Source organism: Sulfurimonas sp., assembly GCF_041583195.1.
Classification (GTDB): Bacteria; Campylobacterota; Campylobacteria; order Campylobacterales; family Sulfurimonadaceae; genus Sulfurimonas.
Genome location: NZ_JBFHGL010000008.1, coordinates 1 through 57,671, shown reverse-complemented (window position 1 = coordinate 57,671; position 57,671 = coordinate 1). Strand labels below are relative to the sequence as shown.

Annotated in this window: 54 protein-coding genes (1 of these 54 running past the window's edge); 32 read left to right on the top strand and 22 right to left on the bottom strand. The window is 32.7% G+C overall.

The annotated features are described in order from the left end of the window. Window positions 1-950, bottom strand: the 5' portion of a protein-coding gene (locus tag ABZA65_RS08465; protein ID WP_373072634.1) for a bifunctional 2-C-methyl-D-erythritol 4-phosphate cytidylyltransferase/2-C-methyl-D-erythritol 2,4-cyclodiphosphate synthase. Its footprint begins 175 nt before the window's first position; 950 of the gene's 1,125 nt are visible here — the first part of the coding sequence; the start codon lies at window positions 948-950; the stop codon falls past the left edge of the window. Window positions 951-1,102: 152 nt separating this feature from the next. Here ABZA65_RS08465 and ABZA65_RS08460 point away from each other — a divergent pair, with 152 nt between their 5' ends. The 4 genes from ABZA65_RS08460 to ABZA65_RS08445 all read left to right on the top strand — a co-directional run bounded on the left by ABZA65_RS08460 (window position 1,103) and on the right by ABZA65_RS08445 (window position 5,332). Then, entirely contained in the window at window positions 1,103-2,917 is a 1,815-nt protein-coding gene (locus tag ABZA65_RS08460; protein ID WP_373072632.1) for a menaquinone biosynthesis decarboxylase, read from the top strand. Window positions 2,918-3,022: 105 nt separating this feature from the next. Next, entirely contained in the window at window positions 3,023-3,376 is a 354-nt protein-coding gene (locus tag ABZA65_RS08455; protein ID WP_373072630.1) for a cytochrome C, read from the top strand. Window positions 3,377-3,485: 109 nt separating this feature from the next. Next, complete coding sequence (gene argH, locus ABZA65_RS08450; RefSeq protein ID WP_373072628.1) at window positions 3,486-4,865, top strand: argininosuccinate lyase; 1,380 nt, start codon at window positions 3,486-3,488, stop codon at window positions 4,863-4,865. A gap of 2 nt (window positions 4,866-4,867) precedes the next feature. Continuing rightward, entirely contained in the window at window positions 4,868-5,332 is a 465-nt protein-coding gene (locus tag ABZA65_RS08445; RefSeq protein ID WP_373072626.1) for an OsmC family protein, read from the top strand. 30 nt (window positions 5,333-5,362) lie between these two features. Here ABZA65_RS08445 and ABZA65_RS08440 read toward each other — a convergent pair whose 3' ends face one another. After that, window positions 5,363-6,526 carry a murein transglycosylase domain-containing protein gene (locus tag ABZA65_RS08440; protein WP_373072624.1) on the bottom strand — a complete coding sequence of 388 codons (1,164 nt, stop codon included), beginning with the start codon at window positions 6,524-6,526 and terminating at the stop codon, window positions 5,363-5,365. Next, complete coding sequence (locus tag ABZA65_RS08435) at window positions 6,526-6,882, bottom strand: histidine triad nucleotide-binding protein (protein WP_373072622.1); 357 nt, start codon at window positions 6,880-6,882, stop codon at window positions 6,526-6,528. Before ABZA65_RS08435 ends, ABZA65_RS08440 begins: the two co-directional genes overlap by 1 nt. 141 nt (window positions 6,883-7,023) lie before the next feature. On the opposite strand from ABZA65_RS08435, the gene pheS reads away from it, so the two are divergent. From pheS to serA, 7 genes are all read left to right on the top strand, one after another. Next, window positions 7,024-8,016 carry a phenylalanine--tRNA ligase subunit alpha gene (pheS, locus tag ABZA65_RS08430; protein ID WP_373072620.1) on the top strand — a complete coding sequence of 331 codons (993 nt, stop codon included), beginning with the start codon at window positions 7,024-7,026 and terminating at the stop codon, window positions 8,014-8,016. Beyond that, window positions 8,013-10,352, top strand: coding sequence for a phenylalanine--tRNA ligase subunit beta (gene pheT / locus ABZA65_RS08425; protein WP_373072618.1), 2,340 nt, complete (start codon window positions 8,013-8,015; stop codon window positions 10,350-10,352). Before pheS ends, pheT begins: the two co-directional genes overlap by 4 nt. Then, window positions 10,349-11,629, top strand: a complete 1,281-nt coding sequence (gene aroA, locus ABZA65_RS08420) for a 3-phosphoshikimate 1-carboxyvinyltransferase (RefSeq protein ID WP_373072616.1) — start codon at window positions 10,349-10,351, stop codon at window positions 11,627-11,629. Before pheT ends, aroA begins: the two co-directional genes overlap by 4 nt. A 2-nt stretch (window positions 11,630-11,631) precedes the next feature. Beyond that, complete coding sequence (locus tag ABZA65_RS08415; RefSeq protein ID WP_373072614.1) at window positions 11,632-12,462, top strand: 4-hydroxy-3-methylbut-2-enyl diphosphate reductase; 831 nt, start codon at window positions 11,632-11,634, stop codon at window positions 12,460-12,462. Window positions 12,463-12,538: 76 nt separating this feature from the next. Next, complete coding sequence (locus ABZA65_RS08410; RefSeq protein ID WP_373072613.1) at window positions 12,539-14,200, top strand: 30S ribosomal protein S1; 1,662 nt, start codon at window positions 12,539-12,541, stop codon at window positions 14,198-14,200. A 1-nt stretch (window position 14,201) separates the two neighbouring features. Continuing rightward, complete coding sequence (locus ABZA65_RS08405; protein WP_373072611.1) at window positions 14,202-14,681, top strand: hypothetical protein; 480 nt, start codon at window positions 14,202-14,204, stop codon at window positions 14,679-14,681. Then, window positions 14,682-16,271, top strand: a complete 1,590-nt coding sequence (gene serA / locus ABZA65_RS08400; RefSeq protein ID WP_373072609.1) for a phosphoglycerate dehydrogenase — start codon at window positions 14,682-14,684, stop codon at window positions 16,269-16,271. A gap of 70 nt (window positions 16,272-16,341) precedes the next feature. Here the strand turns inward: serA and ABZA65_RS08395 are convergent, their stop codons facing one another. The 4 genes from ABZA65_RS08395 to ABZA65_RS08380 are packed head-to-tail and all read right to left on the bottom strand — an operon-like array spanning window position 16,342 to window position 21,814. After that, window positions 16,342-18,054: an efflux RND transporter permease subunit gene (locus ABZA65_RS08395; RefSeq protein WP_373072608.1), complete on the bottom strand. Its 1,713-nt coding sequence runs from the start codon at window positions 18,052-18,054 to the stop codon at window positions 16,342-16,344. Continuing rightward, the gene (locus tag ABZA65_RS08390) at window positions 18,054-19,646 is read right to left on the bottom strand and encodes an efflux RND transporter permease subunit (RefSeq protein WP_373072606.1); all 1,593 of its coding nucleotides are present in this window, start codon (window positions 19,644-19,646) and stop codon (window positions 18,054-18,056) included. Before ABZA65_RS08390 ends, ABZA65_RS08395 begins: the two co-directional genes overlap by 1 nt. An 8-nt stretch (window positions 19,647-19,654) precedes the next feature. Beyond that, on the bottom strand, window positions 19,655-20,443 hold the full coding sequence (locus ABZA65_RS08385) for an efflux RND transporter periplasmic adaptor subunit (RefSeq protein ID WP_373072604.1): 789 nt from the start codon (window positions 20,441-20,443) through the stop codon (window positions 19,655-19,657). Then, the gene (locus ABZA65_RS08380; protein ID WP_373072602.1) at window positions 20,444-21,814 is read right to left on the bottom strand and encodes a TolC family protein; all 1,371 of its coding nucleotides are present in this window, start codon (window positions 21,812-21,814) and stop codon (window positions 20,444-20,446) included. Window positions 21,815-22,005: 191 nt separating this feature from the next. On the opposite strand from ABZA65_RS08380, the gene ABZA65_RS08375 reads away from it, so the two are divergent. The 5 genes from ABZA65_RS08375 to ABZA65_RS08355 are packed head-to-tail and all read left to right on the top strand — an operon-like array spanning window position 22,006 to window position 24,739. Next, on the top strand, window positions 22,006-22,452 hold the full coding sequence (locus ABZA65_RS08375) for a DUF4395 family protein (RefSeq protein WP_373072600.1): 447 nt from the start codon (window positions 22,006-22,008) through the stop codon (window positions 22,450-22,452). A 15-nt stretch (window positions 22,453-22,467) separates the two neighbouring features. Further along, entirely contained in the window at window positions 22,468-22,788 is a 321-nt protein-coding gene (locus ABZA65_RS08370; protein WP_373072598.1) for a hypothetical protein, read from the top strand. Then, window positions 22,788-23,399 (top strand): type III pantothenate kinase, encoded by a 612-nt coding sequence (locus ABZA65_RS08365; RefSeq protein ID WP_373072596.1) that lies wholly within the window; start codon window positions 22,788-22,790, stop codon window positions 23,397-23,399. Before ABZA65_RS08370 ends, ABZA65_RS08365 begins: the two co-directional genes overlap by 1 nt. Window positions 23,400-23,440: 41 nt before the next feature. Further along, the gene (gene hisG, locus ABZA65_RS08360; protein WP_373072594.1) at window positions 23,441-24,055 is read left to right on the top strand and encodes an ATP phosphoribosyltransferase; all 615 of its coding nucleotides are present in this window, start codon (window positions 23,441-23,443) and stop codon (window positions 24,053-24,055) included. Beyond that, window positions 24,056-24,739 carry a class I SAM-dependent methyltransferase gene (locus ABZA65_RS08355; RefSeq protein WP_373072592.1) on the top strand — a complete coding sequence of 228 codons (684 nt, stop codon included), beginning with the start codon at window positions 24,056-24,058 and terminating at the stop codon, window positions 24,737-24,739. Between the two features lie 6 nt (window positions 24,740-24,745). Here the strand turns inward: ABZA65_RS08355 and ABZA65_RS08350 are convergent, their stop codons facing one another. From ABZA65_RS08350 to ABZA65_RS08325, 6 genes are all read right to left on the bottom strand, one after another. Then, window positions 24,746-25,141: a Fur family transcriptional regulator gene (locus tag ABZA65_RS08350; protein WP_373072590.1), complete on the bottom strand. Its 396-nt coding sequence runs from the start codon at window positions 25,139-25,141 to the stop codon at window positions 24,746-24,748. A 71-nt stretch (window positions 25,142-25,212) separates the two neighbouring features. Beyond that, window positions 25,213-26,121 (bottom strand): 4-hydroxythreonine-4-phosphate dehydrogenase, encoded by a 909-nt coding sequence (pdxA, locus tag ABZA65_RS08345; RefSeq protein ID WP_373072588.1) that lies wholly within the window; start codon window positions 26,119-26,121, stop codon window positions 25,213-25,215. Further along, window positions 26,118-26,903: a pyridoxine 5'-phosphate synthase gene (locus ABZA65_RS08340; RefSeq protein ID WP_373072735.1), complete on the bottom strand. Its 786-nt coding sequence runs from the start codon at window positions 26,901-26,903 to the stop codon at window positions 26,118-26,120. The genes pdxA and ABZA65_RS08340 overlap by 4 nt, the downstream gene beginning before the upstream one ends. A 1-nt stretch (window position 26,904) precedes the next feature. Continuing rightward, complete coding sequence (locus ABZA65_RS08335; protein ID WP_373072586.1) at window positions 26,905-27,573, bottom strand: lysophospholipid acyltransferase family protein; 669 nt, start codon at window positions 27,571-27,573, stop codon at window positions 26,905-26,907. A 188-nt stretch (window positions 27,574-27,761) separates the two neighbouring features. Next, window positions 27,762-29,693 carry a thioredoxin domain-containing protein gene (locus ABZA65_RS08330; RefSeq protein ID WP_373072584.1) on the bottom strand — a complete coding sequence of 644 codons (1,932 nt, stop codon included), beginning with the start codon at window positions 29,691-29,693 and terminating at the stop codon, window positions 27,762-27,764. Window positions 29,694-29,772: 79 nt separating this feature from the next. Beyond that, window positions 29,773-30,879, bottom strand: coding sequence for a hypothetical protein (locus ABZA65_RS08325; protein ID WP_373072582.1), 1,107 nt, complete (start codon window positions 30,877-30,879; stop codon window positions 29,773-29,775). Between the two features lie 86 nt (window positions 30,880-30,965). Here ABZA65_RS08325 and ABZA65_RS08320 point away from each other — a divergent pair, with 86 nt between their 5' ends. From ABZA65_RS08320 to ABZA65_RS08300, 5 genes are read left to right on the top strand one after another with little or no spacing between them, the layout of a single operon-like run. Further along, window positions 30,966-31,424 (top strand): nucleoside deaminase, encoded by a 459-nt coding sequence (locus ABZA65_RS08320; protein WP_373072581.1) that lies wholly within the window; start codon window positions 30,966-30,968, stop codon window positions 31,422-31,424. Between the two features lie 29 nt (window positions 31,425-31,453). Beyond that, complete coding sequence (locus ABZA65_RS08315) at window positions 31,454-32,194, top strand: M15 family metallopeptidase (protein WP_373072579.1); 741 nt, start codon at window positions 31,454-31,456, stop codon at window positions 32,192-32,194. Next, complete coding sequence (locus ABZA65_RS08310) at window positions 32,178-33,470, top strand: M99 family carboxypeptidase catalytic domain-containing protein (RefSeq protein ID WP_373072577.1); 1,293 nt, start codon at window positions 32,178-32,180, stop codon at window positions 33,468-33,470. The genes ABZA65_RS08315 and ABZA65_RS08310 overlap by 17 nt, the downstream gene beginning before the upstream one ends. An 18-nt stretch (window positions 33,471-33,488) precedes the next feature. Beyond that, complete coding sequence (dsbD, locus tag ABZA65_RS08305) at window positions 33,489-35,267, top strand: protein-disulfide reductase DsbD (protein WP_373072575.1); 1,779 nt, start codon at window positions 33,489-33,491, stop codon at window positions 35,265-35,267. Between the two features lie 6 nt (window positions 35,268-35,273). Then, window positions 35,274-36,395 (top strand): metallophosphoesterase, encoded by a 1,122-nt coding sequence (locus tag ABZA65_RS08300; RefSeq protein WP_373072573.1) that lies wholly within the window; start codon window positions 35,274-35,276, stop codon window positions 36,393-36,395. On the opposite strand, the gene lpxB is transcribed toward ABZA65_RS08300, so the two are convergent. Next, window positions 36,385-37,428, bottom strand: coding sequence for a lipid-A-disaccharide synthase (gene lpxB / locus ABZA65_RS08295; RefSeq protein ID WP_373072571.1), 1,044 nt, complete (start codon window positions 37,426-37,428; stop codon window positions 36,385-36,387). The two genes, ABZA65_RS08300 and lpxB, sit on opposite strands and share 11 nt — an antisense overlap. After that, the gene (locus tag ABZA65_RS08290; RefSeq protein ID WP_373072569.1) at window positions 37,425-37,787 is read right to left on the bottom strand and encodes a cytochrome c; all 363 of its coding nucleotides are present in this window, start codon (window positions 37,785-37,787) and stop codon (window positions 37,425-37,427) included. The genes lpxB and ABZA65_RS08290 overlap by 4 nt, the downstream gene beginning before the upstream one ends. 63 nt (window positions 37,788-37,850) lie before the next feature. On the opposite strand from ABZA65_RS08290, the gene ABZA65_RS08285 reads away from it, so the two are divergent. The 9 genes from ABZA65_RS08285 (at window position 37,851) to ABZA65_RS08245 (ending at window position 48,845) form a co-directional block, all read left to right on the top strand. Further along, entirely contained in the window at window positions 37,851-38,984 is a 1,134-nt protein-coding gene (locus ABZA65_RS08285; protein WP_373072567.1) for a dihydroorotase, read from the top strand. Window positions 38,985-39,232: 248 nt separating this feature from the next. After that, a complete protein-coding gene (locus tag ABZA65_RS08280; RefSeq protein ID WP_373072565.1) occupies window positions 39,233-40,261 on the top strand; it encodes a glycoside hydrolase family 3 protein in 1,029 nt (342 codons plus the stop codon). Next, window positions 40,262-41,746: a sodium:solute symporter gene (locus ABZA65_RS08275; protein ID WP_373072563.1), complete on the top strand. Its 1,485-nt coding sequence runs from the start codon at window positions 40,262-40,264 to the stop codon at window positions 41,744-41,746. A gap of 5 nt (window positions 41,747-41,751) precedes the next feature. After that, a complete protein-coding gene (locus tag ABZA65_RS08270) occupies window positions 41,752-42,843 on the top strand; it encodes an anhydro-N-acetylmuramic acid kinase (protein ID WP_373072561.1) in 1,092 nt (363 codons plus the stop codon). Next, complete coding sequence (locus tag ABZA65_RS08265) at window positions 42,830-43,768, top strand: aminoglycoside phosphotransferase family protein (protein ID WP_373072559.1); 939 nt, start codon at window positions 42,830-42,832, stop codon at window positions 43,766-43,768. The genes ABZA65_RS08270 and ABZA65_RS08265 overlap by 14 nt, the downstream gene beginning before the upstream one ends. 5 nt (window positions 43,769-43,773) lie before the next feature. After that, window positions 43,774-44,403: an N-acetylmuramate alpha-1-phosphate uridylyltransferase MurU gene (murU, locus tag ABZA65_RS08260; protein WP_373072557.1), complete on the top strand. Its 630-nt coding sequence runs from the start codon at window positions 43,774-43,776 to the stop codon at window positions 44,401-44,403. Further along, complete coding sequence (locus ABZA65_RS08255) at window positions 44,393-45,364, top strand: lytic murein transglycosylase (RefSeq protein ID WP_373072555.1); 972 nt, start codon at window positions 44,393-44,395, stop codon at window positions 45,362-45,364. Before murU ends, ABZA65_RS08255 begins: the two co-directional genes overlap by 11 nt. Before the next feature lie 64 nt (window positions 45,365-45,428). Next, on the top strand, window positions 45,429-46,337 hold the full coding sequence (locus ABZA65_RS08250; RefSeq protein ID WP_373072553.1) for a cytochrome-c peroxidase: 909 nt from the start codon (window positions 45,429-45,431) through the stop codon (window positions 46,335-46,337). A gap of 3 nt (window positions 46,338-46,340) precedes the next feature. Beyond that, window positions 46,341-48,845, top strand: a complete 2,505-nt coding sequence (locus ABZA65_RS08245) for an EAL domain-containing protein (protein ID WP_373072551.1) — start codon at window positions 46,341-46,343, stop codon at window positions 48,843-48,845. Here ABZA65_RS08245 and ABZA65_RS08240 read toward each other — a convergent pair. Beyond that, window positions 48,825-49,649, bottom strand: a complete 825-nt coding sequence (locus tag ABZA65_RS08240; protein ID WP_373072549.1) for an HAD family hydrolase — start codon at window positions 49,647-49,649, stop codon at window positions 48,825-48,827. The genes ABZA65_RS08245 and ABZA65_RS08240 overlap by 21 nt on opposite strands. Continuing rightward, on the bottom strand, window positions 49,650-50,771 hold the full coding sequence (tgt, locus tag ABZA65_RS08235) for a tRNA guanosine(34) transglycosylase Tgt (RefSeq protein WP_373072547.1): 1,122 nt from the start codon (window positions 50,769-50,771) through the stop codon (window positions 49,650-49,652). Window positions 50,772-50,887: 116 nt separating this feature from the next. Between tgt and ABZA65_RS08230 the strand changes: the two genes are divergently transcribed. After that, a complete protein-coding gene (locus tag ABZA65_RS08230; protein ID WP_373072545.1) occupies window positions 50,888-53,317 on the top strand; it encodes an ABC transporter substrate-binding protein in 2,430 nt (809 codons plus the stop codon). 64 nt (window positions 53,318-53,381) lie between these two features. Next, on the top strand, window positions 53,382-53,948 hold the full coding sequence (efp, locus tag ABZA65_RS08225; RefSeq protein ID WP_373072543.1) for an elongation factor P: 567 nt from the start codon (window positions 53,382-53,384) through the stop codon (window positions 53,946-53,948). A 64-nt stretch (window positions 53,949-54,012) separates the two neighbouring features. Here the strand turns inward: efp and ABZA65_RS08220 are convergent, their stop codons facing one another. The 5 genes from ABZA65_RS08220 to ABZA65_RS08200 are packed head-to-tail and all read right to left on the bottom strand — an operon-like array spanning window position 54,013 to window position 57,553. Continuing rightward, a complete protein-coding gene (locus ABZA65_RS08220; RefSeq protein ID WP_373072541.1) occupies window positions 54,013-54,423 on the bottom strand; it encodes a hypothetical protein in 411 nt (136 codons plus the stop codon). A gap of 39 nt (window positions 54,424-54,462) precedes the next feature. After that, window positions 54,463-55,515 carry a hypothetical protein gene (locus tag ABZA65_RS08215; protein WP_373072539.1) on the bottom strand — a complete coding sequence of 351 codons (1,053 nt, stop codon included), beginning with the start codon at window positions 55,513-55,515 and terminating at the stop codon, window positions 54,463-54,465. A 2-nt stretch (window positions 55,516-55,517) separates the two neighbouring features. Further along, window positions 55,518-56,594: a chemotaxis response regulator protein-glutamate methylesterase gene (locus ABZA65_RS08210; RefSeq protein ID WP_373072537.1), complete on the bottom strand. Its 1,077-nt coding sequence runs from the start codon at window positions 56,592-56,594 to the stop codon at window positions 55,518-55,520. Further along, a complete protein-coding gene (locus ABZA65_RS08205) occupies window positions 56,595-57,389 on the bottom strand; it encodes a protein-glutamate O-methyltransferase CheR (protein ID WP_373072535.1) in 795 nt (264 codons plus the stop codon). Window positions 57,390-57,403: 14 nt separating this feature from the next. Next, window positions 57,404-57,553: a hypothetical protein gene (locus tag ABZA65_RS08200; RefSeq protein ID WP_373072533.1), complete on the bottom strand. Its 150-nt coding sequence runs from the start codon at window positions 57,551-57,553 to the stop codon at window positions 57,404-57,406. Between the last annotated feature and the right edge of the window lie 118 nt (window positions 57,554-57,671).

Below are 57,671 nucleotides of genomic sequence, written 5' to 3'. Positions count from 1 at the left end.
CCAATACGAGGCTTCTGTGCTGCAATAGTGATATCAACGTTTATAATAATATAACCGTAGTTATAGATCTTTTTTACTACATGTTTTAATAGCTCTTTTGAATCTATACCTTTATATGTATCATCGTTATCTGGAAACATCATCCCAATATCTCCCATACCGGCGGCACCTAAAATTGCATCGATAAGTGCATGAATAGCAACATCTCCGTCACTATGAGCTTTAAACCCATAATCTGAGTCAATTTTAACACCGCAAAGATACATATCACCCTTGTCGTCAAACGCATGGACATCAAACCCGTTACCACTTAAAATATCATTAGATGGGGAATCTATACAAGGTATCTTGTTTAGATCACTAATATGAGTTATCTTGTGAGCATTTTCATCACCATCTATAAACTCTCTATTCCCGCCACTTGCAACTATTGCTGAGCTTTCATCAGTATATTCTATATCTGTATCCAAAGCTTTTAAAAGTATCGCAGTTTTTGAGAGTTGCGGTGTTTGAACACGTTTTACCTTATCTCTGTCAATCGTTACACCGTCATATACGATAGTATCATTCAGAGGTAGAAAAGGTACAATACAATCTGCATCAGTTTTATGTGAGATTATTCTTTCTAAAAATGTAGCTTCGATACATGCACGAGCTATGTCACTAACTAGAACATAATCAGTATTAACATATTTTAGAGAGTTTTTCAGTGATTGTTGACGTGTATCTCCACCTTCAACATATGTAAATTGTCCATAACTTTTCATGTATTCTAAATCATCAGCTGAAGATGTAATAATTATTTTAGCAAAAACAGAAGTTTTTTCTAATTTTTTTGCTACAAAAAACCACAATGGGTCATGTTTAATTCTAAGCCATTGTTTTTTTACATCCATCTCAAAACGGCTAGAACTGCCAGCTGATAGCAAGATAAGTGTTAAGTCTCTCAATAGATAACCCCATCTGATTTTAGTGTTACCAAATTATACATTTAGAAAACTTTGGCTATCTTGAAAGTAGTCTGTAATTATAAGATTTTTTTTTATAACAAACAGACTTTTATGTAATAAAAGGAAAAATAAAATATGCTATAATCCCTCTTATGAAAAATACGATAAATTTACTAAAAAAACATGATGAATTAACAGTTATAGATACGCCACTTGATATCTATTTAGAAATACCACATTTAGCATATGCAGAAGTTAAAAAAGAGGGTGGGGGGAAAGCCCTTCTATTTACAAATGCAGTAGAAGAAAAAACGGGAAAAAAGTTTGAAGAACCTATTTTAATGAACGTATTTGGTTCATATAAAAGATGCGAATTACTTTTTGGTCGTACTATTGAATCAGTTGCTGATGAGATAAGTAAACTATTACATATGAAGCCGCCATCAGGTTTTAAAGAGAAATTTTCTATGGCGAGTGAGCTTTTTAGTTTAAAAAACATTTTTCCAAAACGTTTAAAAGGTAAAGGTGAATGTCAGGAAGTTATATATAAAGATGACAATATAGACCTTTCACGTATCCCTGTTTTAACAACTTGGGAACAAGATGGTGGTCCATTTATAACAATGGGACAGGTTTATACACAGAGCCTTGATGGAGAGATGGTAAATCTTGGTATGTATAGACTTCAAGTTTATGACAAAGACACGTTAGGAATGCACTGGCAGATCCATAAAGACTCTTCACACTTTTTTGATCAGTATCAAAAAGCAGGTAAAAAAATGCCTGTTTCAGTTGCAATAGGTGGAGATCCTTTATATACGTGGTGTGCAACGGCTCCACTACCGTATGGAGTAAATGAACTTTTAATGTACGGGCTTATCACTAAAAAACCGGCACAACTTGTAAAATCTCTTACAACGCCGTTGTATATACCTAAAGATGTAGACTATGTAATCGAGGGTTGGGTCGATACGGAACATTTAAAATTAGAAGGACCGTTTGGTGATCATACTGGTTACTATACTTTAGAAGAGATGTATCCATGTATGAAAGTTAGTGCTATAACAACTAAGAAAAAACCTACATATTTAGCTACTGTTGTAGGGAAACCGCCTTTGGAAGATAAGTATATGGGTTGGGCTACAGGAAAAATATTCTTTCCTCTTTTAAAAACAACTGCACCAGATCTGCTCGATTATCATATGCCAGAGAATGCAGGTTTTCATAATCTTATAATGGCAAAAATGCAACCGTTGTATAAAGGACATGCTAAACAGTTTATGCATGCTTTTTGGGGAGCAGGGCAGATGAGTTTTGTAAAACATGCAATATTCTTGGATGAAAAGGCCCCAAAGCTTGATAATTATGAAGCTCTCACTACATATATATTAAATCGTTTTACACCTAAGTCTCTTTTTATTACAGAGGGTATTTTAGACGCACTTGATCATTCATCACCCGAAGAGCTTGTAGGTGGTAAGTTAGGTATTGATGCAACGGCCGCTCATAAAGTAGAAGCCCCTAACTTATTAAGTGATGAAGAGTTGTTAAAGCAGGTAAAAGAGTTGATCCCAGACGCCGTTGAATTACATCAGTTTATGCGCAGAACTAAAAACCCAATAACTGTTATTAGTGTAAATAAATCTAAAAACGTAAAAGAGTATTTTGAAGCATTGGTACCTTTGAGTACAAATATACGTATAGTGGTATTTATAGATGAAAAAGCCAATGATGTATTTAATGCTTATATGACATTATGGCGTGTTACGAATAATATAGATGCACAGAGAGATATATTTATATCTGGTTTAATGGTAGGAATAGACGGTACAAATAAAAATAAGTTTGATGGTTTTACTAGAAGGTGGCCTGATGATGTTGATTGTACACCTAGTGTAATTGAATCTTTAAAACAAAAAGGCGTATGGGATTTTCCAGAAAAATTACAAGTTAAATATCAACTCTAGTATTATAAAAAAATATAATAAATAAAATGTGATAAAAACGTGATATTTAAGGTGAATATAATATTTTCTAATGTACCATAATCCTTATTAATCAGGGGTATATCTATGAAAAAAAGTATTGTAATGTTATCTTCAGCGCTTATATTAACAGCTGTTTCGGCTCAGGCAGCCCTTTATAAAGGACAGAAGGTATACTCAAAAGTTTGTATCAAATGTCATACAAGTGGGGTAGAGTTTGTTGGTGGAAAAACTCAGTTTGAATGGGAAAGTTATATGGATAACAAAGGTAAAAAACTGGTAGAAACGCATCTTGAGTCAGATAAGTTCAAAGAAGATGAAGACTATAAAAAGTACAAAAAGTACTTTGAAAGTAACAAGTTCAAAAAAAGAACAAAACACTTAAAAGAGTTTCTTATGGAATATGCTGAAGATAGCGGAAACGTAGCATCTTGTAGTTAAACTTAATCATAGTCTAATCTCATAGACTATGAAATCTCCTTTTTTTTAATTTTGTAATCTCTCTTTATTTAGCTAAAATACCAAACTTATTTTTTAACAGGATTTTAATATGGAAAAAATGTGGTCTGGTCGTTTTTCACAATCTGCATCATCATTACTAGATGAATTTAATGCCTCAATTATGTTTGACCGTGAGCTTTATATAGAAGATATTGAAGGTTCTATTGCTCATGCTACTATGCTTAATAAACAAGGTATTTTAACAGATAAAGAAGTAGAAGACATAAAAAACGGTTTAAATCAAGTTCGCTCAGAGATAGAGAGTGGTGAATTTAAATGGAATATTTCAGACGAAGATCTACATATGGGGATCGAAAAGCGTTTAACTGCTATTATTGGGGATGCAGGTAAAAAACTTCATACTGCAAGAAGTAGAAATGATCAAGTTGCTGTTGATTTTCGCCGTTGGACTCTAAAGAAAAACCTTTCAATCGTTGAAGCTATAAAAAAATTAATGCGTGAGATTTTAGTTGTAGCAGAGCAACATACAGAAACATTAATACCAGGTATGACACACCTTCAACATGCTCAACCTACAAACTTTGCATTTCATTTAGCTGCGTATCTTTCAATGTTTAAACGTGATATTGCAAGATTTGAAGATTCATACAAAAGAAACAATATTTCACCTCTTGGTTGTGCAGCACTAGCAGGAACACCGCACAATGTTGATCGTAAAATGACAGCTGAACTTTTAGGATTTGATAGTGTAAGTACAAACTGTTTAGACACGGTTAGTGATAGAGATTTTGCATTAGAGATTTTATTTAACATCTCAACTATGATGATGCATATATCTCGCTTGAGTGAAGAGTTGATTATGTGGAGTTCTTACGAGTTTGGATTTGTAGAACTTAGTGATGAATACTCTACTGGTAGTTCTATTATGCCACAAAAGAAAAATCCTGATGTACCAGAACTATTACGTGGAAAAACTGGACGTGTATACGGATCGTTAATGGGACTATTAACTGTTATGAAAGGTCTTCCTTTAGCATATAATAAAGATACGCAAGAAGATAAAGAGGGTGTATTTGATGCTGTTAAAACTGCTGAAATCTCTTTGGAAATTTTAAAAGAAGCTATAAAAACTATGGAAGTAAAACCTCATAATATGGAAAAAGCTTGTGCAATTGGACATCTAAGTGCTACAGATTTGGCAGACTACTTAGTTGAAAAATGCGATATACCTTTCCGTGAGGCTCACTTTATAACTGGTCGTGCAGTTGCAAAAGGTGAAGAATTAAATACTGATTTAAGTCAGATAGAATTCAAATATCTTAAAGAGATAGACTCTCGTATTGACGAAGATGTTATGGAGTATTTGGTACTTCGTAACTCTATGAATGCAAGAACTAGTGAGGGTGGTACTGCAACTGAGAGAACAAAAGAGCAGTTGTCATTTTTCAAAAGCTTTTTAGAGGAGTAACAATGAAAGTAACAGTTAGCCATAAAGAAGATATGAAGTTTGAAGCTAAAACTTCAAAAAGCAGTTTTGTAATCGATTGTCCAACAATATCACCCATTGAGTATTTTTTATCAGGTATTATCACTTGTAGTGCTACAGATATAATTTTAATTCCTAAAAACCAAGGAAAAACAGTAACAGACTTAGTAGTTGAGGGTGATGTAGTGCGTGCAGAGCCACATCCTGCAAAATTCAACAAACTGCACCTAACATACAGTTTTAATTCAGATGCAGATGATCTGACTGCTTCAAGATGGGTTATGGCATCACTAGAGACATACTGTTCAACTATAAATACCATACGTGATACTACAGAGATCTCTTATACTATTATTCACAACGGAAATACAATTAAAGAGAATGAAAAGATGATTTCAGGTGGTGGTTCAAATATAGATTTAGGTGAGATATCTGGTTGCCCGTCTTAAACTAAAAGGGTTATATTTACCCTTTTAATTTTAAATTCCATATACTTTTTTATATGCAGCCATACGTTTTGAAACTTTTTTCAGATAGTGTTTTGGCTCATCAAATCTTAAATCTTTTAACAGTCTTGCATAAACTTCTTCGGGTGTGAGTTTATTTATAATCGGTGCAGCATTATTCATATTGTATTTTTTTGTAAATGCATATGCTATATTACCTGCTCCTGTATTATATGCCGCAATTGTACAATAAAGTCTGCTATCAGGGTTCTTAATCTTTTTTAAGTATCTATAGTAAAGTATATGCAAGTATGCACTACCCATTTTAATATTGTTTTTTGAGTTATATAGATAACTTCCAGATACTAACTTGTCTTGTTTATATAAAAATTTATATGTATCACGACCTGCGGTATTTGGAACTATCTGCATTAAACCATAAGCAGGTATATGACTTCGTGCACGTGGATTAAAACTACTTTCAGAATGCATGATAGCAAATATAAGAGGTTTTGGAAGATCACGTTTAGCTGCGTGTTCCTCAACATCATTCAGATATAGTTTAGAACGTTTAAGCATAGTATCATCAGGTAATTGTACAGATACACTGTAGACTCTTGCATGTTGCACTTTATTTGATTCTTTTACTTTTATTTTTGAATCAGCAGTGTGCTTATTAACATATTTTTTTACTGCATTAAGAGTTGGTTTTTTATCAAATACAACTGTAGAAAGTATTGGTTTGCTGTCAACTTTAGAATGAATCATATCAGAAGGCAGTTTGATTTTTGCAAGTTTCTTTTCCAATGGATCAGTCTCTTGAAGTGTCTTTGTATCTATAGTTACAGCTTTTGCTAGAGCAGTCTGTAAGTTTCTTTTTGCTTCCTCTTCAGATGCAGCTACAGTTTCTACGACAATAGTGTTTTTTTCAAAGTCTACGTCTGAACGAGTTTTTTTATCTTCAGAATAAGAGAGCCAGCTTTTTTTTGTAGAAAGCTTTGGTTTCTCCCAAAAAACACCTATCTCTTTTTTATACTCTTCAAAAGCTTTCATTTGAGCTTTTTGGTAAGTATCAAACTGATCTTCTTGTGAGGCTTTATAGTTTTGAAAATCCCTCATTTGCTGCATGTAATCAGCATTAGCTGCACTAAAAAGTGATGATAAAACCGTTATGGTTAATATAGTTTTTTTGATCATTAGAAATTCTCCATAGGATGTGAATCGCTAAAGTGCTCCCATTTTAGTTTTGCACCGCCTAAAACATGGAAGTGTAAGTGTTTTACCTCTTGTCCTCCATTTTCCCCAATATTTGTTATCACTCTATAACCACTATTCTCCATAGCCATTTTTTCAGCTACTTCTTTTATGAATTCAGTCATACCACCCATAATGGTAGGATCAACTTCGTGAAAACTATCTACATGTTTTTTTGGAATTGCTAAAATATGTACCGGAGCTTTTGGATTAATGTCGTGAAAAGCTAAAAAATCGTCATTTTCAGCTACTATATTTGATGGAATTTCTTTATTTACAATTTTACAAAATAAACACATATATTTACCTTTTTTTTTAATGTTGTGAAATTGTATCATATATTTATTGATGGTATATTTATGGGCTAATTAGTTGTACAAGCTGTTTGTAAATAATTTTTAAGTATAATCCAATTTTAAATTCAATATAGGGTGAAACTATTGAAAAAATGGTATGACGAGATAAATAACGCCACAACAGTGGAGCGTATAGAAGAGATAAGAATCTCTATATTTGGTAAAAAAGGGATTTTAGCAGCAGAGTTTGCTAAAATGAAAGATGCACCAAATGAAGAAAAATCAAAGATAGCAAAAGAGTTAAATACTCATAAAAGTTCTTTGATGAACGAATTAACAAATAAAAAAATAGAGCTTCAAACAAAAGAATTAGAAGAAAATATGAAAGCTGAAGGCTTGGATGTATCTCTATTTAGTACAACAAGCCAAGCCGGTGCATTACACCCTGTAATGGAGACGATGGATAGAATCGTAGAGTATTTTGTAGCTCTAAACTTTGCTGTGAAAACAGGAAATATGGTAGAAGATGATTTTAATAATTTTGAGGCATTAAACCTGCCAAAATACCATCCTGCACGCGATATGCAAGATACATTTTATTTTAAAGACGAAATGCTGCTTCGTACACACACATCACCTGTACAAATTCGTACTATGATGAGCCATAAGCCACCAATAAGAATGATAGCACCTGGTGCTGTATTTAGACGTGATTATGACTTAACACACACTCCGATGTTTCATCAAATTGAGGGTCTGCTTGTTGATGACAAAGGGAAAGTTTCTTTTGCAAATTTAAAGTTTATTTTAGAAGACTTTTTAAAATATATGTTTGGTCAAGTGGATGTAAGATTTCGCCCGTCTTTTTTCCCATTCACTGAACCTTCAGCTGAAGTAGATATCTCTTGTGTGTTTTGTGGTGGTGATGGTTGTCGTGTATGTTCACACACAGGCTGGCTTGAAGTTTTAGGATGCGGTATTGTTGATCCAAACGTATTTGAGGCAGTTAAATATGAAGATGTTAGCGGTTATGCTTTTGGTCTAGGTGTAGAGCGTTTTGCAATGCTAATACATCAAATAGGTGATTTACGTTCACTTTTTGAAGGAGATATTAAGTTGTTGGAGCAGTTTCAATGATAGTTACAAAATCTTGGTTAAATGAATGGATTGATATCAGCGATGTTTCAACTGATGATTTATGTAAAACTTTTAATGCTATCGGTTTAGAAGTTGATAGAGTAGAGAGTTATAGCGTACCAAATAAAATTATATTCGGTAGAGTTTTAGAGTGTGAGAGACATCCTGATGCAGATAAACTTAGTGTTTGTAAAGTTGATATAGGTACAAGTATCCGTCAAATTGTATGTGGTGCAGCTAATGTAAGAGCAGGGATAGATGTAGTGGTTGCAACTGTTGGTTGTACTATGCCTGGAGGAATGGTTATAAAACCTGTAAAACTTCGTGGTGTTGAATCTGAAGGTATGATCTGTTCAGCTAGTGAGATAGGTTTACCAGAAGTAAATAAAGGTATTATGGAGATCGATGATAGTATCGGTGAATACAAACTTGGTCAAGAGGTAAATACACATCCTATATTTTCAGATGATCTTATAGAAATTGAACTTACTGCTAACCGCGGAGACTGTTTAAGTATACGTGGTGTGTCACGTGATCTAAGTGCAGCTTATGGAAGTCCTGTAAGAAAAATTGCTATAAAACAAAACGATGATAAACGCCTTGGTATCGGTCGTATACTTAGCTTATCTCATGAAAGTGATCATAATGTAAACCTAAGATATAAAGCTATAGACATTAAAGATTTAAAACTTCCATTTATTGTTAGTCTAAGACTTGCTCAAATTGAAGAAGATAGAGAATCGGATATTATGTCTTTAATGCTTTATGTTACTCATAGCAGTGGTGTAATACTCAGAGCATACGAGCACTCATACTTTAAAGAAAATGATGACAAGATGGCAAAAATTGAGCTCAAAAAAGATGAGAACGGTTTTGCATCAATTATGACTCATAACAATAAAAAAGCGTCTACTATAGGTATTATTCAAGAGGAAGAATCAAAAGTACACTGCAGTGAAGGTGTAGTACTTATCGAAGCTAGTTATATTCCACCTGATGTTATATCTAAACAAATGCTTGAAAATAAAGTTGAATCAGGACCTTTATACTACAGAACTTCACGTGGTAGTGAACCTGAGTTAAATAGAGGGTTAGATTATTGTCTTAGCTTGATTGAGACTAACTCTGACTCAACTATATATGGCGGGAATATTGAACTTTATGATAATTATGAAGAGGCTATTGTAAGCGTAACAAAATCTGAAATTGATGAAATAATCGGTGCAGAGATTGATAAAACGAGAATTACAAAGCTTCTTAAAAACCTAGGTTTCAATACGTCAAAATCTCAAGGCGATTCATATGTGATCTCAATACCTAGATATCGTCATGATATTACAAATAAACAAGATGTTGTTGAAGAGATTGTTCGTATGGTTGGTATTGACAATATTGAATCAAAACCTTTTGTTCTTACAGAAGATAATCGTTTAGAAGATGACTATTTCTGGTATAAAAAGAGAAAAGACTATAGACATAAAGCTGCATCTGAAGGTTTCTTTGAGTCTATTCATTTTGTTTTTGATGAGAAAAAAGTTTTAAACAATTACGGTTTTGAAACATTAGAAGAGAAAAAAGATCTGCTAAATCCAATAGCAAAAACTCTAGACACTTTAAGACCGACTCTATTAACTGGTTTACTAAAAGCTGCATCGTCTAATGCAAAAAACGGATATTCTTCAATTAAGCTGTTTGAAGTTGGTTCTGTTTTCTCAACTGCAAGAGAAGAGAGTGTTAAAATGGCTATATTATTTAGCGGTGATACAATTAAAGACTCTATTCAAAATGCAGGAAAACCTTCAAAAGTTGATTTTGGATTCTTTGTACAAAAAGTATCAAATATAATAGGTGCATTTGATTTAGAGGAGAATGAAACATCACACTCATTATCTCATAAGTATCAAAGTGCATCAATAATGCAAAATGGGCAAAAAATAGGTGAGCTGTTCCGTGTACATCCTAATGTTGAAAAAGATTACGATCTTGATGTAACATATATTTGTGAATTAGATTTCCAAATGCTTGATTACTCTTTAAAAACGGCTGTAAGTAAGTCAAAGTATCAGGCATCTCAAAAAGACTTGAGTTTAATAATGCCAAATACTATGAGTTATAAAACTGTAAAAGAGTCTATAGATGAGATAAAACCTGATGATATAGTTAAGTTCTATGCTGTTGATAAATATAGTGATGAAGAACTTGGTGAAAATGTTAGTTTAACTATCCGTTTTATTCTACAAAGAGATGATAGAACTTTAGAAGAAGAAGATATTACATCCGCTATGGATACGATATTAGACGGCTTAAATAAAAAACTTGGAATAGGTCTTAGATGAGCAAGGTTGTAGTTAGTCCTGTCGGTGGCTTTTCACTAAATATTTCAGATATAGCACCAGATAAATCTATATCACATAGAAGTGCAATGTTTAGTATGTTGGCACGTGGTGAGAGTAAAATTACAAATTTTTTACGTGCTGAAGATACTATGAACTCTTTAAAGATTGTAGAAAATCTAGGTGCTAGTGTAAAAGATGACGGAATAACTATTACAATTTCATCAGATGGTATAAAAGAGCCGTTTGAAATACTTGACTGCGGTAATTCAGGTACCGGTATGAGACTGTTTTGCGGACTATTAAGTTCAGCTGATGGGCATTTTGTACTAACGGGTGATAAATACCTTCGTTCACGCCCAATGAAGCGTGTAACTAAACCTTTAATGGAGATTGGTGCAAAGTTTGACGGACGTGATAACGCGAACTTAGCACCTTTGAGTGTTAGGGGAGCTAGTCTTAAAGCTTTTAATTATGATTCAAAAATTGCTTCTGCACAAGTTAAGTCTTGTATGATATTGGCAGCTTTAAGAGCAGATGGAGAGTGTACATATACTGAACCTGAGTTATCACGTGATCATACAGAACGTATGTTAAAAGGTATGGGTGCAGATTTAGTAGTTGATGGATTAAAAACTACTATAAATCCTATGAAAAATCTTTTAGAACCATTAACAATCCGCGTACCTGCTGATCCATCATCTGCATTTTTCTTTGCAGTTGCAGCTGCTATAACAGATGGAGCAGATGTGACTATAGAAGGTATTACTCTAAACCCTACACGTATTGAAGCTTACAAGGCATTAGAGCGTATGGGTGCTGATATTACTTATGAGCATACTGATAACAAATATGAACCTATAGGGAATATTAGAGTTAAAAATGCACCGCTTAAAGCCATAACAGTAGAAGATAATATCTCATGGCTTATAGATGAACTTCCTGCATTATCAATAGCATTTGCTTGTGCTGAAGGAAAAAGTGTTGTAAAAAATGCAGAAGAGCTTCGTGTAAAAGAGTCAGATAGAATATCAACTGTAGTAGAAGGTCTAAAAGCTTGTGGAGTCGAGGTTGATGAGTATGAAGATGGTTATACTGTGACAGGCGGTGAGCTAAAAAGTTCCGTAGTTGACAGTGACGGCGATCACCGTATAGCTATGAGTTTTATAATAGCTGGTCTTAAATGCGGTATGGAAGTGACTGACTTAGATTGTATAAACACATCTTTTCCAAACTTCTTTGATATACTACAAAGAATCACAAAAGTAGAGTTTGTTTAGATATGCAGATACAGCTTGCTGAAAACTACGGTTTTTGTTTTGGTGTTAAAAGAGCTATTAAGATAGCAGAAGAGAATAAAAACTCTTCTACATACGGACCGCTTATCCACAACTCAAAAGAGATAGCAAGACTTGAAGATGATTATCAGGTTGGATTGACTGATGATTATAAGTTTTTCAAAGCCGGAGATAAAGCGATCGTACGGACGCACGGTATCCAAAAGCAGGAACTTAAAGAGCTGCTTGAAATGGGTGTTGATGTTGTAGATGCTACATGCCCATACGTTACAAAACCTCAAGAGATAGCTCAGCAGATGAGCGAAGATGGATATAGTGTAGTTATTTTTGGAGACGAGGCTCACCCCGAGATTAAAGGTGTAAAATCGTATGCAACAAATGGTGCAATTGTCGTTATGAAACCAGAAGATCTTGAAGGAATGAAATTAAAAGAGAAAGTTGCACTTATAGCTCAAACAACAAGAAAAGTTGAAAACTATATGGAAGTAGCTAATTACCTGATTCCAAGATATAAAGAAGTTAGGGTATTTAATACTATTTGTAATGCGACTTTTGAAAATCAAGATGCTGTTAAAAGCCTTTCTAAAAAAGCAGATGTGATGCTTATTATAGGCGGTAAGAACTCATCAAATACAAAACAACTGTATGCTATATCAAAAGATAATTGTCCAGATTCATACCATATAGAAGATGAAAAAGATCTGGATTTTTCTTGGTTTGATGCTAAAAAACTGTGTGGAATCAGTGCAGGTGCATCTACACCAGATTGGATTATCCAAAACGTTATCGATGCAATAGAGAAAAAAATCAACTAAAATTTATAATTTTTATAAAAAACTAACCTTTTTTTGGATATAATCACGAAATTTTATATGTAACAGAGGATAGGTAATGGCGTTCGATAACGAATCATTTGAAGAAGAAGAGAGTTTTGCAGAACTTTTTGCTGCAAGCGAGAAAAAGCAAAGTGCAAGTAACCGTATTGTTGAGGGTGAAATTGTAGAGATCCAAGCTGATGACAATAGAGCATTAGTTGGTGTAGGTGACAAATCAGAAGGTGTTTTAAACCTTGATGAGATCAAAGATGAAAATGGTGAACTAAAATTTGGTTTAGGTGATAAAATCAAAGTAATGATCACTGGATACTACAATGAGCGTCCAAAAATCTCATACAAAAAAGTTTTAGAGCAAGAAAAAACTCTTAACTTTATTGAAGCACATAAAGATGATTTTGAAGATCTAATCATTGATGGTGTAATTACTAAGAAAAACCGTGGTGGTTATGTTGTAGAAGCTGATGCAGTTTCATTCTTTATGCCACGTTCTTTAGCAGCTTTCAAAGACAGCGAAGATGTAATCGGTCGTAAAATTAAAGCTCAAGTTATCAAAGTTGATGAAGATGAAAACTCAATTGTTGTTTCACGTCGTAAACTTTTCAATGAAGAGCGTAAAAAGAAAAAAGAGATCATTGACAAACTAATGCAAGATGATGTTGTAGTAGAGGGTGAGATCAAAAAAATCACTTCTTACGGTATGTTTGTTGATGTTGGTGGAGCTGATGGTCTTGTTCACTATAACGAGATCTCATATAAAGGTCCTGTAAACCCATCTAAACTATACAAGGAGGGTGATAAAGTTAATGTTAAAGCTATCGCTTACGATAAAGACAAACGTCACCTTTCACTTTCAATAAAAGCAGTTCAACCAGATCCTTGGGCAGAAGTTGAGTCTGAATTAGATGAAGGTGATACTATTACTGTAACTGTTTCAAATATTGAAGCATACGGTGTATTTGTAGATTTAGGGAACGATATTGAAGGTTTCTTACACATCTCTGAGATCTCTTGGGATAAAAACGTTAAAAACCCTAACGACTACCTAAAAGTAGGTCAAGAGATTGATGTTGAAGTAATTGAAATCAATCCTGATACTCACAAACTAAGAGTATCACTTAAAAAACTTCTTCCAAAACCTTTTGATGAGTTTGTTAAAAACCACAAAGAGGGTGATGTTGTTACTGGTACTGTTACATCTCTTACTGATTTTGGTGCGTTTGTACGTATTGATGGTGTTGAAGGTCTTTTACATAACCAAGATATCTCTTGGGATAAAGAGACAAAATGTAAAGATGTTTTAAAATCAGGTGACGAGGTTGAAGTTAAGATTGCTAAAATCAATGCTGATGACCAAAAAATCTCACTTAACCGTAAAACACTTTTAGAATCACCTATAGATACTTTTGCAAAAAGCCATAAAGTAAATACTGCTATCACTGGAACTATCCGTGATATCAAAGACTTCGGTGTATTCGTATCACTTGGTGACGGTGTTGATGCACTTATCCGTGATGAGGACTTAGCTCCACTAAACAAAGAGGAGTTAGAACCAGGTCAAGAGATCGAAGCTGCTATAGCTGTTATCGACACAAGACGTGACCGTATCCGTTTATCTGTTAAAAAATTAGACTATATTAAAAGCCAAGAGATCTTAGATGAGATTAATGATAACCAATCTCACTCTCTAGGTGATTTAATTAAAGATCAAATAAAGTAAGATGCATATATTTTTAAAATGGTTTACCCCTCTAATAGGAATAGGGGTAGCCATTTTTATTATAACTTTTTTAATAAATATCAACTCTTCTGAAAAGATAAAAGAGTTAGAACCACTTTCTCGAAAAAGTACCCCTGTAAAGCAAAAAGAAGATAAAGTTTGGTTAGAACACTTTTCTGATACTCAAAGATTAGGGTATTTTTATCCTGTTAATGAAGTATATATAAAAACTTCTTTAGATAAAAAAATACTCACTAAAACTGTATATAGATTATCTGCATCACTTATCGATCCGTATCAGTTGTTTTGTCTTAAAGAGGAGCTGAATCAACATAAGTTGAAGTATTATCTCAAGAGAGATAAAAACGGAGTATTATTAGATATTTACTCAAAAAACAAAGCTAAACTAAACTCTTTAGTTGAAGTTTTAAAAAATTACCAAATACAAGCGAAAGTATCGCTGTATAAAGAGGATAAATAAATGCAAAAACATACTATAGTTGTTTGTGACCACATTCATGAAGCTGGTCTTGAGATGTTACAAAATGATGAAAATGTTAACTATGTTTTCGCTGCAGATATGGATAAAAAAGAGTTAATTGAGACTGTTATTCCAACTGCAGACGTTGCAATTACTAGAAGTTCTACAGATGTAGATGAATTCTTTATCTCACACGCAAAAAATTTAAAAGCTGTTGTTCGTGCAGGTGTAGGTGTTGATAACGTTGACATTCCTGGATGTTCGAAAGAGGGTATCATTGTTATGAACGTACCTACTGCTAATACTATTGCTGCAGTTGAATTGACAATGGCACACATGCTATCTTGTATGAGAATGTTTCCATACTCTCATAACCACCTAAAACAAGATCGTATTTGGAAGCGTGAAAAATGGTACGGGTATGAGCTTAAAGGCAAAAAACTAGGTGTTATCGGTTTTGGTAATATCGGTAGCCGTGTTTCAAAACGTGCAAAAGCTTTTGAGATGGATATTGTTGCATATGATCCGTATATCCATCCATCTAAAGTAACTGACTTAGATATGACATATACTAAAAACTTTGATGATATTTTAGATTGTGACATCATTACTATCCATACTCCAAAAAATAAAGAGACTATAGATATCATTAACGAAGCTGAAATTGCTAAGATGAAAGACGGTGTAGTTTTAATAAACTGTGCTCGTGGTGGTCTTTACAATGAAGATGCTCTTTATAACAACCTAAAAAGCGGAAAAATTCGTTTTGCTGGTATTGATGTATTTATTAAGGAGCCTGCAACTGATCACCCATTGTTAGACCTAGATAATGTAACTGTATCACCACACCTTGGTGCAAACACTTACGAGTCTCAATATAACATTGGTACTCAGGCTGCTCAAAATGCTATTGAAGCTGCAAAAGGGATAGCTTATCCTCATGCTATGAATTTACCAATTGATGAGACAACTATACCTTCATTTGTAAAACCATTCTTAGAACTAGGTCAAAAAATCGGTTTCTTAGAATCTCAAATGAACAAAAGCCAGATTGTTAGCATAAAAGTTAGCGGATACGGCGAAATTGGTAAGTATGTAGATTCACTTTCAACTTTTGTTGCTGTTGGTGCAATGAGTGAAAACTCAAGTGATACTATCAACTATGTAAATGCTGACTTTATCGCAAAAGAGAAAGGCATAGAGATCTCTAGTGAAGACTGTGGAGATTCTAGTGTATATAAAAACCTTATCACTATCAAGTTAACTACTGCTGAGGGTACTACAACTATAAGCGGTACTATCTTTGATGATAACGTTCAACGTCTTGTTGCAATTGACGGTTTTGATATTGAAGTTGCACTTCGTGGCAATATGATCATGTTCAAAAACACAGATGTTCCTGGTGTAATTGGAAGTGTTGGAACAGTTTTAGCAAACAATAGTGTAAATATTGCAGATTTCTCACTTGCTAGAAATAAAGAAGGCAATGCTTTAGCTGTAATACTTGTTGATAATGCTGTAAATGAAGCTACTTTAAAAGAACTTGCAGACTTAGAAGCTTGTCTAAGTGTTAGTTACGCTTCTATATAATAAATAAAACCTCTGTTACTTTCTATCCTATATATTTATAGGATAGAACCTCTTTAAATCTTATCTTTCATTACGGTTCATATATATCAACCGCTTTTTTCATATTGAAACTAAATGCTTTTTCAAGATCTGTCATATATAAAAGTACAGGGACTACTAAAAGTGAAGCGATTACAGCTGCAACTGTTCCAAATATTAACGCTACTCCAAGCCCTCCAAATACCGCATCGTTTGCTAGAAGAAGCGAAGCAAGCATAATAGCTGCTGCAGTTAGAAAGATTGGTTTTGCACGAGTTGCCGAAGCATAAGCAATAGCTTCAGCTTTATGCATCCCTTTTTCATGCATAAGAGATTTAGTAAAGTCTATTAAAAGCAAAGAGTTACGTGAACTAATACCTATTAGCGCAATAAACCCTATTAAAGATGTAGCTGTAAGGAAAAATGTATCTGTTGTAAACAGATCCCAAATCCAATGACCGATTATAACTCCTATGATCGAAAGAAATGATCCAAGTAGAATAATACCGCTAAGAACATAGCTTTTGTAATAAACAACCATTAGTAAAAATATAAGTATAAGAGCAGCTATAAACGCACCGCCAAGATCAACAAATGTATCTAGCGTTACTTCCATTTCCCCATCCCATATAAGCTTATATATATCACCTGTATTCTTATCTTTTAACTCTAGGTTAAATAGACCTATTTTTTCAATCTCATATGTATCCGAAAAACTATCTAAAATTACATTTCTTGCATCCATCAGAGGGTATACTTGAGAGACCATATCTGTTTCAGCTATTACATTAGTCATCTTATGTAGATTTTTACTCATTATCATTGGATTGGATTTTTTTGGATTTATTTTAACAAGCTCTGTAATTGGTATCATCATTCCCATTTGATTTATAAGCTTCAGGGAAGATAGTTTAGCTTCAACAGCTTTTATATCTTTTTTAGTAAAACTTTTTGAGTCTTGAGAAAGAGACAGAAAAATAGGTATCTGATCATTATATATCTCAGAATTTTTCACGGCTATCTGCATACCTTCAAATGCCAGATATATAATCTCATTAAGTTGTTTTACACTAACACCTGATCGTGCTACTTTATCACTGTCAACTATAATCTCGTAAGTGTCATATATATCATCATTCATAATATCTACATCTACAAGGCCTTCTGTATTTTTAAATACATCAGCTACTTTATTCGCAAGTTTTCTTATGCCATCTGAGTCATCTCCATATATTTCTGCAACTACAGCGGCAAGTACAGGAGGTCCTGCCGGTGGTTCTACAAAAGAGATTGCAGTATTTGGATACAACTTCTCACAACTTGACTGAATACCAGGGCGCATACGTTGAACCATCATGTACGACGGCTCATCTCTGTCATGTTTTTTTGTAAGACTAATTACAATCTCTGCTAAATTTTCATTGTTTTTAAAACCACTGCCTTTAATAAGTCCGGCAAAATCCAAAGGAGCTCCCATTCCTAAAAATACCTCTAGATCAGTTACTTCTTTCTCTTTTTGTATATATGATACGACACAGTCTGTTACCTTTTTCGTTTGTCCAATACCACTTCCTTCTGAAAGAGTTACATATATATTAAACGTATCGTTATTCTTTCCAGGTAACATCTTTGCCATTACCATTTTTGTAGGAGCAATCATAAGTATAGATAAAATAAATGCAAAAAGTGTCCCTAAAAGGATTCTTTTTCTTTTATTTGAGTCTTGAATCCATCTATACACTAATTCTTCAAATTTTTTAAACATTAGTGCTCCTCCTTAGAGTGATGATCTGGTTTTTTTAACATTCTAAGAGCCAGATATGGTGTAAATATATATGCAACAAAAAGTGAAGCTATAAGAGCTATAGGTACGTTTGCAGGTATTGGTTTCATAAATTGACCCATCATCTGCCCTACAAAAGCCATAGGTATCATAGTTAAAATAATTGCAAGTGTCGCAATATTTGTAGGTGGCCCAATCTCATCAGTTGCCTTAATCATTAGATCGTCTATATTTTCATCATCACTCTCAATTGAATGGTAGTGTCTGTGAATATTCTCAATTACGATAATAGCTGCATCAACCAATAGACCAAGGGAAAGTAAAAAAGCAAATAGTGTAATGCGGTTTATTGTCTGTCCAGTCAAATATGCTATAAAAAGTGTGATTGCTAAAATCGCAGGGACAGTAAAAGTAACTATGAGTGATTCTCTCCAACCTAAAACAAAGATCAGTAAAACAGCAATAATTACAATAGATAAAACAAGGTGAAATACAAGTTCATTTACAGCTTCATTAGCACGTTCACCATCATTTCTAGTGATCACATAACTGATACCTTTGGTTGCTAAACACTCTTTATAATTTTCCAGCTCTTTTTTTACCGCATTTGCAATTACAACTGCATTTGTACCTTGTAGTTTAGATACAGTAAGTGTCACTTGATCTTGCAGGGAAGAAAAAGTATTATCTTCACCTTTAACACTAATAGATGCAGATTGAAAATTTTGAATATCATAAGACTTTGTTACGCGTGCAACTTGTTCAAGGTATATAGGTGAGCCCATATAGTTAGCAACAATTATATTTGCTATATCTTTTTCACTCTCAATGGCATTTTTAACTCCAACCATCACGATATCGTTTGAGTGTGTACGATTCTTAACAGCTGGAACTGAAACAGCAAGTGATTGCACGGCCTGTAGTATTTGCCCCATAGATAGATTATAGCCTGATAACTTATGCAAGTCTACTTCAATATTAAATTGAGTTTTATTCCCACCCTTAAGCTCCGTAACAGCTACATTTTCAAGACCGTTTATACGATGTTGAATCTTTTTTACACGATTGTAAAGCTCCGTCTTAGATAGCTGTTTTGTATGCGAATAAAAAGCAATCGATACAATAGGTATATCAACATCTATATCTAATGGTTTAATAATAGGATTCATAGCACCATGCGGAAAGATATCTGAGTTTTGCATGATTTTATCATATACTTTTAGATTAGAATCTTCTTTATTCTCACCTATAAAAAATGCTACATTTACAATACCCACATTATCCATAGACATTCCAGTTATATGCTCAACACCCTTTACTTCTTTTAGTTTACGCTCAAGAGGTTTTACTATAACTTGTTCAACTTCGGCTGCACTAGCACCTGGAAGTGCAACGATTACAGTAGAGCCGCTTACAACCATCTGAGGGTTTTCTTCACGAGGCATTATCTCTAAAGATAGATATCCTATAGCTAGAAGAAATATACCCAGTACAACAGTTAACGGATTTCTTAAAAAACCTTTTGCTAACTTACCGGCCCAGTCATTAGGCTTGTAAACGTTATTATGCGCCATTTTTTACCTTATTTTACTTCAACAGTAGCATACATCCCCGGATATACAGCTCTGTTTTTATTTTTGAAAGATACTTTTATCTTAAAAGTATGTGTCATAGGATTTGAATTAGGAATTATAGCTGTTACAGTACCAATTGTTTTAATCCCTTGTGAAGGTATCTGTACAACTACTTTTGTACCGTGTTTGACCCTATTTAAATTTCCTTCTGAGATCTCTGTAGCTATTTTTAGATCACTAAGATCTGAAAGTACGATCGCCGGCATTCCAGGCATTGCCATCTCACCGACTTTTATATTTTTTGCAACTACTACACCGTCATTTGGAGATTTAATATGTAAATATCTGTATTGATTTTCTACCTCTTTGAGTTGAGCTTCTGCTTGTTTAACCTGCTTTTTTGCGATAATAATCATGTCTCTTAAATTTTTTTCTGCAAGTTCAAGTGTTTCCACTTCATGTTTTGAAACCATGTCTTTTGCATATAAACGTTTATGACGATCTAAGTTTAGTTGGACATTTGTATATTGGTTTTGATACATTTGAAGTGAAAGTCTTGCTTGGCTTATTCCAAGCTTTACTTGAGTGATGGCAGAATCTATCTCTTTTGAGTCAATTTCATAAAGAAGCTGACCTTTTTTTACATATTCGCCTTCACTGACTTTTACACTGGTTACAAAACCCATAAAACGGCTTGTTATCATCTTTTGGTTGTCAGATATAACACTTCCTGATAGAGTTAATGTTTCAGCTACTAAAGTAGCCCCCAGTGCTAAAAGTAAAATCAGTTTTTTCATCTATTTATCTCCGTTTGCTAATTTTATAAGTGCAAAAATACGCTCATTTCTTTTATTTTGAGCTACTTGCAATTCTAATATCTTTTGTATTTGACTTGATTGCTTTATTATAACATCACTCATTGATGAAAGTTTTTCTTTATATCTTTCCTCATAGTTTTTATATATCTCATTAGCAAGTTTTAACTCTTTTTCTAAAAAAGCTATCTCTGCATCTTGCGTTTCTATTTCAGTTCTAAGTTTTGCAATCTTTAATTTTATACCGTGACGGGCAAGTTCAACTTGAGATTTTGTTTTTAACTTTTCTATTTTTGCCTCTTGTACTTTTGAATAGTCAACTCCACCGTTAAATATGTTCCAAGTAAGTCTTGCCCCCACTGTATATGCCTTATGTTCACTGGCATCTCCCATAAACTTATCATCAGCAGTTGAGATCTCTGCAAAAGCACCAACCATAGGGTAAAAGCTTGATTGTTCCACATCTACCATTGATTCTCTGATTTTTAATCCTGTAGCAGCTTTTTGTATGTCAAGATTGTTTTTTAATATCGTACTGTCATCTAAAGCAGGCATTTGTATATTTTGTTCAGGGACTACTATTGATTCGACTTTTTGATTAAGTAGGAAACCTAGAAAATGGTATAGCAGATCTTTATTGTAGTTCATTTGAGATATTAAACGTTCAACATCACCTTTTTTTGCTTGAATCTCTAAAAGATCTGTTTTTTTAGCATAACCAACATCTATCATATTTACAATCATATTTTCGAGTTTGTTTATATTGTTAAGTACTACTTGAAGATTTTTTATCGAGTTCTCAAGTAATGCCATATCGTAGTAACTTTTTTTAAGTTGATAAACTTTTTCGTTTATAACTTTATCTTTGTCCAGCTTTTTTATTTTAGCCATAGACTCCATTATATCCGTATATGAACTGATTTGAAATCCCGTAAAAATCGGCAGTTCGTACTTTAATTTTGTCTGATAGTAAGTTCTTGAATCTGGATAATTTAGATCTTTTGGCGATATTGTCAATGGATTATTACAAGAAGCAGGTGGTGTAGCACTCATACATGGTAAAAATTCAGAAAAACCGAAATCTCCAAAGTTCGCCTCACGGCTTTCCAGTTTAAATCCAAATACATTTCCTGCACTGTCCGAATTGGCAACATCTTGAATCAGATCGATTTTTCCCCAGTTGTTACCACTAACTGAATCTACTTTTTCTTCAGCTGCTTTAACATCCAAGTCTGCAGCTTTAATTTCTAAATTTTGGTTATTTAATATTTTTAGTGCATCATTAAGTGAAATCGGTTCATTCGCATTTATAAGCGCAAATGTTGTAAAAAATGTTAAAATAATTTTTTTCATACACTATCTCCAAGTTAATTTGTTTATATTTATATTTAAGTTAAGAAGAGATTATACCACATAGTATATTTATTTATCTAAATAATAATAATTATAGCTATGATTTTTTATTTACATATAAGACAAATAAATAATGCTATATTAAGAAAATATGACTAAAATTTTGCAAAAATAATAAATAAGAGTTTAATATGTCATATTCTTGTCCGGTTTCATTTGAAAGAATAGAATCTAATACATCCAGATTGTCTTCTTTAATAGTAAGTGCGTGTGTGCTTTACTATTTTTTTACTCCTAATATATATGTATTGTGTTTTCTATTTATAGATTTTTTTACACGAATATTTCTTAAAAAAGAGTTCTCACTTATATATCTATTATCAAGAACAATCAAAAAAAGTGCAAGAATGTCACCTAAATATGTTGATAGCGGAGCCAAAAAATTAGCAGGAATATTTGCTTTAATATTTATATTCTTAATTGCTGCAGCAAATTATATGGAGTATATAATTTTTGAATTTTTAGTAGGTGGAATATTTATCCTATGTTCACTTTTAGATGCTTTTGTAAATTATTGCGTAGGATGTAAAATATATTATATAATCAAAAAAATATATCCTAATTTTATGAACCCATAAGGAAATAACATAGATATGCAGATGGTAGTAGATTCTTTTCGTGCAAAAGGAAAGTTATTTAAAAAAATGCAGGAGATAAATCCTAAAGAGCTCGGTATAAGAAATAAAATAAAAATGTATAAAGCTACAGATACAAATGGATATTTCTGGGCGATATTCGCCGTTAGTCAAAAGTCAAGACTATTGATGAAAGACGTACATAAATTTGAAGAGATATATGCAAAACTGACTATTCTTTGTGACCACAACTTCAAACACAAGTTTATATTTATCGATGCACCGCTTTGTTCAAAAGCTAAAGATGCTTTTAAACAAAAAGGCTGGAAGCTCAACTGATGCTTTTATGCGATATAGGCAATACTACATATCATTTTTTAGATAAAGATAAAAAATATAAGTATGCATTAGATAGTTTTGATCCTAATTCAATAGATGATAAAGTTTATTATATTTGTGTAGAACCTACGCTAAAAGAGACTTTAAAACAACTTGATAACTGGATAGATATCTCACAATATATAGATATTAACAAGTATTATTCTACAATGGGAATAGACAGAATAGTTGCGTGTGAAGCCATAGAAGAAGGTGTAATTATAGATGCAGGAAGCGCTATAACAGTTGATCTTGTAAAAGATGGTGTTTTTAAAGGCGGATTTATATACCCTGGCACACGTGCTATGAGAGATACTTATAAAAATATATCTTCAGCACTTGATTATGAATTTAACTACGATCTTGATACTTCAAAACTTCCAAAGAACTCGACTGATGCCATTAGTTACGGATATTTAAAACTATTATACTCTGAAGTTAATTCATATAATATACCTGTAATTTTAACGGGTGGAGATGCAGATCTATTAAAAAAATTATTTACAGATGCAGAGGTAAATGAGGACCTAATCTTTGATGGTATGAAGAAGCTTATAGAAACTACAGCTTAATTTAGGTATTATTCGAAAAATATTCACATAAGGTTATATATATGTTAACAGTTGCACTTCCAAAAGGTCGTATTGCTAAAGAGACTTTGGAGATTTTTGGAAAGATTTTTGGAGATGAGTTTGTTTTTGATGACAGAAAACTAATTTTAGATACTCCAAAATTTCGTTTTTTATTAGTAAGAAACCAAGATGTAGCGACATATGTATACCATCAAGCAGCAGATATAGGTGTAGTTGGACTTGACACACTAGAAGAGCAGGGCCTTGATGTAATACGCTTACTTGATTTGCAAAAGGGTGTATGTAAAGTAAGTATAGGGATGAAAAAGGGCGAGAAGCTAGATCTTAATAAACCTGATCTAAAAGTAGCATCTAAAATGGTAAATATCACTAAGCGTTATTTTGAAGAGCGTGCAGTTAGTGTAGAGATTATTAAACTTTACGGCTCAATAGAGCTTGCTCCGCTTATAGGACTTGCAGATATGATCGTTGATATTGTAGAGACTGGCACTACAATGAAGCAAAACGGTTTAGAAGTTGTTGAAGATATTATGACAAGTTCTACTTACCTGATTGCAAATAAAAACTCTTATGTGTCTAAAAAAGATGAAGTTTTAGATATATATGAGAAGATTGAAAAAGTAGTAAAGTCATAAATGACAAATTTAGATCTTTACTCAAAAGCTGAACATCTTTTAGGGATAGAAGAGGCTACTGAAGCACTTTATGATGTATACCGCGGTGAGCTTGATGATTATGAAGTAAAAACACTGCTTGATATCGGATGCGGGCGCGGCGGTTTTATGGAGCGCCTGATCAGCGATGGCATTGAGTGTAAGGGGATTGATCTAAGTCAATATATGATCGATGCGTGTAAAGAAAAAGGTCTTAATGCAGAGTGCTGTGACGTAAAAGATGAAACTGGCAGCTATGATGCAATAGTTAGTATCTTTGATGTGCTTAATTTTATGGACAAAGATGGTCTGACTAGTTTTTTAGATTCTGTAGCTGCAAGACTAAATGAAGATGGTGTTTTTATAGCAGATATAAATACGCTCTCAGGATTTGCAGATGTTGCAGAGGGTAGTATGAGTAATGATACGGATAAAGAGTTTTTAAGTGTAGATGCCGTATTTGAAAACAATGAACTTCATACTAAAATAACACTGTTCGAAAAACAGCAAAACGACTTGTACAAAAAATACCAAGATACTATAGTTCAGTACTTTCATAAGTTAGAGTTTTTTAAAAAACTAAGTGGATTAAAACTTGTAGACAAACAAACTTTTTCACTTTATGCAGAGAAAGATAAAACACTACTTATTTTTAAGAAAAAATAGTAGTTATTATTTACAATTTTTGCAAATACCGCTAAAAATAACCTGTGTATCTTTTAATTCAAAACTATCATCTTTCGGATATATTAAGTTCTCAAAATTAAAATCAACATCATACACTTCACCGCAGTTTTCACAGTGCATATGAGCATGACTATCTTTAGTGATCTCATATAAAGTTTTGGAGTTTTTTACACTTACTTCCGTTAAAAGATTGTTTTTTAGCATCAAGTGCATATTTTTGTAAAGTGTAGCAAGTGATATACTTGGAAAAAGCGTTTTTATTTTTCCATAAAGATCCTCTATATTTATGTGACCCTTATCTTGCATAATAGATAAAATACCAATTCTTTGCTTTGTAGCTTTTAAGTCATGCTCTCTAAGCATCATATCAAAATTTTTCATACTGTTATTTTATCAGTATTTGTTTTCTGTTAAGTATTGTTTTATCATTGAATGTTATAATTAAGGTTAAATTAAGATATGTTAATTGCATATTTAACGGCATTTATATAACTTTTTGTATTAGCCTTACCTTTGTAAGCTATGTCAAATGCAGTCCCATGGTCAACAGATGTTCTGATAATTGGCAGATTCAAAGATACGTTTATACTCTCATCAAAATAAAGAGCTTTAAGAGGTATTAGACCTTGATCATGATACATTGCTACATAATAAGTGTAGTTCTCTCTAGCGTGAGGTGTAAAAGCAACATCAGGAACTAGACAACCCTCATAACGTTCATAACCTATTTTCTCATTAACTGACTTTATAGCATCTTCTATAATACGTTCTTCATCTCCAAGAACACCATTGTCACCAGCGTGAGGATTTAAACCAAGAACTGCTATTTTAGTTTTTGGCAAAGATTTGTCCAGGTCAATAAAAAAACTCTCAAGCAGATTAGGTTTTATTTTTGAAGCTACGTGTTTAAGAGGTATATGCTCAGTATAAAGCGCAACAAACATCTCTTCACACCCAAGCATCATAATCGCATCTTCTCCAAAGTGAGCACGAAGCAGATCTGTATGACCTTTGTATGTAATTCCTGCTTTTGACCAGGCTTCTTTGTGTATAGGCATTGTAACAACTGCATCTGTCTCTTTAGTTTCACAAAGCTCTATAGCCTTTATAAAACTATCATATGAGTATCTTCCGCTATATTGATCTACCACAGACGGTTTTATTTCAAAGTTACCGTCTACATGTGCGATCTTAAAATCATTTGGAATCTCGATATTTAAAAGTTTTGCAGCATTTTTTAGAAGAAACTCGTTTATGCAGTATATAGGTGTACATATTTTTGAGACCTCTTTATGAGCTTTAAGAGCTATCTCTAAACCAACACCGTTTATATCACCAATACTTACAGCTATCTTTTTCATACTCTTGTAGTAAGCCTTTTCATCTCTTTTACAGCTTCACTAAGCCCGCTAAATACACTTCTAGCTATTATGCTTTGACCTATGTTTAGCTCAGTAATCTCATCTATATCTATCATATAATGAACATTTGCATAGTTAAGCCCATGCCCGCACGCAACTTCAAGACCTAACTCTTTTGCATATTTTGAAGCTTCTTTGATCTTCTCTAGCTCATCTTCAAGCATAGTCTCTAGTTTGAATCTTGGAAGTTCAAGTTCTTTTATAGAGTGGTTTGAGTGTGACAGATTTCCATAAAGCATAGCAAATATGTTTGCAAATGCGCCGGTATGAAGCTCAACCATTTCAGCACCCAACTCTTTTGATTTTGCCATCGCTTCTTTAGTAGGATCTACAAAGAGTGAAACAGGGATCAGTGAATCGTGCAGCTGCTCTATAGCGAAAGAGACCTCACTAGAGTATGTAAAAACATCAAGTCCGCCTTCAGTTGTTACCTCTTCACGTTTTTCAGGAACTAAAGTAGCACGGTGTGGTTTCATATCACATACTATATCTAAAATATTTCTATCTATTGCGCACTCAAGATTTACTGGAAGTTTTGAATGTGTCATAATATTTTTAACATCAATATCTTGGATATGACGTCTATCTTCTCTTAAATGTATAGTTATCTGATCAGCACCACTCTCACAAGCCACAAATAAGGCTTGAAGTATGTCGGGATCGTTTACGCGTCTAGCTTCTCTTAAAACAGCAACATGGTCAATATTTACGCCTAAATTCATTTTAGCCATTAATAATCCTATCTGTAAAATTTTTATATTTTTCTTCTAGTTCATTATGTTGAACTATATCGCCAAAATAGACCTCAATTGTTTTTTTCTTTTTAAAAGGTGCTTGTTTTAAAACTATTTCTAAAGTATCGTTTATATAAACTGGGATAATATCTAGTCTATTTGCTTTAGATATTTTACTAGCCCCTGATTGAAATTTTAAAAGTCTATTTGTACGGTTTCTTTCACCTTCTGGAAAGATATATATGTTTAAGTCGTTATCTTTAAGCAGGGCACTTTTTATTTTTTTAAAAAAAGATATAAGCCCTGTTTTATTATGTACGTCAACACTTATGTTTGCACTATATTTAAAAAACTTTCCGTAAAAAGCTTTAAACAACTCCTCTTTTGCTATCCATAGACCTGATTTATTATGTTGTGAAAATATTGATTCCATAACGATAATATCTAAAAGTGAACGATGGTTTATAGCATATAGTTTATGGTTTTGCTTTGGAATATCACCATATATCTTTACCTCAATATTTAAATAGTTTAAAACGCTTATTGCATAATTTTGTCTATCAAGGGAGAGTTGTTTATGTGCTTGTTTATGGGTTATAAAAGGGTGATGGTAAGTTTTCTTGAATATTTTTATATATTTATACCCTAATCTAATCATATAGGGATATTTTAAAATCTTTCTTACCATCAAGATTTATTGTTTATTTTCTATGTAAAGGGTGTTGGTAATCGTTTCTTTCACATGCACTAAACACAGATGCTACAGCTAAGGCTATAATTATTGCAGCAGTAATCTTTTTCATAATACGATATCCTTTATTTAATTAAATTAAAAAGACATTTTATCTAAATAGAGTTAATTATCAACTTATTTAGATCTTTTATGTTTTTAGTTGATGCATAACAGCTTTTATCTCCGCAAACTAAGAACTCTTCTGATAGGTCTGATTTTAAAAGTGTAAATGGATACTGTATGCTACTAAGCTCAAATATATTAGAGTTTAAATTATCTTGGTTTGATTTTATAACTCTGTCACCTTTTACATATCTTAGAACCTGTTCTAGCATTTTTGGATAAAGGACAGGACGTCTTGCCAGTTCGTAAGAGTTGTATTCAAGTGTTTTAAATGCAAAGTGAGCATATTTTTCATCATCAATAAGCATACTTAAACTAAACATAGCATCTAAAATAACTGCTACGCTTGATGTATAAGTATTATCGTATATCTCAGCTTTTACCTCAAAATCTTTGTCTGAAAAATTCCACACGCCTGTTTTATAAAACTTCTCTAACGCTATATTTATAAACCTTTGTGCTTGAATGATATAGATATCTTTACCGGTATACTTATAAGCTGTTAATATAGCATCAGATAAAAATGCATAATCTTCTAAAAAGGCTTCTACTTTTGGTTCTTTACCTATTAGAGTGGTATGATAAAGCTTATCATCTATGTAGATTGTTTTTAAAAGTGTGTTTAGAGAATCGACTGCTATTTTGTTATATTTACTATCGATTGAGCCCAAAATAAAGAGTGCTTTTATCATCATTGCAGACCATGATGTTTGAACTTTTTTATCGCAAAAAGGGTATTCTCTGGTTTTTCTTAAGTTTTTAAGTACAAGCTTGATATCATCAAAGTTTTCAGGTGCATCTTTTTCTATACGTATAATATTTTTACCCTCAAAATTGCCGTTTTTAGTGATACTTAGCTTATCTAGAATCACTTCTACATTTTCAAATCCATTCTCTACTAAAGCATTTTTTACTTCATCATATTCATACACAAAATAGCTTCCCTCATTCCCTTCGCTGTCTGCATCGCTTGCAGAGTAAAAAAGAGAGTCATCACTCATAAAGTTAAGCCAAAAATCTGCAATCTCTTTAGCAATACGGAGATGTTTGTCATCTTTATAATGCAGATATGTTTTTGCATATAACTCACATAAAAGGGCATTATCGTAAAGCATCTTTTCAAAGTGCGGAACAAGCCATTTCTCATCTACGCTGTAGCGACAATATCCACCATCAACCAAGTCATACATTCCGCCTTTTGACATATTTGCAAGTGTGTCAAGAAGCATTGCACGTGCAGCTTTATCATCGTAAAGTTTGTCAATACTAAGCAGTGTATTTAAAGTATTTATTTGCGGGAATTTCGGCGATTGTGAAAATCCTCCGAACTTTGGTTCGTAATTGTTTTTTACCTGATGTATATAGTTTTTATAAAAATCCTCTTTTAAAACTGTAGCTTCTTTTGGATGTTCATAGTTATTTATAAAGCCTTCTATTTCATCTGCATTCTCAAATAACTTCGAATCATTTTCTTCTATTTTTTGAGCTATCAGACTTGTTAGATCAATAAAGCCCATACCCTGAATTGAATCACCTCTGGATTCTGCAGGAATGTAAGTACCTGCAAAGAAAGGCTTATTTTGAGGAGTGGCAAATATAGATGTCGGCCAACCGCCTCCACGTCTGTTTAGAAGTTGATAAACCTCCTGGTAATGTTTATCTAGATCAGGTCTCTCTTCACGATCAACTTTTATAGATATGAAATGTTCATTTAAAATGTCTGCACACTCTTTGTTTTCAAAAACATTTTCTTCCATTACATGACACCAGTGACATGAAGAATAACCTATACTGATAAATATAGCTTTATTCTCTTTTTTTGCTCTCTCAAATGCTTCATCACACCAAGGGTACCAATTAACAGGGTTGTTTTTATGTTGTTGAAGATAAGGGGAATCTTCAAGTTCAAGTCTGTTAGCCATATTGACTCTCTTTTACTTTAAATATTCTTCGTAGAATAGTGATATGTAGATTTTATTTTGCTTAAGAATCAACTCTTAATTAAAAACTAAAATGTAAAAAAGTATATATATTGGCAATTAAAAAATATAAAGGCCAAAAAAGAAGTTTAATATTTTTTGCATCCTTTTGTAAAATTTTCGAGTTATCTATATTTTTATTACTAAAAAATTTAAATACAATAAAAGCTATAGTGGTAATAAATATGTAGTTTAATATATATAAGAACTCTATATATACAAAACCACTTGATGAGAATTGTTCACGTAGATGTATATGAGCAAGCAAGACAGCAAAAAATAGCCCTCCACAAGTACCGACAGCAGAACTAACTTTCATATCAAATTTATCTCTTAATGCTTCGTTTGATGTTAGCATAAGAACGAGTATATAAAGAAGCAGCATAGTTGTTATCAGAAGTGTTACATTTATAACAAATGAGTTTATTAGATTTCTGTTAATAACTATATTAAAGGAAAGTACAGGTATATCTAAATTTTTCTGATCGTTTTTAATACCGAAATTAGTATCAAAATTTGTTTGTATATAGTCAAAATATGAATCATTAAGTTCCCATCCAAGCAGTACTATATCTTTTGAAATTCCGAATGTATCTCCTAGTCCGGTTGTTTTATAACTCTCAAGATCAGGGATTAATATATGGTTTGTATCAAACTCTTTTGGTACAACTTTAATCCAAACTCTTTTATGATCAATAGGGTAATTATTGTATTCAAAAGCCTGCCTTAGATTTGCTTCAAAATACCATCCGTATAAGTTGTAGTCTTTGTACTGTTTTTGATACCTTTGTTTTAGAGTTACATCACCGATAGCATCTGAAAAGACAAGACCTTGACGAATTTGTTGAGTATCTTTTTTATGTATTTTTTGCCATATAATACCTGATACCTCTATATCGTTTGCTGTTAAGAACTTTATTGATTCTACATACAATCCTATTGATGATTTCAAAATAGGTACATTGTTTTTGTTTGGTATACGTTCTTTAAGGAATGACGCTACTTTTATACTAGAATCAAGCTGGTTTATGTTTGGAGTGTAATTATTATGGATGTTATTCCATTGAAGTATTAATAGCGCCGCAAGTAATATACTGATAAAAGCAAATATAGCATATTTTTTATCCATAATAAACCTCTTTTGTATGATTCTCAGTTTATCATAAAGTAAATAAAAAAAAAGTATATAATGTTGCAAAATCTCAAGGGAAATTTATGAACAGATGGATGGAGATTGCTTACAATGAAGCAACAAACGGGATGCTCTCAAACGAGGGTGGTCCTTTTGGCGCTGTAATAGTAAAAGACGACGAGATAATAGCAAGTGCTCATAATGAGGTTATAAAAACTAATGATCCTACCGCTCATGCTGAAGTAAATGCCATAAGAGAAGCATCTAAAAAACTTGGCAGCTTTGATCTATCTGGTTGTGTAATATATACTACATGTTACCCATGTCCTATGTGTCTTGGTGCAATATACTGGGCTAGAATAAGCAAGATTTATTACGGGGCTACTGAAGATGATGCAGCTCGCGGAGGGTTTGACGATAAACATTTTCACGGAATGCTCAGGGGTGAAAATAAACAGCTGGATATTGAACAGATTGAGCATGAAAAAAGTGCCTCTCTTTTTGATATATGGCTTGAAAAAGATGATAGAAAACCATATTAGATAATGTTTTTTTGGATATAATCACATTTATGAAAAGAAGGGATTTTTTATTTAGCACATTATTGGCACCAGTGTTCGCAAAAGAGCTAATTGCAAATGAAACTGATATATATTTGAGTAGAGATGAATGGTATACTCTTATCAGTTTAAACAATAGACTAAAAAGACTTAGACGTTATGTAGGTTTTGCAAACTTTAACATCATCTCATACAACCAAGCGCTCTATTACGCAAGAAACTATTCGGCAATAGGTGATTTCACTAAAGATGAGATAAAACTGATCGAGAAATTGTTTTTTGAAGATCCTAATCAGTATGGTTTTTACGGTACTAAAACGGTAGTAAGTCTTGAAAATTCAGTATCTGCCAAAGATGTTATAAAAATTCCGTATACCGGGCATTATCTATTTAAAGGTCAGCCTGAACAAGATTACAAAAATTTATTAAGCGATGTCGGTCCCACACTCGTTTTAACATCCGGTGTAAGAAACATCATAAAGCAGCTTAGTCTTTACGTGAATAAAATATATTATTCACATGGAAATATTACAAAGGCAAGTGTCAGCATAGCACCGCCAGCATACTCATATCATACAATTAGTGATTTTGATGTTGGAAGAAAAGGTTGGGGATATAAAAATTTTACTGCTGATTTTGCTACGACAGATGAATTTTCAAAAATGAGAACATTGGATTATATTGGTATGAGATATGATGAAAATAACAGTGATGGAGTAAGGTTTGAACCTTGGCATGTTGAGATTATTTAGTTTATTATTTTTATTTTCAACTCTACTGTTTGCATCTGCTAAACACTATGACTTTAACCTTATAAAAAAAGGTGTAGATGATGACAATACACTATTAGTTGTTGGTGGTATACAGGGTGATGAGCCTGGAGGATTCTTATCTGCATCTCTTCTTGCTACACACTATGAAATTACTAAAGGTTCAGTTTGGATTGTTCCAAATCTTAATTTTTACAGCATTATAAAGAGAAGTCGTGGACCGTTTGGTGACATGAACAGAAAATTTGCAGAACTATCATGTGAAGATCCTGAGTATGACACAATTCAGAGAATCAAAAGCTACATAAAAGATGAAAAAGTTAAGCTTATAGTAAATCTTCATGATGGAAGCGGATTTTATAGACCTACATATGAGGATAATATGCATTCGCCATCTAGATGGGGACAGTGTTCTATTGTTGATCAGGAAAACATAGATGCTCAGTATGGAAATCTGGCTGAAATAGCCCATAAAGTTAATAAGTATGTAAATAAACATCTTATGAAGCAAGAACATAAGTACCACCTTCATAATACAAGAACGCGTGAGGGTGATAAAGAGATGGAAAAAAGCCTTACGTATTTTGCTATAAACAACAATAAAGCCGCTTTTGGAAATGAAGCCAGTAAGAGTTTATCTACTCACGAAAGAGTATATTACCACCTTTTAGCACTAGAGAGATATATGCAAATTATGGGTATAGAATATAAAAGAAAGTTCACAATGCATCCAAACGGTGTATATGCAGCTATAAATAATGACATCTATATCTCTATGTATGATAATAAAATAAAACTCCCTCTTAGTAAAATAAGAAACTATTTAAGATATTTTCCAATAAAGAAAGACGAAGAGGTTGATTTCCGTGCAAGCAATCCTTTACTTACTATTGTAAAACAAGGTAATGAATATACGATCCAATATGGAAATAGAAGACTATCTCGCCTTAAGGCTGATTATATAGAACATGATGAGCATAAACCTACTTTTGAATTTTTAATAGACGGTGAAGTAATTGATGTAAGTTTTGGTGATATAGTTGAGGTGAAAAAAAACTTTTTAGTTAAAGATGATCAGAACTATAGAGTTAATGTAATAGGTTATACTAGCTCAAGAAAAAAAGAGACAGATGTACATATTGCTAAAAATCAAATAGCGCAGAGATTTTCTGTTGATCAAAGCGGTGATATATACAGAGTTGAATATTATAAAAAAGAAAAATTTGCAGGGATGATTCTAGTCAAGTTTAAAAGTTAAGTTTAAAAGGAAGTTCGAATGAAGAAGTTATTGTTATTATTTTTTGCAGTTGTTACACTTATGGCTGCTCCAAAGTTTTTAATGCCTGAAGAGGCTTTTAAAAGCAGTGCTCAAGTGAATGATGAATCTCAAATAGTTGCAAAAATTGAGATAGCAAAAGATATATACCTTTATGAAGAGTCTATTAAACTTGAACTAACTGATGGCAGTGGATTAAATATTTCAAATATAGATTCACCTGAAGCGATAGATCATCATGGTGATATGGCTTACATTACAACTCCAACTTTTATAGTCTATCTTGAAAACAGTAGTGGAGCGACTGGTGTTAAAGATGTTGAGTTTAATATATCTTATCAAGGATGTTCTGAACGCGGATTATGTTATGAACCATATACAGATAAATTTAAACTCAAAATAGATACAGATAAGCTGCAAAATGTAGAATCTATAAATAAACTAGAACCAATTAAACTTGAAAAAGAAGAAAAGAAAAATGTAACTTCTCAGGAACTTTCAGAAACAGATTTTATAGCTGATACTATCAAAAACAGCAGTTTATGGATGGTATTATTTACTTTCTTTGTTTTTGGATTGTTTTTATCTTTAACACCATGTGTATTTCCAATGGTTCCGATCATCTCAGGTGTTATTGTTTCTCAATGTAAAAATGAAGAAAAATGTAAAGCATTTACTATGTCTATGGTGTATGTACTAGCAATGAGTGTTGCTTATACAATTGCTGGAGTATTAGCAGGTGTGTTTGGAGCAAATCTTCAAGCAGCTCTTCAAAACCCTTATGTGATCGTAGCATTTTCAGGTGTTTTTATAGCTCTAGCTTTTTCAATGTTTGGATTTTACGAGATTAAAATTCCAGACAGTATAGTTAGTAAAGTTAGTAAAACAGGTGAAGAAAAAGGCGGCATGATTGGTGTAGCTATTATGGGATTTTTATCGGCATTGATCGTTGGTCCGTGTGTAGCAGCACCCCTTGCGGGAGCACTTGTATATATAGGTCAAACAGGTGATGCTGCTCTTGGCGGTGCCGCACTGTTTGCTATGAGTTTAGGGATGGGGATTCCTCTTATACTTGTTGGTACAAGTGCAGGTAAACTTATGCCAAAACCTGGTGAGTGGATGACGCTTGTAAATGCATTCTTCGGTGTTACTATGGTTATTATAGCTATATGGATGCTTGAACGTATATTAGACAGCTATATAACTATGCTTGCTTATTCATTTACTGGTATCGGTTTTGCGTATTACCTAGGTCTTTTTGATCATGAAAAAGCACATCATCATGTTAAGAAAACGATTGCCATGATCATATTTGTATATTCTGTAGCATTGTTTATAGGTGTACTTAGTGGATCAAACTCAATGACTAAACCACTTGGTTCTTTAACATCGCCAGTAACATCAACAGCAGTTAGCAGTGTAAGCCATAATAACTTTACAAAAGTAACAAGTATAGCTGAGTTAGATTTGCTTCTTGAACAAAACAGCGGTAAAAAGATTCTGCTTGACTTTAGTGCAGATTGGTGTACTGCTTGTAAAGAATTAGAGAAAGTAACGTTTTCGAATGAAGCGGTTAAGACAAAGATGGACGAGTTTGTTTTAATTAAAGCAGATATTACTGCAAACGGTGAAGATGAGAAAAACTTAAGTGCTAAGTATGGAGTTTTCGGTCCACCGGCAATTATATTCTTTTCAAAAAACAGTGAAGTGTTAAGTTCAAAAACGATAGTTGGTTTTATAGAACCTGATAAATTTTTAAAACATTTAAACAGTATATAAAATAAGATGATAAAACTTATGCCGTTGTTTTTTATAGCTTTTATAGGTGTATTTATTTTAATAAATATGTACATTAATAGAAGATTTTTTAAAAAACTTCATCTAAGTGATAGAGTAAAAAAGTACCTAAATATATTTTTATACATAAATATATTAGGAATAATTTTTTACGTACTTGGAAGATATTTATTTGATTTTCCAAACTGGCTTTATTTTTTAGTTTCGCTTCCTATAGGTATTTTGTTTTTATTATTATGTACTGCAGTTTTTTACGATCTCTCAAGAGTAACAATAGACACACTTCCCATCAAAGAAAACAGAAGAGAGTTTTTTAAAAAATCTCTTGATCTATCATCTTTAGGTGTAGCATTTGCACTTAGTGCACGTGCTATATATGAAGCTAAGTTTATTAAACTAGAGAGTGTTGATATCAAGATCAAAAACTTAGCCCATAAATATAAAATTGCTCAAATAAGTGATATACATATAGGTGGGATAGTAGATAAAAAGTTTGTAGCAGACATAGTAGATCGTGTAAATAAATTAGATGCAGATATAGTAGTTATAACAGGTGATCTGGTAGATGTAAAAATTTCACGTGCACAGGCTGCACTAGATGAATTAAAAAGATTAAAAAGCAGATACGGTACCTATTTTATAGTTGGAAACCATGAATATTTTCATAATGTAGATGAGATAATAGATGCTGCAAAAAAGCTTGGTATTAGAGTGCTAGAGAATGAAAGTGTATATATAGGTGAAGAGGGAAGAGGTTTTAATTTATGCGGTGTATATGATGTGTTTGGTTATCGTGTTGAACATCATGAACCGGACCTTTATAAGGCATTGGAACATAGAGATAAAAAATCTCCAACTGTACTTTTAGCTCATCAACCGCGTTTTATAGAACATGTTGGAAGTGGTGTTGACCTTATTTTAAGCGGTCATACTCATGGCGGGCAGCTTTACCCTTTTAAAGCACTTGTAAAACTTCAACAGTCTTATGTAAGCGGATTACATCAGCATAATGAAAATTTACAAATTTACATAAACAAAGGTACAGGGTTTTGGGGACCTCCTATGAGGCTTGGCGCATCATCAGAGATCACAGAGATTACTATCTCTTAATTAGACCGGCCACGTTTTTTGAACTGCCATTTTTAAGGTAAGACCTTAGCTCTTTAGAGTCCTCGAGGAATGATTCTCTATTATAGTTATAGTATGCATTGATAAGATTATCAACGCTAACATCTTCTTGTAAAAATTCAGGATGCATAATTTTGTTTTTATGCTTTTTAAACATTATGTTTGCAAGCCCTACATGCTCAAGCTTAACTAAACGACTTCCAATAAACCAGTCTACTTTATTAGCTATATAGCTAAGAATAAGTGGTGTACCTATTATTGATGCTTCAAGTGTAGCAGTACCAGAACATATAAAGGCAAAGTCTGCTTCGTATAAAGTGTTATATGTCTCATGTACAACTTCAAACCCACTTATATCTCCATAGAGTTCATCAATTTTCTCTTTAGAAAAGTTTGTAGGGATAATAAGTATACCTTTAACATCTAGTTTTTGTCTTACTTCACGAAATATTGGCATAAGTCTTGTGATCTCACCTTTACGGCTTCCAGGCATAAATACTATCTTCTTAACATCTTCATTAAGAGATGTTTTAAACTTTGTTATCTGATCAAGCAGAGGGTGTCCTACATAAGTAATATTTGCATTTTCTGGATAGTAAGACGGCTCAAATGGAAGTATAGATGCTAGAGTATCGATAGTACTAGCCAAAACAGGTATGCGTTTTTTCTTCCATGCCCAGGCTTGAGGTAGAATATAGTAGATGATCTCTTTTTGGGGGTACTTTTTTTTCAAAGCTTTTGCAAGCGGCAGGTTAAACCCTGATGAATCTATAAGTAGTACCTTGTCAACTTCGCTTGCAAGTTCTACCATCTGATCCTTTAGTTTAAAAAAGAAACGCAGTTTTTTTAGTGCATCTACAATACCCATAATAGCTAAAGCTGAGAGGTCTACGATTGGCTCTCCCATCTCTTTACTAAATATTCCAACAAACTCTACATTCTCACCCAACTCTTTTTTGAGTGATTTAAGATGAACATTAGCTGAGTGTTCAAGTGCGCTTACAAGTATTTTCATGAACCGCCATCTCCTTCTTGGTAAAAACTATCATCATATCTTCCATTTGAGCTCTCATCCACATACTTGTTCATATATGTTGTAAGTGCTTCTATTTGTTCATCACTAAGGTTCATGGCAAAAGGTATCATCATCTCTTGTTGCTGGTTGTCTGCATTTTGTGAGCGGAAACGCTTTAGTTTATATGTCAAAAAACCTTTTGCACGGTTTGCGAGGTAAGGATAGCGGTGCATACCCTCGAGTTTTAGACCATGACAACTTCCACAACCTTTCTCTTTATAAAGGTTTTTGCCTTTTTCATAAACCGAATCTGCATTTAATGTTAAAAAAGTTAAAAATATAAGTAAAAAAAAACGCAATCTAAGCCTTGATAAATTATAATAATAAAATTATATCAAAACCAGCAAAGAGGGTAGGTAAATATGGTAATTAAAAATGCAAAGATTTGTGATCAAGATGGTTTACGTGAAGACAACTTTACTATTGAAGACAGAACAGATACTGTCATAGACGCAAAGGGCGCTTACCTTATACCTGCATTGGTTGATCTAAACGTTAGATTAAATGATGGTATATTAAACTCTAAAAATATCCAAGAAGTATCTCTTGAAGCAAAAAAAGGCGGTATAGGACATCTAGTTCTAAATGCAGACTCTAACCCATCTATAGACAGTGAAGGAATTTTAGAATTTGCCCAAAATGGTCTAAGAGATGCAGAAGGTGCAAATGTAGATGTAATGTTAAATGCGCTTCAGAGTGATGGAAGTTTAAGTAATATTGCAATACTTTTGAAAAAGGGTGCAATAAATCCATATATGAGCACAATTGCTAAAAATGATATAGCTATAAAAATAGCTGAATATATGAAGATGTACGGCAATACTCTTTTTGTAAAAGCTGAAGATAACTCACTTATCAGTAACGGTGTAATGTTAGATGGTGATGTAAGTAGTCATCTCGGTCTACCTGGTATACCTGATCTTAGTGAAGTACTGCATGTTAGCCGTATGATCGAGATTGCAAGACATTTTAAGATTAAAATTCTTTTCAAATCAATCGCATCTCCTCGTTCGATCTCTTTAATAACTCAGGCAAAAAAAGAGGGTGTTGAAGTATCGTGTGAAGTTTCACTTCACCATCTGGTAAATTCAGATGAATCGTGTGAAGGGTTTAATACAGTTGCAAAACTTGATCCACCGCTTGCTTCAAATAGTGATATGCTGCTTTTACAAGAAGCGTTGAAAAACTCTCAAATAGATATACTTACAACTCTTCATCAACCATCATCTCCTGTTAATAAAGAGGTCGCTTTTTATGATGCAGCTTATGGATGTGAGTCAATTTCTGATGCTCTGCCGCTTTACTATACAAAACTTGTAAAAACAGGAATAATTGATATGAGAAAACTTATAGAGTTGACATCGATAAATCCAGCAGAAGTGATAGGGAAAAAAGTTTCATATATACTTTTTAATCCAGAGAAAAAAAGAGTAATAGATAATGCACAATCTTTATACAATACTCAAGATGTGTATGGAGAGGTTATAAGCTTATAGCCTAAGGTTTTAGTTATTTTATAATTGTAGTAATATGTGGATCATCGCCCATAAAGCCTGATAAAACCATAGAAACAACAATCAATACAAGTATACCGACTAATATTTTATTGTTCATATTAATCCTTATCTAAAATTTATTTTGAACTATATGATACCATAAAATATTAAAAATTAACAATTAAGATTATTCAAAATTCCTTTTAAGATAAAAGCTGTATAATTTAACAATATTATTTAGGGACTTTTTGAATATAGATATGCAAAATATTAAAAACAAGATAGCTAAGATGCTTATAATGGGTTTTGACACACAAAGTGCATCTAAAGACGATGATGTATATAAGTGTGTCTTAGAACTCGGTATAGGCGGTGTTATTCTTTTTGATAAGTTCTATGAAGACAGAACAAAAACCAAAAATATTCAAGATCCAAAACAGTTAAAAGAATTAACTGCTCAACTTCAGTCAATATCTTCAAGAAAACTCCTAATATCTATAGACCAAGAAGGCGGTAATGTAGCCAGACTAAAAGAAGATTACGGGTTTAATAAGAGTTTATCAGCAAAAAAAATAGCATCAATGGATAAAAACGAGGCTAAAAAACAATACTCAATACTCTCAAAAGAGCTGGAAGATTTAGGAATAAACGTAGATTTTGCACCGCTTGTTGATTTAGGAGTAAATAAAGATAGTGACGTTATATATAAATTGGATCGTTCATACTCAGATGACCCAGATATCGTGACAAAATATGCTGAAGTTTTTATGGATGAGCTTCATAAACATAATGTAATATCTTGTTTAAAACATTTTCCAGGGCACGGTTCTGCAAGAGGTGACTCACATGAGGGATTTGTAGATGTAACTAATACTTGGAGTGAAGTTGAATTAGAACCGTATAAACAACTTCTTCATAAAACAAAAATAATTATGACGGCTCATGTATTTAATAAAAATATAGACGATAAGTATCCTGCTACACTCTCTTACAATACAAATACAAAACTTCTAAGAGAAACTATCGGTTATAACGGAGTGATCATAGGTGATGATCTTCAAATGGGTGCTATAAAAGAGCATTATACAAAAGAAGAGGCATTAAAACTTGCTATAAATGCAGGAGTTGATTTAATCATGTACTGTAATCAGCTTGGAGATGATAAGGCTGAAGATATAATAGAGATAATCTATAAACTTGTACAAAGCGGTGAAATACCATTAAAGCGTATTGAAGAATCGAATAAACGTATAGATAAGCTCTTAGGTGATATGTAGATGCAGGCTGGTTTTTCATTTTATGACTGGCTGATCTTCGGATGTTATTTTGCCCTTTTAATATCTGCATCTGTATTTTTGGCAAATAAGAATATGAAAACGTCGCGTGAGTTTTTCGTAGCATCCAACACAATGCCTATCTATGCAGTAGCACTCTCACTTTTGGCAACTGCCCAATCTGCAGCGACATTTTTGGGAGCACCTGAATTTTCATACCGTTATGATCTGACACTGATTGGATTTTCGATAACGTCGCTTTTATCAATATATATAGTCTCTAAAGTTTTAATTCCACGCTTTTATGAAATAAATGCACTTAGTGTATATGAACTGCTTCAAAAAAGATACGATGAAAATGCCTCTAAGAGTGCAGGAATCATGTTCTTGGTAGGTCGTGTTTTTGCAAGTGGTGCAAGACTTTATATAGCAGCAATAGCCCTTAGTATGATAGTGTTTTATGATGTAAGTTTTAGCAGTGTAGTTTTAAGTGTTATTATTCTGATCATAGGTGCTTTGATTTTTACATATTTTGGAGGTGTAAAATCGGTCATTTACAGTGATATCCTCCAAATAGTTGTATATCTTGGTGCGGGATTGGCTGTTTTGGTTTATCTGTATAGCTCTCTAGGGATGGATTTTTCATCTATAATGATTAAACTTGGAGAGGCAGAGAAATTAAAATTTATAGATTTCGAACTTAGTTTCTCAAACGAAGGAAAGTTCAACATATTTGCACTGCTTGGCGGATATATGCTTTTAAATATAGCTGCGTTTGGACTTGATCAAGATCTGACACAGAGAGTTCTTTCATGTAAGAATGAAAAACAGGCAAATTTCTCTTTATACGGTGCTACACTTTTAAGTATACCGGTATCTATGTTGTTTTTATCAATAGGTTTGCTTTTATATCTTTATTATCAAGAACATAATATCTCTCAAAAGTTTGAAGGTGAGAGTGTTACTATATTTATGTATTATATTTTAAATGAGATGCCAGAAGGTCTTAAAGGTTTTGTAACGGTCGGTGCAATAGCTGCTGCACTCTCAAGTACAAACTCTGTTCTTGGGGCTATGAGTTCAGTTGCAATTGAAGATATATACAAACCTTACAGACTAAAGAAAACTCCTATAACGGAAGAGATCCATTTTGTAAAGATGGCAAAGATTATGGTCTTAGTGTTTGCAGTTGCACTCTCTGTCATGGCAATTTTGAGTTATATAGTCCATTCTATGAGTGAGGTACCGCTTATAAGTTTTGCTCTTGGAGTAATGGCTTATGCATACAGCGGTTTACTTGGTGTATTTGCTTCAGCCATTTTTACAAAAAGAGGTAATTCTCAGTTGGTTCCATTTGCACTTATTGGCGGTTTTTTAACAGTGCTGAGTATGCAAGGGTATACTTTTGGCTTGGATGTAGGTTTTGCATGGCAATTACTTATAGGAACTTTTGTTTCATTTTCTATTATGCAGCTTAAGAAGGATTAAATTAGATGTTTAGAAGTTTATATATAGGTGTAATGAGCGGTACGAGTTTAGATGGTATAGATATATCACTATGTTCAATATCAAAGTCAAGATTTAAAGTTGTAAGCTCAAAAGAATACCCGTATGATGATGAATTAAAAACTGATATTCTTAAAGCTATAGAGGGTGAGATTACATTAAAAAAATATGGAGAGCTCAATCACCGTCTTGGTTTAATGTACGCAGATGCAATAAGAAAGTTTTTAAAAGATTTTTCACTTAATACCAGTAATATAAAAGCGATAGGTTTACATGGTCAAACACTATGGCATGAACCAGATTCTAAATACCCTTTTTCTTTGCAAGCCGGTGATGCAAGTCTGGTAGCTAAACAGGTCGGTATAGACGTTGTCAGTGATTTTCGTTCAGGCGATATAGCACTAGGCGGAGAGGGTGCTCCTTTTGCACCTTTGTTTCATAGAGAGATATTTAAAGATACAAATAAAAAAACTGCAGCACTTAATCTTGGAGGCATTGCGAATATAACTATTTTAAATGGTGGAACTCTAGGATACGATATAGGTCCGGCAAATATTTTACTTGATCTGTGGGTACAAAAAAATAAAAATAAAAAATATGATCATAACTCAGAGTGGGCAAGAGAAGGAAAAGTTGATTTTGCACTACTTAGTAAGCTATTGGATGAGCCTTTTTTATCTCAATGTGCGCCAAAGAGTACAGGTAGAGAGTTGTTTGGAAAAGAGTGGTTAAAGAAGAAACTAGAAGGTTTCAGTACAAGAGCTGAAGATGTACAAAGAACACTTTTAGAATTTAGCGTAAGTATAATTGCAAAAGAGGTTAAAAAATATAAAATAAAACAACTATATATATGTGGTGGCGGTGCTAAAAATGAATATTTAGTAGAATTAATCTCTCAAAAGCTTGATGGAATTGATGTGAAAACTTCAGATAAACTAGGTGTTGATTCAAATTTTGTTGAAGCTATGGCGTTTGCATATTTCGCTTACAAGAGAGTTCAAAAGAAACCCTTGGAGTTAAGCAGAATAACAGGGGCGAAACATAACGGTGTCTTGGGAGCTTTATATGCACACGATTAAAAGTTTTTTAGATACTACTAAGTTTAAAGACTTTAACATGAAAGTAGCCTCTGAAGATGCTAGCTTTAGGAGATATTTTCGCATATCTAAAGATAATGAAACTTATATAGTTATGGATTCTTCACTTGAAAAAGAGTCTTTAAAACCGTTTGTGGATATTACAAAACGTCTTTTGAATGTTGATGTGGATGCACCGAAAATATATCTAGAAGATCAGGGTAACGGTTATTTAATTTTAGAAGATTTTGGAAGTACAGATCTTCTTAGTACTCTAAACAAAGACAATTTTAAAAAGTTTTATAAGTTAGCGATAGAAGAGATAATAAAGATGCAAAAGGCAGATACAAAAGGACTGCCTTTATATGACAAAGAGTTTTTAACTTTCGAGATGTCTTTGATGAAGGAGTGGTTTTTAGATGGATATATAGAAGATATAAGTTACGATAAAAATATGATAGAACAGAGTTTAGATGCTATAGCAGATGAGGTTTTGATGCAAACTCAGGGTTATTTTGTTCATCGTGATTTTCATTCCAGAAATATAATGGTAAAAGAAGATGACACTTTAGGTGTAATTGACTATCAAGATGCGATGAATGGAAGTATTACATACGATCTTGTGTCACTGCTTCGTGATCTGTATATAAAGTTTGACCAAAAAGATGTAGAAGAGTTGGTTTTATACTTTAGAGATAAGGTGGCATCGGAGGTTAGTGATCAAGAGTTTATAAGATGGTTTGATTTTATGGGACTTCAACGCCATATAAAAGTTCTTGGTATATTCTCAAGACTATATCTTCGTGACAATAAAGACGGTTATTTAAAAGACTTGCCTTTGACTTTAGAATATGTGTTACAAGTATCTGCAAAATATGAGCAAACTAAAAGTTTATATAACTATTTAAAAACAATCGAGTTAAAATAAATAATATGACAGCAATGATATTAGCCGCAGGACGCGGTGAACGTATGCGTCCATTAACGGATGTGAAACCAAAACCGCTTATAGAAGTAAGAGGGAAGCCTTTAATTGTATGGCACTTGGAGAAATTAGCAAGAAACGGTTTTAAAAATGTAGTTATAAACATCGCCCATCTTGGATTTATGATACCTGAGGTTTTGGGTGACGGTTCAAAGTGGGGAGTGGAGATAGTATATTCTGATGAACAGGGTATTGGAGCATTAGAGAGTGCAGGCGGAATAATAAATGCACTTGAACACCTAAGTGAAGAGTTCTTAGTAGTAAATGCAGATGTATGGTGTGACTATGAGTTTAACAACAGTTTTTCTTTGAATGATAAACTTGCACATCTTATACTTGTAGAAAATCCGGAACATAATAAAGATGGGGATTTTGAATACAAAAACGACAAGTATACATTTTCAGGCATAGGTTATTACAGCAAAAAAATGTTTAAAAACTTGTCAAAACAAAAACTTGCTCTAGCTCCTATTCTTAGAAAGAGTATTGAAAATAATGAGGTGAGTTTTGAATTATATAAAGGGGAGTGGAGAGATATAGGTACTCCACAGAGATTAGAAGAGATAAATGATAGGTAAATTTTTAATATTAATATTTTTGAGTGTAACGTTATCGGCGAAGTATACAAATTGTACTTTTCAAAATAAGCATTATAGTGATATATGTAGGGATGTTGTAAAAAGCGGTGTAAGTGTTGATTATGCAAATAAGTTTTTATTGTCATATTTTAAAACTAAGAAGTTTGATGAGATCAGTTGGAAGTATCTTCAGCCAAAACATATAAAGCTGCATAAAAAGAATGAGAAAAAAGCAAACAATACTTTAGTTGGAAGAATTCCTCAAATGATGGAACATCTTTATAAGTATAAAAAAGTTTATGACTATACAGAAGAGAAGTACGGTGTTGATCGTGAAGTCATAGCTGCTATTTTACTTAAAGAAACTAACTTGGGAAAGATAGAGCCTCAACATGATGCATTTATAGTATTTAATACAATTGTTACAAGGGTTGATCCTAAATCACCTCGTCAAAAATGGCTGTTAAAAATGGGTAAGACTAATATGGCTTCGATCATTAAGCATTGTTACAAAGGAAAAATAGAACCACAAGAGTGTAACCTTCCAAGTTCGTATGCTGGAGCTGTAGGTATTGCACAGTTTATGCCTAGCAGTTTTATGTATGCAAAAAGTTTTCGTCAAGATGAAGTAGGCGATCTGACAAAAATGGAAGATGCCATTGTTAGTGCAAGTTACTACCTACATAGAAGGGCAAAATACAACAAACTTATAGATTGGTCAAAAATGCCGGATATGGCTAGTGTTGAGAACGACTGGTACGAGTATGAACATAAAGTAAAATATTCATCATTTTCATATAAAAAAGGTAGAAATGGAAGAATATATAATTGTTATGTTTGCGGTAAAGAAAATCTAAAATATCTTGACTCATATATTAAAAAAGTTCTTAAATATAATAATTCATCAAATTACGCAGTAGGTGTTATTAGACTCGCTCATGATGCGCATTTTTATAAGTAATTTAGTTGTTCTTAACCATAAAAACAATACAATGTATCTAACTATAATTAACAAATGGAGATAAGTGAAAGTTAAACTATTTTTTATTGCACTTTTACCATCACTAATATTTTCCGAACCAATTCAGCCGCTTCCTCAAAATGTGAATGTTGATAATAATAAAGCAAAACTCGGTAAAGAACTATTTTTTGACCCAATTTTATCTGTTGATAATTCTGTGTCATGCGCTATGTGTCATGATCTACAAAATGGTGGAGATGACGGACTTGTTGCATCTGTCGGACATAAAGGCCAAGTCGGTGATATAAATGCGCCTACCGTGCTTAATGCAGTTTATAACTTTAGACAGTTCTGGAATGGAAGATCAAAAGACCTAAAAGAACAGGCAAAAGGTCCAATTGAAAACCCTATAGAGATGGGGAACACTTTTGAAAACTTAATATCTGTTTTAAAAAATAGTACTTATAAAGAGAAGTTCGATGAGGTTTTCGAAGACGGAATTACTGAAGATAATATAGCAGATGCTATAGCTGAGTATGAAAAAACACTTATCACACCAAATTCTGCATTTGACAGGTATTTAAACGGTGACAAAAAAGCGATTACAAAAGATCAAAAAGAGGGTTACGAGATCTTTAAAGAGAAAGGTTGTATTGCATGTCATCACGGAATTAACGTTGGTGGAAATCTTTATAATAAATTTGGCGTAATGGAAGATGCCAAGTCTAAAAGAGAAGGACTTTATGAAGTTACTAAAGAGGAGCAAGACAGATATTACTTTAAAGTACCATCATTAAGAAATGTAGACAAAACTGCACCTTATCTTCATGATGGTAGATATGACAATCTAAACGATGTCGTAAAGTTCATGGCCAGATACCAGCTTGGAAGAACTATATCAGAAGATGAAGTTCACAAAGTAGTTCAGTTTTTAAACTCTCTAAGCGGTGAACTTCCAAAGGATATTAGGTAATATATGTATAAATTAGGAGAAGTAAAAAAAGATAAAAAGATTGATACTATCTTCTTGCTTGTTATATTCTTTTTATTTTTCATAATTGCGCTATTTTCATATCTTCTAAAAGTAAATGACATAATATATGAGCGTAACCAGTATGATAGTGCAATAGCTAAGCTTCCAGTATATGATGAAAGCTTTAATAACTTCTTTTTAAAATCTACCAGTTTTAACAATTATGATGTTGTAAACAGAAATATTTTTAATTTTGAAGAGATCATTAAACTTTTAAATTCAAATGATATAAAAGAAAAATATGGAAATAGATATTTAGAACTTTTAGAAAAACTTGAAACAAATTTCAATGAAAAAAGGGATGCAATAGAGCGTTTTAAATCTCAAAATGCTTTACTTATAAGTTCTATACATTATCAGATAAGTTTAAATAAGGCTATAACGGATAAAAAGCTTCTCAAAGGCAATAAAGATATACAGCTTTTAAATAAGACAATGACAGATCTTCTAGCCTATTATATAAACCCATCTATAGATTATGAACATATAGAAAAAAATATTCAATATTTTTCTAAACTATACGAGAAAAATAAACTAAGAGAGTTAAAACTTTTTATACAACATGCTCTTGTTAATACACAAAGAATACAGGAACTCTTCACAATTAAAAAAACAAACTTTCAACTTAACAAGTCAATATATGACTTAAAAGAGTTTTTAACAACCAAGTTTGAAAATGCCCTTTATAACAGCCGTATAGTTGTAACTATACTTTTCATAATAGCTTTTTTAATTTTAAGTATAGTGGTGTTTTTATATAAACGATCATTAAGAATAAAAGATGATCTAATAAGCTTTAAAACTGCAGTAGAGAATAGTTATAACTCAATAGTTATAACTGATTCACACAGCAATATCATATATGTTAATGACATGGCTGTTAAAGAAACCGGTTATTCAAGAGATGAACTTATCGGCCAAAATCCGAGAATCTTAAAGTCCGGTGATAAAAGTGAGTCTTTTTACAGAAAAATGCATGAGCATTTGGATGCAGGAAGAAAATGGGAAGGTGAGTTTGTAAATAGACGTAAAGATGGTTCACAGTATTATGAAAAAGCTTCCATTATGCCTATTGTTGAGCGAGGAAGGATTACGAATTACCTTGCGATTAAGTTAAATATTACAGACTATATTATGCAACAGAGAAAAGTTGAGTATATGGCGTATCATGATTCTCTTACAGGTTTGCCAAACAGAACTAACATTGAAGAGTATTTGGAGTATCAATTACCTATAGCTGAGGAAAACAACTTAGGCATTGCCGTTCTTTTCATAGATATAGATAACTTTAAAACGATAAATGATTCATTAGGTCACGATGTAGGTGACAGTGTTATTATAGAGTGTTCAAAAATTCTGAAAAATACTGTTAAAGAGTCTGAAATTGTTGCAAGAATAGGCGGTGATGAATTTGTAATTATCATCTCAGGAGAAAATACAAAGCACACCTCGACAAACTTATGTTCAGAAATACTAAAATCATTTGCAAAACCTATAGAAGCAAACGGCTATAAACTAAGTATAACTTTAAGTATAGGTGTTTCATTGTTCCCTGAAGATTCGAATGATCATAAGAAACTTTTCAAGCATGCAGATATAGCTATGTATGAAGCAAAAGACAAGGGTAAAAATAATTTTCAGTTTTATAAAAAGAAACTCTCTTCTCAAATGCATGACAGGCTGGAGATTGAACAAGCACTTAAACAGGCTCTCAAAGAGGATGAGATCTATGTAGTTTATCAACCAAAATATGATATTGCTACTAAACAAATTGTAGGTTTAGAGGCACTTGCAAGATGGAATTCAAAAGAGCTTGGTAATATAAGACCGGATAAGTTTATATCTATAGCGGAAGAAACAGGAGATATTTTAGAAATAGGTCACTTTATTTTCAAAAAAGCTTGTGAAGATTTCAGAACATTTAAAACAATCTATCCTGAATTAGAATCTATATCAATAAATGTATCTACAATCCAGCTTTATAATAAAAAATTTGTAGAAGAGATCTTAAATATTACAAAAGAGACAAAAGTTTATACAAGTTCGGTTATGATTGAAATTACAGAGACGCATGTGATGAAAAATATAACCTATAGTATGGGTGTATTAAATACACTTAAAGAGTTTGGTTTTAGAGTATCTATTGATGATTTTGGAACAGGACACTCCTCTCTAAACTATCTAAAAAGATTTCCAATTGATGAGTTAAAAATAGACAAATCGTTTGTTGATGATCTGCCACTTGATTCGAACGATATAGCTATTGCAAAGGCTATCATATCATTATCTAGAAATATGGGTTATAAAAATGTAGCAGAAGGTATCGAGACTATAGAGCAAGAGGAATTTTTACTTAGCCACGGTTGTGATGTAGGACAGGGTTACTTGTTTTGTAAGCCAAAAGAAAAAGAGGATCTTTTGGAGTTTTTACAAGATCAGCTCTCTTAAGTATTTGGCTACCGCATCTTCATCATTTGTATGTTTAGATACAAATGTAGCCATTTTTTTAACATCTTTATGAGCATTTGCAACTGCAACTGATGAACCAGCTAATTCAAACATACCTATATCGTTTAGATTATCTCCAAAAACTGTATAATATTTAAAATCTATGTTTAGGTATTCATTTACTTTTTTAAGCCCGTGAGCCTTGTCTGCATCTTTATGTAACAGGGTTAAGAAATAACAATCCATATAAGCTTCTGGGGCAAGTATATATTTTAACTCATCTCCAAAGACTTTATAAAGTTCATTTTTTAAGTTGATTAGTTCAGATTCATCACCCATATAAACAAGTTTGAAATTATCTTTCATTGCACGGATGTTTGCTTTTTCTTCTAAGTTATCATCACCTATGTATCTTTCAAGCAGACGGTGTTGATAGTCGTTTCTCTGCTTAGGGTATAAAAAAGCTTCGTTAAGGTTTATATCTTTTAAAGCTAGTACAAAAGGATAAAGAGAGTGTTGTGCACCAATATCTATGATCTGATCAGCCATATCCTGCTCAATAATTTTAGTATCAATTATTTTTTTATCTTCACTAACTATTAATGAACCATCAAGAAGTATCATAGGAGCATTTATATGTAGACCTTTTAAAAACTGCTCTGCTTTTTTGTATGTACGGGCAGTCGCAACTCCAAGCGTATGAGTGTCAGCAAAAGAGTTCCATGTCTCTTTAGTAAAATCACTTATACTTAGATCACTTCTTAAAAATGTATGATCAAGATCAGTTATAAATACTTTACTCATTTAGTTGGCTCTTTTAGCGTAAAACTCTTTTTTAAATTCATCATATCTATCTTCTAAAATAGCTTCACGTGCTTGTTTCATAAGGTTTAGATAGTAGTAAAGGTTATGAAGAGTTGCTAGGCGAAAGTATGTTATTTCACGTGCACGGAAAAGGTGGTTTATATATGCACGTGAGTATCTTTTACATGTAGGACATTCACACTCTGGATCAATCGGAGCCGGATCTTCTTTATATTTCGCACCTTTTATGTTTAGTTTTCCAAAAGATGTAAAAAGAGTACCGTTTCTAGCATTACGGGTAGGCATTACACAGTCAAACATATCAACACCGCGCTCAATGTTCTCTATAAGATCTTCAGGAGTCCCTACACCCATAAGATAGCGAGGTTTGTCTTTTGGCATATACTGTGTAGTATGTTCAACCGTGTCATACATCTCATTATTAAGCTCACCTACACTAAGTCCACCAATTGCAAAACCGTCATAATCAAGTGCGCACAGCTCAGTTGCACTTTTTGTACGCATCTCTTTGTCTGTACCACCTTGGATAATTGCAAATATGTTTTGATCTACTCCAATACCTTCTTTTTGTTTGGCACGAAAATATTCAATCGACTCTTCAGCCCAGGCAGTTGTACGCTCTATTGAAAGTTTAATACGCTCACGTGTCGCCGGAAGTGCTACAAGATCATCTAAGATCATCATAATATCTGAACCTAAATTTTGTTGAATATCTATAACTTTTTTAGGTGTAAAAAAGTGTTTGCTTCCATCTATGTGACTTCTAAATTCAATACCGTCTTCTTTTGGTTTACTCATGTCTGAGAGTGAAAAGGCTTGAAATCCTCCACTGTCTGTTAAAAAGCTTTTAGGGTATGTTGAAAAACCATGTAATTTTCCCATTTTTGCTATTGTTTTATCGCCTGGACGAAGATAAGTATGATATGTATTTGCAAGTATGATCTCAGCCCCTAGTGTTTCGATCACATCTTCCATATCGAGTGCTTTGATAGTCCCGAGCGTACCAACAGGCATAAAGACAGGTGTTTTTATAGTTGAGTGAGCTGTTTTTATAGTACATGCACGAGCATTTTTACTAGTTGCATCTAAAGTGAATTCCATAAATTATTATCCTAAAAGCTATTATTTTGGTGCAATTATAGCATTTGAATTTGTGTTTTAAAAAAAACTTATGTATAATATTTCTTAACAAGAACTAAATTAAGGGGGATTGAGAGATGAAATTCTTTTTGTTTTTTATTTTATTTTCAATTTCACTCTATGCCTCCACTTCAAAAATATCTCTTCAACTTCAATGGAAAAATCAGTTTCAGTTTGCAGGTTATTATATTGCCAAAGAGAAGGGTTTTTATAAAGATGCAGGTTTAGAAGTAGATATAAAAGAGTACAAAAAAAATATGGATGTAGTAAGTGAAGTTTTATCTGGAAATAGCACTTACGGTATCGGTAGATCATCGCTTATTATAGAAAGAAACTCTGCAAAACCAATAGTCGTATTTGGTGCGGCATTTCAAAGATCTCCATTAGTTCTTATAACAACAGATCCTAAAATTAAAGATATAACAGATTTAAAAAATAAAAAAATAATGATTACGAACGATGCTAAGAAATCTGCATCTATTTTAGCTATGCTGTTATCTAACGGTATAGATAAAGATGATTATACAATTCAATCACACTCTTTTAATTATAATGACCTGATCAATAAAAAAACAGATTCAATGGCATCATATATTTCAAATGAAGCCTATTTACTGGATAAAAAGAATGTGAAATATAATATTTTTGATCCGGCTGAATATGGATTTGATTTTTATGAAGATCTGTTGTTTACTTCTGAGAAAGAGATGAAAGAAAATCCTCAAAGGCTAAAAGCTTTTAGGGAAGCGACAGTAAAAGGCTGGATATGGGCATATAAAAATATAGAAGAGAGCTCTAAAATAATTTTTGATAAATATAATACACAGAATAAAAGTTTGGATAGTTTAATTCATGAGGGGTATTCACTAAAAAAATTCTCAATGATAAAAGAGATACCGTTTTTTTCTGTAAATAAGGAAAAAATAAAATCTATCGCCAAAGTTTTTCAACTTAGAGGGATGATGAATGGTGGTTGTGATGTAGATAAGTTTGTGTATGAATTTAAAAGAGATATTAAAATAGGAGTTTTAGCAAAGCGCGGAGCCAAAGAGACGCTTAGAAGATGGAGTTCATTGGCTAAATACTTAAATAATGAACTGGAATATTACAATTTTAAAATAGTTCCGCTAAGTTTCAGTGAGATGCAAAATAGTGTAAGAGATAAAAAAATAGATTTTGTAATTACAAATACAATGTATTACGTTATTTTGGAAGCTAAGTTTGGAGTATCTAGGATAGCTACTTTAGTAAATTCGGATAAGTTTAACAGGTATGAACTCAAACAATTTGGAGGGGTTATTTTTACTAAAAGCACTAATAAAAAAATTAATAATATTTTAGACATACAAAATAAAACTTTTGGTGCTGTAAGCAGATTAAGTTTTGGTGGATGGATCATGGCTTATGAGGAAATGCTTAAAAATGACATAGATGTGGATGATTTAGAATTAAAATTTTTAGGTACACATGATGCCGTTGTAAATGCAGTACTGGAGGGAAGTATTGATGTAGGAACGGTCAGAACTGATACTTTGGAGAGAATGCAAAATGAGGGAAAAATTAAACTTTCGGATATAAAAGTAATATCTCCAGTAGAGTATGATGATTTTCCATACTTAGTTAGTACAAAACTATACCCGGAATGGCCGATAGCAAAACTAAAACATACATCTGATTATTTATCCAATAAACTTTTGGCTAAACTAGTGTCTTATGAGGCTACCGAAGATGATATAAACAGTAACAATATCAAAGGGTGGACTGTTCCACTTGACTATTCATCTGTTCACACAGTTTTAAAGGACCTTCGTCTTGAACCATATGAAAATATTCATGTACATTTTGAAGATATTGTAAAAGAGTATGCTACATATTTATATCTATTTGGTGTTATTTCCTTATTATTAATAGCAAGATTATTTTATGATTATAAATACAGTAGGCAACTAGATTCCACCGTTAAAGAGAAAACAAAAGAACTTATAGAAGTAAATAAAAAGCTAAAAGTTTTAGCTAATCAAGACTTCTTAACAGGTATAAGTAATCGTGCACATTTTATGAAGTTTGCAACAAAATATTTTGAGATAGCAAGAAGAAATAACGGTGAGTTGCAAATGCTATCTTTGGATTTGGACTATTTTAAAAATATTAATGATACTTACGGACATCAAGCAGGGGATTGTGTACTTATAAAGTTCACAGACAAGGTGTCAAGTCTTCTTAGAAAAAGTGATCTTTTTGGTCGTGTAGGTGGTGAGGAGTTTTGTATAGTATTACAAAATACATCTTTAGAGGGTGCTAAAATGTTTGCTAAAAGGATATGTGAGTCTGTAGAAGACTTGCAAATGGATTGTGAAGAGCATCTTTTAAGTATAACTGTCAGCATCGGTATATCTTCATTAACAGATGAAGAACTGGTAGAAGATCTTATAAAAAAATCAGACATAGCCCTTTATGAGGCAAAAGATAAAGGTAGAAATCAAGTAAGAGTATATAGAGAAAATTAACTTTTTCTATCTTTTAAGTCCTTTTTTTGTAAAATAACAAAATTTTTTTTAAAAGGCATATTTAATGGCAACAATTGGTATGGGTGATATCAAAAAGAATGTTCGTTTAATTGTTGGTGAAGTTCCATATAAAGTGGTTGAATTTCAACACGTTAAACCTGGTAAAGGTGCGGCTTTTGTTCGTATGAAAATGAAAAGTTTTTTAAATGGCAAAGTAGTTGAAAAAACTGTTCACGCAGGTGATAAGTTTGAAGTACCTGAAATAACGTACAAAACTATGCAATTTCTTTATGATGATGGTGATATGTATCAGTTTATGGATACTGAGACTTACGATCAACTAGGTCTTTCATATGATCAGTGCGATGATGCATCTAAATGGTTTAAAGACGGTGTTAATGTAGATATTATATTCTATAAAGGTGATGCAATCAGTGTTGCTGCTCCTGAAGTTATGGAATTTGTTATTACTGAGACTCCGCCAAACTTTAAAGGCGATACTTCAAGCGGAAGTAAAAAACCTGCTACTTTAGAGAGTGGTGCTGTTGTTCAAGTACCATATCACGTATTAGAAGGTGATACTATCAAAGTTAACACTGTTGATGGTGAATACTTAGAAAAAGTAAAATAATCTTTCATAATTTAGTAACTATACAATAGTCTGTTTTAGGCTTTTGTATAGAAAATTAATATCTTCAAAAAAACTCTATAGATTCAGTATGTTCTGTTCTTAGAGCATTTCCACTAAATGCTTGTTGTTTCTCTTTTGCTTTTTTAAGTGACTGCATTAATTTTCCAGATAATTTATCTATACTGTCACCTAGTGCATTTTGGTCGTGTTTAACTGCATGAAGATAAATGTCTATATTTTTTTCTATCATAGCAATGGCATCACTTACTGCACTTAACTGTTGAGTTATTATATCGTTATACTGAAATACTTCTAGTATTTTTTCATTTGGTTGTATAGAATTCTCCTCAAGGAAGTTATTGAAGCCTAAAACGGAGCGTTCAGATAGTTCCACTACATCGTTTTGAACATCATCTATATGTTTTAGTATATCAACTATAGATGATAAAATATTTTCTGTTTTACTAAATTCCATGTTAATCCCTTTAATTGTTTATATTTTTGTAGTACTTATTTAAAAAAACATCAAATCATCACTATTATTATCATTTTGATTCTCTGTAGTTACACTAGGTGCTATCATTTCCATAATTAAACTTGAGTCATTTATGATAGAGTCGTTAAAAAATTTTGGATTATTCGATTCCGCTTCCCAAACTTCATCTACAAATGTATGAAGTCCTGAACAAAATCCGCCTATTAGCATATCAAGTGTGTCGGCTTTTGCTTGAATATCATGAATTTTACTTTCAACTAAATTGCCGAGTTCTATTATAGCTGTACCAATATCACTGAAAAATTGGTATCGCATAAGTATATTACCAAAGCGCATAAATATAGTACCGAGTTTGTTGATTGAAGAGAGACTCTCATCAGAACCGTTAAATGCATCTAACATTACTGCATCCATATCATTCATTAAGTCTACTAATTCTTCTTTATCGTCTATTTGTAAAAAGTTAAAATAGTCTTTATATATAGAGTCGTCTTCTTTATGTGACTCCGTAGTTATTTCAGTTGTATCTGGAAAGAAAAAAAAGTCTTCTTCCTCATCTTGTGAGATGTCATTATTTATATTTTCGACAAGTGAGGACTGGATTGAAGAGATGTCATGTTGGAAGTTTTCCAGTTCCTCAACATAATTCATAAAAAGTTGGCGATTATATATTTTAGTCCATACCGATGACATTATTTTACATAACTCATTCTTTGATGTTATCGAAGCATTAATAAAGCCTTGAATATTTAAATTTATTAAGTCTACAAGTAAGTTGTTGTGTTCTAGAGTATATGGAGTAAATATTATGAGAGGTTGCATCTCATTATCTTTTCGTATTTCGTTTACAACATCAAGTCCGTATTTTTTTAAGTCATCAATATTAAACCAAACAATATCGTATTTATCATTCTTATATGTCTCTATTGTTTTGTCCATACTTGAGATATAAGTAATTGAATTAAAAAAATTAGAGATAGATTCGGTTAAAAATATCTTAGAATTCTCACTAGTATCTATTACTAATAGGTTAAGCTCAGAAACGGATTCTTTAATGATCTTTTTATACATAATTATCCTTTTTTAATAATATCTACAATTTGATTTATAGAAAGAGCATCCATTGAAGCTCCTATTTCCATCGCTATTTTCGGCATACCGTAAACTATACAACTATTTTCATTTTGAGAATATGTCCTTGCACCGCAGTCACGCATCTCTTTAAGCCCTTTTGCTCCATCATCTCCCATACCTGTAAGTATAAATCCTATTGCATTCGCGCCTGCTTCGTTCGCACAAGAGCGAAAAAGAACGTCCACACTAGGTTTATGTCTGCTTACTCTAGGACCATCTTTAATTTCTACTATATAAGAGTTTCCAGAGCGTTTTAGTATCATATGTTTATCACCGGGAGCTATTAAAGCACGTCCGTGAAGTAGCTTATCCCCATCTACAGCTTCTTTTATACTAAGTGCACTCATTTTGTCTAAACGATATGCCAGTGATTTTGTAAATCCTGGCGGCATATGCTGTGTTATTAGTATAGGAGGTGCTTTTTCCGGTATAGATGATAAGATTTTTTCTAAAGTTTGAACTCCTCCGGTTGAAGCTCCTATAGCTATTATGGAATGTGTATTGTTTTTAGGCTGCTTATTTTTAAGTTTTAGAATGACATCTGTGTCAAGTTTTGTATTATTAGTTTTTTTATTATGTTGAAGAATGGGTCTTGATTTGAGTACAGGTTTTGTTTTGAATGCTGCATGTATTGCGTGAATAAGCCAAGCACGAGATTCTTCTAAAAATCCTTTTACTCCCACATCTGGTTTAGCAATAACTTCAACAGCACCTAAAAACAGTGCTTCAATAGCATTGGAACTACCTTCTTGGGCTACGGAAGAACATATAATTACAGGTATTGGATCTTCTGCCATAATTTTTTTCAAAAATGTTAGACCGTCCATTCTCGGCATCTCAATATCCAAGATAATAACATCTGGTTTTCCATTACGCTTGAACTTTTCTTGGGCTATGATAGGATCAGAAGCAGTGCCTAAAATATTAATATCGTTTTCAGATTCAAGAAGTGCTTTGATTGTAGTGCGTACTATTGCAGAATCATCTACTACAAATACATTTATATCTTTTCCCATTTATAAACCTTTTTTATATATAGTAGGTTTTATCTGCTTGACATTAAAAATAGATTGCTCAATAGATTCTGCATGACCAATAAAAATATATCCGTTAGGTTTTAAATGCTTTAATACATTTTGAACAATCTTTATTTTTTCTTCAGTACTAAAATATATGAGCATATTACGTAAAAAAATCAGATCAAATTGACCGTGTTCCGGTGTCATTGGAGACATTAAATTAGCATGTTTAAATTTAACCTTTTCCCTTAAATAATCGTCTATCAAAAATTGTCCATCTTGTGAACCTATACCTTTTAAGCAGTATTTTTTTAAATATTTTTCATTAAGCTGATCTGTAAAACGTATAGGATAAAGTCCTGTTTTTGCTTGTTCTAACACTTCTGTGTTGATATCAGTAGCTACAACTTCCCAATCACACAATAGAGGTGTTAAAACATCATCCAGATCCATAGCTATACTATACGCTTCCGCACCAATACTTGCCGCCGCACTCCATACACGAAAACTTTTCGTTATTTTTGGAATGATACTTTTTCGCATGAAATCAAAATGGTGAGCCTCTCTAAAAAAGCTGGTCTCATTAGTCGTTATTGTATTTATCATACATTGAAGCTCGGTTGGAGAGTTTAAACACTCATTATGGTATGTCTCATAGTCAGGTAAATTTAAAATTCGTAATCTTTTAGAGAGCCTTCCAACAACTAATTGTTTTTTTGTAGGGCTTAAGTTTATTCCCGAATGTGTTTTTACTAAACTTGAGATCTTTTCAAATGCTTCGTTGCTTATCATTTTTTTGTCTACTGTTATATTCTTGCAAACTTTTTAATCTGTCTTTGGAGATCTTCTACGTCAAGTTTATGTATGACGTGATCTGCACCTTGTCTCTTAGCTTGTTTAACAATTGAGTGATTCACTTGAGTTCCTTCACTGTTTTTTTGTGTAGTTTCATTCATAAGTTTCTCATTTTAGAATGTCTTAAAATCTTTTTTATCGACAGATTCTTTTTTTTCTTCTTCTATTTCAGGCTCTACTTTTTTTGTATTTTTAGGTAGTGTTTCTTGTGATACTTTT

Coding starts and splice junctions, on each gene's coding strand:
- ABZA65_RS08460 (WP_373072632.1), top strand. CDS start 1,103: ATGAAAAATACGATAAATTTACTAAAAAAACATGATGAATTAACAGTT.
- ABZA65_RS08455 (WP_373072630.1), top strand. CDS start 3,023: ATGAAAAAAAGTATTGTAATGTTATCTTCAGCGCTTATATTAACAGCT.
- argH (WP_373072628.1), top strand. CDS start 3,486: ATGGAAAAAATGTGGTCTGGTCGTTTTTCACAATCTGCATCATCATTA.
- ABZA65_RS08445 (WP_373072626.1), top strand. CDS start 4,868: ATGAAAGTAACAGTTAGCCATAAAGAAGATATGAAGTTTGAAGCTAAA.
- ABZA65_RS08440 (WP_373072624.1), bottom strand. CDS start 6,526: ATGATCAAAAAAACTATATTAACCATAACGGTTTTATCATCACTTTTT.
- ABZA65_RS08435 (WP_373072622.1), bottom strand. CDS start 6,882: ATGTGTTTATTTTGTAAAATTGTAAATAAAGAAATTCCATCAAATATA.
- pheT (WP_373072618.1), top strand. CDS start 8,013: ATGATAGTTACAAAATCTTGGTTAAATGAATGGATTGATATCAGCGAT.
- aroA (WP_373072616.1), top strand. CDS start 10,349: ATGAGCAAGGTTGTAGTTAGTCCTGTCGGTGGCTTTTCACTAAATATT.
- ABZA65_RS08415 (WP_373072614.1), top strand. CDS start 11,632: ATGCAGATACAGCTTGCTGAAAACTACGGTTTTTGTTTTGGTGTTAAA.
- ABZA65_RS08410 (WP_373072613.1), top strand. CDS start 12,539: ATGGCGTTCGATAACGAATCATTTGAAGAAGAAGAGAGTTTTGCAGAA.
- ABZA65_RS08405 (WP_373072611.1), top strand. CDS start 14,202: ATGCATATATTTTTAAAATGGTTTACCCCTCTAATAGGAATAGGGGTA.
- serA (WP_373072609.1), top strand. CDS start 14,682: ATGCAAAAACATACTATAGTTGTTTGTGACCACATTCATGAAGCTGGT.
- ABZA65_RS08395 (WP_373072608.1), bottom strand. CDS start 18,054: ATGTTTAAAAAATTTGAAGAATTAGTGTATAGATGGATTCAAGACTCA.
- ABZA65_RS08390 (WP_373072606.1), bottom strand. CDS start 19,646: ATGGCGCATAATAACGTTTACAAGCCTAATGACTGGGCCGGTAAGTTA.
- ABZA65_RS08385 (WP_373072604.1), bottom strand. CDS start 20,443: ATGAAAAAACTGATTTTACTTTTAGCACTGGGGGCTACTTTAGTAGCT.
- ABZA65_RS08380 (WP_373072602.1), bottom strand. CDS start 21,814: ATGAAAAAAATTATTTTAACATTTTTTACAACATTTGCGCTTATAAAT.
- ABZA65_RS08375 (WP_373072600.1), top strand. CDS start 22,006: ATGTCATATTCTTGTCCGGTTTCATTTGAAAGAATAGAATCTAATACA.
- ABZA65_RS08370 (WP_373072598.1), top strand. CDS start 22,468: ATGCAGATGGTAGTAGATTCTTTTCGTGCAAAAGGAAAGTTATTTAAA.
- ABZA65_RS08365 (WP_373072596.1), top strand. CDS start 22,788: ATGCTTTTATGCGATATAGGCAATACTACATATCATTTTTTAGATAAA.
- hisG (WP_373072594.1), top strand. CDS start 23,441: ATGTTAACAGTTGCACTTCCAAAAGGTCGTATTGCTAAAGAGACTTTG.
- ABZA65_RS08355 (WP_373072592.1), top strand. CDS start 24,056: ATGACAAATTTAGATCTTTACTCAAAAGCTGAACATCTTTTAGGGATA.
- ABZA65_RS08350 (WP_373072590.1), bottom strand. CDS start 25,141: ATGAAAAATTTTGATATGATGCTTAGAGAGCATGACTTAAAAGCTACA.
- pdxA (WP_373072588.1), bottom strand. CDS start 26,121: ATGAAAAAGATAGCTGTAAGTATTGGTGATATAAACGGTGTTGGTTTA.
- ABZA65_RS08340 (WP_373072735.1), bottom strand. CDS start 26,903: ATGAATTTAGGCGTAAATATTGACCATGTTGCTGTTTTAAGAGAAGCT.
- ABZA65_RS08335 (WP_373072586.1), bottom strand. CDS start 27,573: ATGATTAGATTAGGGTATAAATATATAAAAATATTCAAGAAAACTTAC.
- ABZA65_RS08330 (WP_373072584.1), bottom strand. CDS start 29,693: ATGGCTAACAGACTTGAACTTGAAGATTCCCCTTATCTTCAACAACAT.
- ABZA65_RS08325 (WP_373072582.1), bottom strand. CDS start 30,879: ATGGATAAAAAATATGCTATATTTGCTTTTATCAGTATATTACTTGCG.
- ABZA65_RS08320 (WP_373072581.1), top strand. CDS start 30,966: ATGAACAGATGGATGGAGATTGCTTACAATGAAGCAACAAACGGGATG.
- ABZA65_RS08315 (WP_373072579.1), top strand. CDS start 31,454: ATGAAAAGAAGGGATTTTTTATTTAGCACATTATTGGCACCAGTGTTC.
- ABZA65_RS08310 (WP_373072577.1), top strand. CDS start 32,178: ATGTTGAGATTATTTAGTTTATTATTTTTATTTTCAACTCTACTGTTT.
- dsbD (WP_373072575.1), top strand. CDS start 33,489: ATGAAGAAGTTATTGTTATTATTTTTTGCAGTTGTTACACTTATGGCT.
- ABZA65_RS08300 (WP_373072573.1), top strand. CDS start 35,274: ATGATAAAACTTATGCCGTTGTTTTTTATAGCTTTTATAGGTGTATTT.
- lpxB (WP_373072571.1), bottom strand. CDS start 37,428: ATGAAAATACTTGTAAGCGCACTTGAACACTCAGCTAATGTTCATCTT.
- ABZA65_RS08285 (WP_373072567.1), top strand. CDS start 37,851: ATGGTAATTAAAAATGCAAAGATTTGTGATCAAGATGGTTTACGTGAA.
- ABZA65_RS08275 (WP_373072563.1), top strand. CDS start 40,262: ATGCAGGCTGGTTTTTCATTTTATGACTGGCTGATCTTCGGATGTTAT.
- ABZA65_RS08270 (WP_373072561.1), top strand. CDS start 41,752: ATGTTTAGAAGTTTATATATAGGTGTAATGAGCGGTACGAGTTTAGAT.
- ABZA65_RS08265 (WP_373072559.1), top strand. CDS start 42,830: ATGCACACGATTAAAAGTTTTTTAGATACTACTAAGTTTAAAGACTTT.
- murU (WP_373072557.1), top strand. CDS start 43,774: ATGACAGCAATGATATTAGCCGCAGGACGCGGTGAACGTATGCGTCCA.
- ABZA65_RS08255 (WP_373072555.1), top strand. CDS start 44,393: ATGATAGGTAAATTTTTAATATTAATATTTTTGAGTGTAACGTTATCG.
- ABZA65_RS08245 (WP_373072551.1), top strand. CDS start 46,341: ATGTATAAATTAGGAGAAGTAAAAAAAGATAAAAAGATTGATACTATC.
- ABZA65_RS08240 (WP_373072549.1), bottom strand. CDS start 49,649: ATGAGTAAAGTATTTATAACTGATCTTGATCATACATTTTTAAGAAGT.
- tgt (WP_373072547.1), bottom strand. CDS start 50,771: ATGGAATTCACTTTAGATGCAACTAGTAAAAATGCTCGTGCATGTACT.
- ABZA65_RS08230 (WP_373072545.1), top strand. CDS start 50,888: ATGAAATTCTTTTTGTTTTTTATTTTATTTTCAATTTCACTCTATGCC.
- efp (WP_373072543.1), top strand. CDS start 53,382: ATGGCAACAATTGGTATGGGTGATATCAAAAAGAATGTTCGTTTAATT.
- ABZA65_RS08220 (WP_373072541.1), bottom strand. CDS start 54,423: ATGGAATTTAGTAAAACAGAAAATATTTTATCATCTATAGTTGATATA.
- ABZA65_RS08215 (WP_373072539.1), bottom strand. CDS start 55,515: ATGTATAAAAAGATCATTAAAGAATCCGTTTCTGAGCTTAACCTATTA.
- ABZA65_RS08210 (WP_373072537.1), bottom strand. CDS start 56,594: ATGGGAAAAGATATAAATGTATTTGTAGTAGATGATTCTGCAATAGTA.
- ABZA65_RS08205 (WP_373072535.1), bottom strand. CDS start 57,389: ATGATAAGCAACGAAGCATTTGAAAAGATCTCAAGTTTAGTAAAAACA.
- ABZA65_RS08200 (WP_373072533.1), bottom strand. CDS start 57,553: ATGAATGAAACTACACAAAAAAACAGTGAAGGAACTCAAGTGAATCAC.